Here is a 57,671-nt window from a genome sequence, read left to right as displayed (position 1 = left end):
ATCACCCTCCCAGTTGACTGTACAGCCTAAGTGCTTACATACAGGAGATAAAGCGACAACGTCGCCTCCTTCATCCTTGTAAACCCACGCTGTTCTCGTCTCCTCTGCTTCATACCAGCCATCCTGGACTTTCAGCTTGTAATCGACGCGAGTCGGTGTTTCCGTAATCTCACTGATTTTTAAGCCTGTATTAATAAAGTCACCTGAGGCATTAGCCTTTAAGGCAGGATCGACCGCAAACCGCAGCATCGGCATAACCATTGCCGCACCCATGAATCCCCCAACACCCATGAGTGTGTAATTCAAGAATTGGCGTCTTGAAACTTTTTGGCTGCTCATTTAATTTCTCCCCCCTTATATGGAAAGTCTGACAAAATTACAGAATTGCACAAACTTTATAAAACTAGGACATTACAATAATATCCTAATATTTTTGATAGGTCAACAAACTCCCAATTAAGGAAATAGATGGTTTATTATGTAAGTATTTTCAATCAGTGTTCCAAGCTTCCCTCAACAGCTCCGTAATTTGCTCTGTATGATCATCCAAGACTTGCTTGATCGCCTCTTTAGGCATTTTATCGGTCTGAATGGAGGGAAACCAAAGAATCTCTTCCTGATTCGCAGCGCTTAACCATTTATTATCCGTCGTAAGGAATCGAATATAGGTGAATCCCGCTTCCCTATAGAATTCTCTCCATTGACTTAATAGACCGTTCTTGAACTCTTGTCCGCTTTCTTTCATATAGGGAACTGGATGTGCCAGAAAAATTCTTCCCTTCAACTCTCTCTCAAGCTCATAGGTCAGCAGGCTCAGATATTCATAGGATGCCACAGCCTGGTTGACGCCTTTCTCAAATGTAATCGCATTCAATGGAATGATCACTGTATCCACATATTCCCTAGAACGCTGAAACATCTCCATATCACCCGTTTGATACTTCATGTAATCCCTCCTCGTGTCCATTTCATTGTAAACTAAAATAAGTAAAAATTATACAGAAACGCATAAAAAAAGCCAGGCCGCTTAGCTCCTCTAACGCTAAGCGATCTGGCTTATTTGCTGACGGGATTTAAGTCAGGGATTTTTTCTTTGTGCGGAGCCTTTTCAGGCGATTGCTTAATAGGGTGAATTGAGCATGGTCTCTTTCATCAATCGACACGTCAATCAATTTCAGCAGCCGCTCTTCCTCAAAACGATTCAAGCTTTCTTCCAGAATGCTCTCGGCGATATGCTGGTCTTGCTCATTCCCAGGCAGATTCTTCGGCAAATACGGATTTTCCTCCAAGACAGCTGCATATTGGTAGGAAGAATACGCTGTTCGAAAGTTCAATTGAATATAAATGTCTTCCTCACGGTTTAATCTGATGTCATGGAAGGATTTCTCTGCATCAGTTGTCATGATATTGCTCTTATAGAATCGAAAAGGCACGTCATCCACACAATGTGTGGACATAACCATCCCTTTTGGGCAATATTTGGCTCCCTCAACAAAATGGACATTCCTCATCAGCTGATCATGACTCATCAAATAGTTCAATATCCACACACATTCGCGCCGCTTTAATTGATAATTATTCAGAAACCAACGGATGAATTCTTTTTTCTCATCGACAGATACAGGGGTTTTCAATGGTGGAGCCCTCCTCTGCGCATATAATTTAAATTCTTTCTAAAATATCCAGATACTCATCATTACTTGGATCATCCTTCAATAGCTTCTCAAAGATGGATCGAGCTTCCTCAAATTTACTGTCTTCAAGCAAGAAGTAACCATATTCGTGCAAGAATTCCTTATTCTCCATGAAATGCTGATAAGCTTCACGATAGGACGAGAGGGCTTGCTCATATTCCTCTAGCTCTGAATAGGCCGTTGCCATTAACCAATCAAATTGAGGATCCTCTTCTCCCATTTCACGCACAGATGAGACTAAATCAATAACCTCTGAATATTGTTCCTCATGCAGGTATAATTTGCCCAGTGTCAAGATTGCCTCCAAATAACCAGGATCGATCGCTATGGCCTCTGAAAGCCACTTAATCGCTTTTGGAGAATCTCCTTTCTTGGATGCCAATTCTGCTCCATAAAGGAATATTTCTTTATTGAACGGGTCTTCTTTCATTCCCTCTTCAGCCACTTCAATCGCCATCTGAAGATCTTTATTCTCCTCATAGGCCATTGCTAAATACATATACAAGGAATGATAAGCCGGGTCCATTTCCTTCAAATCACTGAACTTGGCAATAGCCGTGACATATTCACCGGCATGAAATGCGGCAAACCCATATTCGAACAGCAAGTTTACATCATTGTCATTGTCCTCTCGTTCTGCCTTATTAAAATATGGCAGTGATTCTTCAAATTCACCAAGAGATACGAGTGATAAAGCCAAACGCTTATTAATGGAAATGCCATTAATGCTTGAATCATTTTGAGAAATATAAGTATATAATTCTACGGCTTCACGGAAATTTCCTTGTTGATAATAAAGTTCTGCCAAGGCAAATTTCACAATCGGCTCATCAGGCAGGATAACATTAGCTTCCAGCAGCTTTCGAACGCTCACTTCTTCCATTCCCATTGCCTGATAAAGGTCGCCAAGCAGCAGCAATGCCCCTGGATACATTGGGTCATCGTTTTCAATTTTCTCCAAATACAATAGCGCTTCCTCTTCATTGCCCAGTTCTGCTGAGACTTCTGCCAGTGAGAAAAGAACCTCTCCTTCCTCCGGATACCGTTTCTCAAGCTCCTCAAACAATTCCTTTGCCTCTTCCATAAAACCTAAAGAAGCTAGTTCTTCTGCCAATGTAAAAATATCCTCATCGTTTTGAGATTCCTTAATTAAATTTATATGTGTTTTTGCTTCTTCCCATTCACCTTGCAAAAGTTTTTTTCTGATTGTTTCAATATTCATTTCCCTATATTCCTTTCCAAATGCTCATTTCGAACGGTTAATTTGGACCAACTGTAAGCAGTGATACGGCGTTTATTCCAGCCGTAAATTCAGCATCGCGCTACAAACATTAACTTGTCCATGTCTGGAAACGCTCCCAAAGGAACCTGCTTATGAATGTATTCTATGTAGACATCGTGTTTTCCTGTGGTAAAAATCAAATGAATAGCTGCAGAGGAAGATTTAGTGGATGATATGCATGAAAATAATCACTTCCTGTATATACAGTATAGCCAATTTTCGATACCTAGAATAGATTTAATTTCATCTAGAGCCCGTCTAGTATACCCTGCGACATTCACCACCCTACCAAATATTTATTCGATAGTAAAGTCCATTAACTTCCCCACATTGATATTCTCTTAAAGACATGCTATGTTCCTTTCCTTCGATTTAGCACCATGACCGTTAAAATGGTTAAGAAAGTTACGAGAATACGTCATAGATGCTCTCTAGTCTATTAAATTCACCTATCTCTGCATACAAAAAGGCATCCAGCTTCACTAGAATCTGAATGCCCTTAAACATGTTAGTTTATTAACCTTTCCAGGTCATCAAAAAAGCTTGGATATGAGACGGAGATTGCGCTCTCGTTCTCAAGCTCCACAGGACCGTCCGATAATAAGGAGGCAATACTCAGCGTCATGCCAATCCTATGGTCAGTGAGACTGTCTACCTTTCCGCCGTGCAGGGATTGTTCCCCCTCAATAATCAATCCATCGTCCGTCGGGGTAATCATGGCTCCTAGCCGGCCGAGCTGTGTAGCAATGGCGTCAATCCGATTTGTTTCCTTTACTTTTAATTCCTCGGCATTCTTGATGATTGTCTGACCTTTTGCCTGTGTGGCCATTAGGGCAATAATGGGGATTTCATCTATTAACCTTGGAATGATATCTCCTCCGATTATTGTCCCTCGCAGTTTGGAATAACGGATGGTGATGGTCCCAACTTCCTCTCCCAAACCTGCCTTCTCATCGACAAAAACATCCATATCTGCCCCCATTTCCCGCAAGACATCAATAATGCCAGTACGTGTTGGGTTTAGACCAACATTCTCAATCGTAATCTCGCTGCCAGGTACAATGGCTCCAGCCGCAAGCCAAAAGGCAGCTGACGAAATATCTCCCGGAACGGTGATATGCCCCCCTTTAAAGGATTGGCCGCCTCTCACCGTAATGCGCAGCCCATCAACAGAAATATGGCCCCCGAACGATTGAATCATCTTCTCAGTATGGTCTCGCGTCCGCTCCTTTTCGATGACTGTCGTCTCGCCGTCTGCCTGAAGACCCGCAAGCAATATCGCTGATTTCACCTGTGCGCTCGCAACAGGCAGTTCATATTCTATTCCTGTGAGAGCTGATCCTTTTACTGTCAGCGGGATAAGATTTCCGTCATCCCGGCCGTTAATTTGTGCTCCCATTTGACGAAGGGGAGCAACTACCCGTTTCATAGGTCTTTTGGCGATAGATTCATCCCCTGTGAAAGTTAGATCAAAAGGCACTCCAGCCAATAAACCGAGCAGAAGTCTAATAGATGTGCCTGAATTACCCACGTCAAGGACCTCACTCGGAGCGCTAAGCCCGGTAAATCCCTTTCCAAATACCTTCACATCGGTTCCATTTTGTTCAATGTTTACCCCAAGCTTACGGAAGCAATCAATGGTGCTTAGACAATCTTCCCCCTCCAAGAAATGGCTGATTGTCGTTTCGCCTTCTGCAACAGACCCAAACATAACGGCCCTATGAGAGATTGATTTATCACCCGGGACCTCCAGCTTGCCTTTTAATGACGGATGTGTAAACTCCAATCTTTTAACCATGTAATTCCTCCTGACGGTTTAATCAAAATACGTATCGTATGTAGTTTTAAGCTGCAGACATTCGACTGCAAGAGCCCTATCTTTGTTACTTTGGAAGGATATCGCAAGCACGCCGTAAATCTCCTCCCGTGTCTCAAGAATACGAATATTCGTTATGCTAATGCTCGATTCAGCAAGATACCCGGTGATTTCTGAAATAACACCCGGATAATCAGGAACATCCACATAAAGATCGTAAGATGAAGGTATAGCCCCTTTCTCGTGTACTGGAAGGGCATCTCTAAAACGCTTGGCGCCGGAGAAGAAATCATAGATTCTCCTGCTATCCTTGTTGATCATCCACTCCTTAACCTCTTCCATCTCCCTAATCCATGAATCCAGCAGGGGAATCAAAATCTGATCATTATGAAGAAGGATGTCTTTCCACATCTCCGGGCTAGAGGAGGCAATTCGTGTCGTATCCCTAAACCCTCCTGCTGCAAGACGAGCGATAATCTCGTGCTTATGCTCAGCACTTTCGGCAAGGTTAACCATGGAAGCTGCCATGATATGAGGCATATGGCTGATAACCCCAGTAAGATAATCATGCTCCTCGGCACTAACCTCAAGAAATTTTGCCTTTGTTCCTTTCAGCCACATCTTTAACTGGCCAATCTCCTTCACTCCAGCAAATCTGGACGGAGTGAGCATATAGAAGGCGTTCTCGAATAAATGCTCCTTTGCCGCAGCCACTCCGCTCTTATGGGAGCCGGCCATCGGATGCCCTCCAACGAAGACATGCCGAGCACCAAAATGGCGTTCGGCCGCATCCAATACCTTTTTCTTTGTGCTACCTGCATCCGTCAGAATAACAGTCTCCTTTAACGGCTGTCTGGAGAGCGTTTCTATGACTTGTACGGTTGCATTCACAGGCGTACATATGACAATCAAATCGCTGGCTTTCGCCGTTTCCGGATAGTCATCAACCGGTTCATCGATGATTTTTAGCGCCTTTGCGAGCATCGCTTGCTGCTTATCTGTATCATAACCAAAAATTCTTGCATCAGGATGCTCTTTCTTAATCCCTAGTGCAATAGAGCCTCCAATCAGTCCTAATCCAATAATCAATACATTGCCGCGCATGGAGGCACCTCTCTTACATTCTTCTATTTTGCTGCTTCACTCTTCTTGGTCTGAAGGAAACCTTCAAGTTCCTTCAAAACGAGTGCATTCTCTGCTGCTGAACCAACTGTCACCCTGATTGACGTAGGAAAACCAAGCGCTTCCCCAGAGCGGACAATCACACCACGTTCAAGTAAATATTGAAAAACTTCATTCCCTTTATAGCCAGTATCCATCAAGATGAAATTCCCTTGTGAAGGATAATAGGATAATTGATTGTTCTCACAAAATTGATAGAATGCTTGCAGCCCTTCTCTGTTTCTTTGTCTGCACTCATCGATAAACGATTGGTCTGAGATTGCCTCCATTGCAGCTCTTTGAGCAACAGAATTGACGTTAAAAGGCTCCCTTGCCGGCTCAAGCATACGGATGATTGATTCATCCGCAATCCCATATCCGACCCTAAGAGACGCAATACCATAGATTTTAGAAAAAGTATGCAGGATTATCACATTTTTATAGCGAGTAATCAAGGGAATCAAAGCAGGATAATCGTCAGCGGTCACATATTCATAGTAAGCAGCGTCAAATACAACAAGAACATCCTCAGGTACTTGCTCAAGGAATGGCAATAACTCAGCCTCGCGAATATATTCACCTGTCGGATTATTCGGAGAGCAAAGCCAGACAACGCTTGTGTTCGAATCAATCTGAGCAAGCATTCCGTCTAGATCATGGCGGCCGTTCACATGAGGAACTTCCCGAATCTCCGCCTGCTCCAAAATGGCATTGTGGCTATACTGACTGAAGGTTCCGGTAGCCATGACCGTATTCACTCCTGGTGAAAGCAGCGCTTTCGTAATCATTTGAATCAAATTATCAGAACCGTTTCCAAAGATTAATTGATTCCCTTCCACTCCCCAAAAGGAAGAAACAGCCTCCCGCAGGTTCACAGCACCTCCATCAGGATAAAGAGCCAGCTGCCAATCTGTTTCCTTGAGAACCTTCTTAACCTTTGGAGAATAGCCATATGGATTTTCATTTGAAGCTAATTTGATAATCTCCGTCAGGCCGAATTCACGTTTCACATCATCAATCGGTTTACCAGGCTGGTATGGCTTAAGAGTATATAAATGTTTCTTCCACTTCATCGCTAAAACTCCCCCTTTATTCTTAGTTATCCAGCAGATCAGGCCTTAGCTTAACGGCCTCCTCCAAATAAACATGCTTAATCTCCCTTTGGCTGCGATCGGTATTTACATGAATCATGATTCTAATCGCAAGCGGCAATGAGCCGGGCACCGGAATTTCGCGCATACACATCACAGGTACATACGTGAACCCATCAATCTTCCGGACTGAGGCAGCAGGAAATCCGGCGTCAAGGTCATCAGTCACAGAAATGAAAACCGAAGCGATTGTCTCGCTATCCAAATCATTTTGTTTAATCATCTCTCGCATCAATCGTTCAGTTTGGCTTTCAATTTCTTCCTTGCGGTTAGCCGATACCGTAATGGCCCCTCTTATGCCTCTTAACATAATCTTCTCTCCTAACTTAAACTGCAAAATAATGTCCAATGAATTCAGCGAAATCTTGACGGATTTCCTCTTCGTCAAACGTTGACAGAATAGGCTCGCCGAAATTCTTTAGCAGGATGGTTGCAATCTTGCCGTCCTGATTCTTCTTATCAAGCTTCATATATGGGATTAGACGGTCTATATCAAGCACATCGTTTGTAACCGTCAAATAGCCCAGGTTAATGAGCCATTGATACAGGCTGTCCAAGTCTATATCCAACCCTGTATATTTCCTGCTTAAATATAAATCAGAGAACAGGCCAAATGCAACAGCCTCCCCGTGGGTTAGCTCACCATATCCAGCTGCCCCCTCCATGGCATGGGCGAGGGTATGTCCTAAATTAAGGAAAGCCCGTTTGCCTGATTCCCGCTCATCCTCTGCGACAATCGAAGCCTTCACCTTAATCCCCTGTTCAATCCATTCGCCAAGCTTAGGATGATTCTTTAGATCCTCCATGCTCTTAACTTCATTACGCAGCTCATGATAAAACGCTTCAGAGGAGAGAAAGGCGTGCTTAATCAGCTCCGCAAAGCCGCTCCTCCACTCCCGCACGGGTAACGTTTGAAGATAGGAAATGTCATAGACAACCGCTTCAGGCTGATAAAAAGCCCCTATCAGATTTTTGCCAAGGGAATGGTTGATACCTACCTTCCCTCCAACCGCACTATCATGAGCCAGAAGGGTTGTCGGAAGCTGGATGAATGGAATTCCCCGCATATATGTTGCCGCAACAAATCCCGCTAAATCTCCTATTACACCGCCGCCTAGAGCGAGAATGATTCCCTCCCGGCCAATATGATGCCTAAATCCGTTTGTCATGCATTCTTCATAGCATGCAAGCGACTTCGCTGCCTCTCCGGACGGAACGACATGAACGAGCGTATCGTATCCGGATTGATTCAATAAACCGGCTAGTGAATCTGCATGCAAGGCAGATACATGAGAATCCGTAATTAAATACAGTTTCTTCCTCCTCGGAAACTTTTCCTGCAAAAATCCAGGTAATTTCTCCGAAGCTTCACTCCCTATAAAAATGGGATAGATTTTTGAAGCTGTCTGAATCTCAAAGCTGCCCATCAAAATTCCCTCGCATATTTCCGTTGTTCATTAATCGTTTCAATTAGTGTATCAAGGCGGTCTGCATAGAATTGATCCATAATAGCGCTCGCAAGCTCCCACGCAACAGCATGCTCACACACCACCGCGGCAGCTGGCACTGCGCATGCATCTGAGCGTTCAATTGATGCAGCGAATGATTCCTTCGTCTCAATATCCACGCTATTGAGCGGTTTATACAGGGTTGGGATTGGCTTCATTACTCCGCGAACGACAATCGGCATTCCGGTGGTCATTCCGCCTTCAAATCCCCCTAGACGGTTCGTCTTCCTGCTATAGCCTGCCTCTTCATCCCAGATAATCTCATCGTGAACCTTGCTGCCTGGCACACGTGCCGCTTCAAAACCAATGCCAAATTCGACACCCTTAAAGGCATTGATGCTAAGCACGGCTCCAGCGATCTTGGCATCAAGCTTGCGGTCATAATGCACATAACTCCCGACTCCGCTTGGCATGCCTGTGGCAATTACTTCTACCACTCCGCCGAGTGAATCCCCGTTTTTCTTCGCTTCATCAATGGCAGCCATCATTTGAATACCTGCTTCCTCATCAAGACAGCGCACAGGAGACTCTTCTGCCTTTTCCCTTATCGCGTGAATATCTGTCATCTCTGTGCTTTTTGCCTTAATACCGCCAATCTCCACCACATGGGATACGAGTTCAATGCCTAGAAGCTGCAAAAGCTTTGTGGCAACTGCACCTGCAGCAACCCTGACTGTCGTCTCCCGGGCAGATGATCGTTCAAGCACATTGCGCAGATCTCTGTGCCCATACTTGATGCCGCCGTTCAAATCTGCATGGCCTGGTCTTGGTCTGGTGATTTTACGCTTGATTTCTTCTTCATCCTTCTCATCAATCGGCTCGATACCCATGACATGTGTCCAATGAGTCCAATCCCGGTTCTTCACGTTTATGGCTACAGGAGACCCCAATGTCTTACCATGTCTTACACCCGATGTAATCTCAGCGGTATCTTTCTCTATTTGCATCCTTCTGCCCCTGCCGTAGCCTTTTTGCCGCCTTGCTAAATGTTTATTGATATCCTCCTCGGCTATTGGCATACCGCTTGGCAGCCCCTCGATAATGGTCGTTAATTGGGGACCATGGGATTCCCCCGCTGTTAAGTATCTCATCTGGCTCCTCCTTCATCACTTTAAAGCAATTATGTACAAATATATCATAATAAAGCTTCTTTTGCTAAATTTACTTGTTTACCTATTGTACATCAGAACAAAATAGAAACTCTACTCATAAAAAAATGTATTTTTCTGACAACTTATGATTGCATAAAAAAACAGCTGCATTTTCTTCATGCAACTGTTTTTCGAATGCTGTTTAATAAATCCACTCATTCACAAGCTTGCTGTATTCAGATAGTTCCTCTTCTTTAAAGAAGATGCCAAGCTCTCTTTCTGCACTTTCAGGAGAATCAGAGCCATGGATGATATTCTTGCCAACTGTTACGCCGAAATCACCGCGAATGGTTCCTGGAGCTGCATCCTTCGGATTAGTGGAACCCATCATTTGACGAGCTGTCGCAATCACACTTTCACCTTGCCATGCCATCGCAAATACAGGTCCTGATGTGATGAAATCTACTAATTCTCCAAAGAATGGGCGTTCTTTATGCTCAGCATAATGCTTTTCTGCAACTTCTGCAGGAATGATCATTAATTTTGCTCCAATTAGCTGGAAGCCTTTTTTCTCGAAACGGCTTACAATTTCCCCGATTAAATTACGTTGAACGCCATCTGGTTTAACCATTAAAAATGTTTTTTCCATCATTACACCTCTGTTTATGCATCTTTTTAGTTTTCGTATGACCAGAAAAATATACCATTTTAAATGATGTTTAGCAAATAATTTGAAAACGCTTAATAATTCCGTTTACCGATAAATTCAGCGATATCATATAGATAACGAGTATTCTTCGTATCCGGCAGCTCCTTCAATATGGCAAACGCTTTGTTTAAATAGCGATTGCTGACTTCCATGGATTTTTCGATAGCACCTGATTTTTTGATTTTCTCCAAAATCGGCCTCAGTTCTTCATGGCTCATATCTGCATGAACCTTCCGGATTTCTTCCGCCAAAATCGGCTCCCTAAGTGCATAAAGAACAGGCAGTGTGATATTCCCCTGCCAAAGATCACTTCCAGCTGGTTTGCCAAGCTCTTTTTCTGTTGCTGTAAAATCAAGCACATCATCAATGATTTGAAAAGACATGCCTACATAGTATCCATATAAGAATAATTTCTTGTGAATCGTTTCACTGACGCCCGCGCTTATGGCTCCTAGCTGGCAGCTGGCAGCGATGAGCAGGGCTGTCTTCCGCTTAATTCGGGTTAAATAGTCACGGAGATTCTGATCATAATTATACTTATCCTTAATCTGCTCGATTTCTCCAATGCTGACCTCGAGAATGGTCTTTGCCAGCACCTTATGAGCCAAGGGATTATCAATCTGCGTCATCAGCTCTTGAGCCCGGGCAAAAATATAGTCCCCAGTATAAGTTGCCACTTTATTATCCCATTTAGAGCGGACAGTTGGGGAACCGCGGCGAAGATCTGCCTGGTCAATGACATCATCATGGACAAGAGAAGCAGAATGAATAAGCTCTAGTGCGACTGCAGGGTATTTTATGCGTTCGATATCATAATCGCCAAATTTAGCGGTCAACAAGACAAAAACAGGACGGATGCGCTTTCCCCCAGCCTTCAACGTGTGGACGGAAGCATTCTGCAAGAGCCTCGATCTCGCTTGTATGGATGATTTAAGTTCCTTTTCTATCAGCTGTATATCCTGTTTGAATATTTTATATAAAACTGGTAATTTCATCGTTCCACATCCCATTTAACAAGGTACGAAATCCCTCATTGAGATTTTTTATAACCAAAATGAGAAGCAGCTGCACCGCCTGAATACGGCTTGTATTTCACCTTGACGAAACCGGCTTTCTCAAATAATTTCTTTAACTCTGGCGCTCCTGGAAAATCTGATGCGGATTCCTGCAGCCAGGAGTACTCCTCATAGCTCTTGGCAAGCACCCTTCCCATGAGCGGCATAATACGCCTAAAATAAAAATAATAAAGCTGCCGGTATCCTGGCATTGTCGGCTGAGACGTATCAAGACATACCGCCATACCTCCAGGCTTAAGCACCCTGTTCATTTCCTTCAGCACCGTTAAATAGTCCGGCACATTACGCAGACCGAAACCAATCGTGACATAATCAAAGCTGTTATCCCCATAAGGAAGCTCCATTGCATTTCCATGGATTAGTTCAACATTCGTCAGGCCTTGTTTTTCGACCTTTTCTGCACCGACCTTCAGCATATTCTTACTGAAGTCAAGACCGCATACTTTCCCTTCCTCACCAACCGCCTCTGCAAGCGCGATTGTCCAATCGGCTGTTCCGCAGCAGACATCCAGGGCTTTATCTCCTTGTTTGACAGCCATCTTTTTCATTGTATCTGCTCGCCATTTCTTATGAAGCTGAAAACTGATCACAGAATTCATCGTATCATATTGGTCTGATATCTTCTCAAATACATGATGAACTCGTTCTTCTTTCGATTGTTGTTTCATCCAAATAACCCTTTCTCCATCATGTTGTTGATATGTCCCCTTGATTCCGCCAAGACCTTTCTGGCCCTATTAGCCATATCTTCACATTCAACTGCCTGAATTCCCTTTTCCATGCGATTTTGAATAGCCTCTACTCCATTCAAGAAAGGAGGCAACAGCATAGCACTATAATATGAAGGCACTTCTTGCTTCCTGTATTCCAGTGACTCAAGCAACGCTAATTCCTGGTTCACCCGTTTCAACAGCAAGAAATCCTTAAAAAATGACATATTGCATTCTCTGTCAAAATAAGCAGCCGTCTTTTCAGCCAGCACTGTCTCAATGGATTCCATATGCGAAAACAAGAATTCAGCTGATGCTTCCTTGCTTCTATAAAGCTCCACCTTTGACTCATTAATGACTTGGATGCCTCGAGAAAATTCCTTGATAAAACTAACATCCTCTGTACGAGCCAAAATATGATAATACAACCCGCTGTAATAATCGCCCGCCAAAATGGTCAATTGCCTTTTTCTAAGCTCATGGGAATCTTCCTTATTCATATCATTGGTCACGTTTTCATGCGTATCGAGGGCAATTTGCATGAGCATGATAGATAGTATGTAATTAGTTAATGATTGCTCTTCTACATCAGAATGAGACAAGATGGCAAGAAACACTGCTAACTTATCTTCATCTATGACGGGCTCTTCTATATGCCTCCAAACAAACGAATCATATATATGGCTCCTGATTTCACGCTCATATTGTACAATCTTTTTCCCCGCTGATTCCACCCTCATCACCTGTACTTCCATTCGTTTCACTACTTATATCATTCATTATCTAGCCTTTATTTTACTATCCTTTTTCAACATTGTCGATTTATGTTGAAAAAGGATAGTCGGTAACCTGAGACGTTATTCTTTCCCGCTCTCCACCTGGCCATAAGGGGTATACATGAGAGCATTGCCCCTGATTTTGATCGCAGAGGTATGTTCTGTAAACTGGACGAATAGAACCTCTCCCTTATCCAGCTTCTCCGAATGATGGAAGCGTGTATCCTCTCCCCTCGTAAGGCCAATGACATTTACGCCATCTTCCTTTGCCTTCACGATAACAAAATCATTCTGTGTGATATTTCCCTCTTTCACCGAATCACTCCTTTTTCATTTGCGGAACGGCTCATTTGTTGATAAAGCTTAATACTTCCTGGCGCGTGCGAGCATCTGTAGCGAGTGTGCCTCGTACTGCAGAAGTAACGGTTTTGGAGCCAGGCTTCTTCACGCCTCTCATAGTCATGCACATATGCTCAGCCTCGACGACAACCATAACACCATGCGGCTCAAGCTTATTCATGATGGCATCAGCGACCGTGGATGTAATTCTTTCCTGCAATTGCGGACGTCTTGAAACGGCTTCTACCGCTCTGGCTAGTTTACTTAAGCCGGTTACACGACCGCCTTTTGGTATGTAGGCAACATGAGCAACACCAAAGAACGGTACAAGATGATGCTCACACATAGAATAAAACGGAATATCCTTCACAAGCACTAATTCTTCATGATCTTCCCCAAATACCGTTTCAAAATATTCTTCCGGATCTTGACCAAGACCTGCAAATACCTCTTCATACATTCTAGCTACACGTTTTGGCGTGTCTGCTATCCCCTCGCGTGCAGGATCTTCTCCTAATGCTTCCAGAATCATTGTTACGGCTTCCTCTATTTTCCCTTTATTAACTTCATGCATGAATGTCTTCCTCCTAAAACATACCTAAAATTCAACTATAACCATAGTAGCACATTTTAAGTTCTAGCCAAATTAATATATTCTGCGCATAAAAAAGAGCCGTTGCCATAGCGGCAACAGCTCTTAAGCGAATAGCGCTTATTCAAGTAACACAGATTATGTATGGATTACTTAACAGCGTCTTTTAGCGCTTTACCTGGTTTGAATGCAGGTACTTTGCTTGCACTGATTTCAATTTCCTCACCAGTTTGTGGGTTGCGTCCTTTACGGGCTGCACGCTCACGAACTTCGAAGTTACCGAAACCGATCAATTGTACTTTATCACCATTTTTAAGCGCTTCTAAAATGGATTCGAAAACTGCATCAACAGCTTTTGTAGCGTCTTTTTTGGAAAGTTCGCTAGCTTCTGCAACTGCATTGATCAATTCTGTCTTGTTCATGCCATTCACCTCCTCCCAAAGGGGTATCTATACTATTTCAATTACTTTTTGTAATTGTAATGAAATATCATCAATTCATCAACTTGTTTTTCAACTTTTATTATTTTTGACCATAAAAAGGCTTTGTAAACATTGATATGTAAGGCTTTTCGCTTAGAAGTTGATTTCTGATAAAAGATTATCACAAACCCTGCCCCCATATCAAGTAAATTAGCGAAATTACGGGCATTTATTCGAATATTGTAGTTTATTTTTCTCATTTTATTGCGTTTTGACTCCATTTGAGTTATTTTGAAATATTGGACTTTATTCCTATAACAGAAAAATGGGATTAAATGGCGCTAAATCACCATTTAATCCCTGTTTTTAAAGAATAATCGCAATCAAACCACCGGATCCTTCATTTATAATTCTTTCCAGTGTTTCCTTTAATTTATAGCGTGCATTTTCCGGCATGAGGCTCAGCTTTGCCTGAATGCCCTCCCTCACTATTGAGGATAAATTCCTTCCAAAGATATCCGAATTCCATATGCTGAGCGGATTGTCCTCAAAATCTTGCATTAAGTAACGGACCAATTCCTCACTTTGCTTCTCCGTGCCAATAATTGGGGCAAATTCAGACTCTACATCCACCTTAATCATATGGATGGAAGGTGCGACGGCCTTCAGCCTGACTCCAAACCTTGAACCTTGACGAATGATTTCCGGCTCATCTAGACTCATATCCGCAAGCGATGGTGCTGCCACGCCATACCCTGTCTGCTTCACCATCTTAAGTGCATCAGCCACCTGGTCATATTCCGCCTTCGCATAGGCAAAATCCTGCATTAATTCAAGGAGATGATCCTTACCGCGTATCTCAACTCCAACAATTTCCTTCAGCACCTGATCATAGAGCTCATCTGGCGCACTCAAGTCAAGCTCGGCTACTCCCTGGCCCATTTCAATGCCGGCAAGACTTGCATGCCCGACAAAATCATATTCCTCAAACAGCCCGACTAATCTGTCTACATCCCTGAGTCGTTTAATATCCTGGACAGTCTCCCGTATGGCATCCTGATAGCTTCCGCGCAGCCAATGATCCTCATTTAAGACCATAACCCAACGCGGGAGGTTCACATTCACTTCAAGAACTGGGAATTCAAACAACGCCTCCCTCAAGACATTAAGCACATCCCCCTCTCTCATGCTTTCAATGCTCATTGCAAGCACAGGGATATCATATTTTTCTTGAAGCTTAGAGCGCAGAACCTCAGTATCAGGATGATAAGGGCTTACCGTATTAACAATCATGATGAACGGCTTGCCGACTTCCTTTAATTCCTCGACGACCCTCTCTTCAGCTTCAATATAGTCAGCGCGAGGAATCTCTCCAATCGTTCCGTCTGTCGTTACGACTACTCCTAATGTTGAATGATCTTGAATGACTTTTCTCGTCCCTATTTCCGCCGCTTCATGGAATGGAATCGGTTCGTCATACCATGGCGTATGGATCATTCTTGGCCCATTTTCATCCTCATATCCTTTTGCGCCCGGAACAGTGTACCCAACGCAATCCACCATGCGAATATTGACGTCAAGACCTTCTCCCACCTGGATTTGCGCTGCCTGGTTTGGAACGAATTTTGGCTCAGTTGTCATAATGGTTCGCCCAGCGGCACTTTGAGGCAGTTCATCAATGGCTCTTGATTTTTCTGCTTCACTATGAATGCCCGGCAAGACGACAAGTTCCATGAACTTCTTAATAAATGTTGATTTACCTGTCCGGACGGCTCCTACAACCCCTAGATAAATATCGCCGCCGGTTCTCTCGGCTATATCCTTGAATATATCGATCTTTTCCAAGAGATCCCCTCCCGATCCAAAATATATGAACCCACCTATCGATGCTTTTTCATAACTGGTAAACTTGGACATTATATGTTTATGACTCTTCTAGATGTTGTTATGACAAGTTTTTTCTCTCCTCTCCATTTATGTAAACTGACTTTCAGCCAGTAAGTTGCCTATCTCATTATTAATCGCAGGCCTTATATAACGAATAAAAAAACCTTTCTTTTACAATATATTTCGTAAAAGAAAGGTTATTCCTGATTTGACAGAAAGACAGGTCTATTCTCCTTTTCATCCCATGCATAAGGCAGGGAATAAGCAGGCACGAACATCGAATTCTCCATTAGAAAAGGCCTGATATCCATATCTTCTGATGGTGCTTGTTCTCTTTCCGCCAACAAATCATACAGGTCTGGAGTGTAATCTATGTAAATTTCTCCTTTACCGCTCATGACCAGATGAAGGCTCTTGCCTGAGTAAGGGCTTCTGACTGTTGGTTCCTCTTTAAAGCCCATCTTCTCATAATCTAGCTTATAGACATCTGGACCTATTTCCTCGGCAAGCGCGGGATATCCTTGTGCATCAATTTGCAGCCGGACAGACCGTATCACTTCAGCCAATCGCAAATCAATGAGTTTGACGGTCGGATCATCTTCCTCATTAATGATTGTATATTGATAGACCCCGCCCTCTTCAAAGGCATTACCGGGTATTTCCGCTAAGTATCTTGGGACGATTTTTTTGAAATCAATTATATATTTTATGTAATAATCCGTACCCTCTTCTTTCGTTACAATCGGCAGCAGGCTTCCATTATCTTTCCTGAATGAATCTACAGCCCCTTGTACAGCCTTGACGCTCTCCTCATAAGGTATCTGGTTCTGCTGCAATTGATTTCCCGGATACAGGCACCCGCTTAAAAGCAAGGCGATACAGCCGGTCAAGAGGACACTTATACGCTTTCTGATTTTGCCCTTCATCATCCGCCAGTCGGCCCGCTTATGATAGTGATGAACATAATAATACCCGCAAGAAATAAGCAGAAATAGGCAATGGTCCCGACCAAGTACTTGAAAAATCCTTTTAGTTTATACCGACTAACATATATGGCTAAGGCAGCAATCGCCATTAAGACCATTCCCGAAATGGAAAACCACATCATTTGCATCGATACACTCAAGATTTCATACCCCCTTTTCCGAGAGTATTATACCATAATTTTTCAAACACAAATATTATTTACTATTTTTCCACAAAAATCTTGTTATCCATTAAATAAAAAAAACAAAAACGGAAGGGAAATGGGTCGCCATCTCTCTTCCGCTTCGGACTAAATATATAGACTTCAATCGGCTATGTGCCTTGGTTAGTCTTTCGTACCATAATATGACATCTAGCTGCTTCAAGTATCAAGCAAATGCCCATACTGCATGAAAAAATTTGATTATCTTTCCTCGTTCACGAGGTCAATCAATTCTTCCATTTCATGCTTTTTGCTTCGTCCCATCAAATCTTCTACTTCCTGTTTAATATCCTTGCCATTAAACAAGACATCATAAAGAGCGTTTGTAATTGGCATCTTCACCTGATACTTTTCAGATAATTGATGGGCCGCTTTGGTTGTTCGAACTCCCTCAACGACCATCCCCATGCTATCTAACACCTCATCCAGGCTCTTGCCCTTACCTAGAAGGTTTCCAGCACGCCAGTTGCGTGAGTGAACGCTTGTACATGTCACAATCAAATCGCCAATACCCGTTAATCCCAGGAAGGTCAGCGGGTCTGCGCCCATTTTAACTCCAAGGCGTGTGATTTCTGCTAACCCCCTCGTCATAAGGGCCGCTTTTGCGTTATCGCCATAACCAAGACCATCGGTGATACCTGCAGCGAGCGCGATGATATTCTTTAGGGCACCGCCAATTTCAACGCCGACAAGGTCCTGATTCGTATAAACACGGAAATTCTGGTTCATGAATAAATCTTGAATTCCTTGGGCCGCTTCCATATTCTTGGATGCAACCGTTACAGTCGTTGGAATTCTTCTGCTCACTTCTTCTGCATGGCTTGGACCGGAAAGAACAATAATATCCTTCGTAATATCAGCAATTTCCTCTTCAAGCATTTCAGATATTCTCAACAAGCTGTCAGGCTCGATCCCCTTGCTGACATGCACAATCGTAATTTTATTCTTTACGATGGACTTAACCCGGCGGGCAACCTCCCGGAATGCTTTTGTCGGTACGGCGAAGACGACGGTTTCCACATCCTCCAACGCTTCCTCAAGGTCATAATAAGCCGTAATCCCCTCCGGCAGCTCCACTCCCGGCAAATAGCGGTTATTTGCTTGGTCTTGATTGATTTCTTTTACATGGTTCTCTTCATTTCCCCAAAGACGTACCGTGTGCCCATTGTCTGCTAGTACCATTGCGAGAGCTGTTCCCCAAGAACCTGCCCCTAGAATTGTAATTGTTTCGCTCATATACTCCACTCCTCAAAAACAATTATTTTCTCAAACGAGAGAATATCTTTATAGGTGTACCTTCAAATCCAAATGCTTCTCTGATTTTATTCTCCAAGAATCGCTCATAGGAGAAGTGCATCAATTCAGGATCATTCACGAATACAATGAAGGTTGGCGGTTTGACCGCAGCCTGAGTCACATAGAAAATCTTCAGCCTTTTGCCATTATGGGTCGGTGTCGGGTTCATCGCTACGGCATCCATAATCACATCATTCAATACATTTGTCGGCACACGTCTAGCATGGTTTTCACTCGCCATATTAATCATCGGTAAGAGCGTATGAATCCGGCGTTTCGTTTTTGCTGACAAGAAGACGATTGGAGCATAATCAAGGAATTGGAATTCAGCCCTGATTTTCTCTTCAAAACGCTTCATCGTTTTATCATCTTTCTCAACCGCATCCCATTTATTGACGACGATGACAACTGCTCGTCCCGCCTGATGGGCATAGCCCGCAATTTTCTTATCTTGTTCGATAATGCCCTCTTCACCGTCAAGGACAACAAGAACAACATCGGAACGTTCAATCGCTCTCAATGCACGAAGCACACTGTATTTTTCCGTGCTCTCATACACCTTTCCTTTTTTCCTCATACCTGCTGTATCGATGATGACATAATCATCTCCATTATACTTGTATGGAGAGTCAACTGCATCTCGCGTTGTACCCGCGATATTACTCACAATGACCCTTTCTTCACCAAGAATGGCATTAACTAATGAGGATTTCCCTACATTAGGGCGCCCAATCAAACTGAATTTGATGACATCCTCATCATAATCTGATTCCTCGCGGGTCGGGAATTTTTTGGCAACTTCATCGAGCAAGTCCCCAATCCCTATCCCATGGGAGCCTGAGATTGGAATTGGCTCTCCAAACCCAAGCGCATAGAAATCATAAATCTGGTCGCGCATCTCAAAGTTGTCAACCTTATTCACGGCTACAACAACTGGTTTTTTGGAACGATAGAGAATCTTTGCCACCTCTTCATCCGCAGATGTCAGGCCTTCTCTGCCGCTCGTCATTAAAATAATTACGTCGGCTTCGTCAATCGCAATTTCCGCTTGCTGGCGAATCTGCTCTAAAAACGGTTCATCACCGATATCAATTCCGCCTGTATCAATAATATTGAAATCATGATTCAGCCATTCACCGGAACTATAAATACGGTCCCTTGTTACTCCGGCTATATCTTCCACGATGGAAATCCGCTCACCGACGATTCGGTTGAAGATCGTTGATTTCCCTACGTTCGGCCTGCCGACTATGGCTACTGTTGGTTTTGGCATGGTCGTTCATCCTTTCGACTATCTAGCTACACTTCTATTTATTTCATAAGCTGCATCTCATCTTAATCCAAGAGGAGAGTCTTACGCTCTTCTTGCATTCTAACGGTTATAAGAGAGCCAATAAATAAAGCAATATTAGCGAGTATCTTGTTTTATGAAAAAAGAACCCTTCTTAACCATTAAAGAAGGGTCTAACTATAATATGATAGCAAACGTTTCAAAAAGGCACAACTCCTGTCATATGACAATCGGTATATTTCTGCAAATTTAGATTCTTCATTCACCAATCATCCTACCTAATATCTCGATTCCTCGCCGCTACTGTCATGGATGACTTACGCAAGGACCACTTAGCCAGCCATCGTTCTCCCAGATGCAAAACCCCGTTCATAAACACGAGCAGACTCAATAAATCCATCGACTCAAGCGAAAAGAGGTAATTGATTGGCATACCATTAATATTCAATAATACAGCAAATATCATTTGCCCAAATAAAGAGCCGATAATTAACGTGCTCAGTCTCATATTCGGCCCCTTTAGAAACAAGGCAGACACGGCAATAACGAGGAGCGAGCATAGTATTTTCCAATCAATGAAAAGCCACACAGGATAAAGCATCGTCAGAATTCTAAAGCAGGCAAATGCGAGCATAACTCCAAATACCGATACTGACACCCGGAATAAATCCCTGTTTCGAATGATCCTCCACTGGAAAAATGACCAAAATAAAACCGGCACCCATATTAAACTTACTTGTATATTGCCGATATTCATATAAACACCCGCACAAACAAGAAGAGCGAGTATGATAGTTAAATGCACTCTCCGCTGTCGGGGAGACTTGTTATCCATAAATACGATGTACCAAACGGTCAACCAGCTTATTAGAAAAAATATAGTACCTTCTTGCATAATTACCTCCATTAGCATTATGCCAACCTCTTTGCTGTTTTAATCAAGAATTGACATAATTTACACATAAAGACGTGTTTTTCCTGGATGGAGGGCCATAAAATAAGGCAGCCCTTTATGGAAAAGGACCGCCTGCTAATATCGATGTTATTTCTTAAGGTTTTTTAATTGTTCTCCAATCATTTCGCCTAATTGGAAGCCTTTTGTTTCCTCCGGCATTTCATAGCTATCATCTTCTGCAGGTGCTTCTTCCTCAAGCTCTTTGATACTTAAGGATAAACGATGTTCATCTTCATTCACATCCAGCACCTTCACTTTGATGATGTCTCCCTCAGCAAGCACTTCATGCGGAGTGCCTATATGCTTGTGAGAGATTTGAGAGATGTGGACAAGTCCTTCAACACCTGGGAATACCTCTACAAATGCTCCATAAGACACTAAGCGTTTAACCGTTCCATCCAGCACACTGCCTTTATGCGCTTTAGATGTAATATCAGACCACGGTCCAGGCAATGTTTCCTTAATGGATAAGGAAACACGCTCACTGTCACGGTCGATGGAAAGAATCTTCACTTTCACGGTATCGCCCTCTGAAACGACATCTGAAGGTTTGTCAACATGTTCATGCGATAGCTGGGACACGTGTACAAGCCCGTCAATTCCGCCGATATCAACAAAAGCGCCGAAATCAGTAATACGTTGCACCTTGCCTTCTAGAACTTCTCCAGCTTGAAGAGTTTCAAGGATATCCATCTTTTTCTTTTCTTTCTCATCACGTACTACATCACGGTGAGAAAGGATCAATCTGTTTTTTTCTTTATCCAATTCCACGATTTTGAAGGATAGCGTCTTCCCTTTGTAGTCAGAGAAGTCCTCTACGAAGTAGTCTTCAACTAGGGATGCAGGAACGAATCCGCGAACACCTAAGTCAACCACAAGGCCACCTTTAACGACATCCTTCACCTCTGTTTCGATGATCTTGCCGTCTTCGAAATCGCGCGCCAGCTCTTCCCATGCATTTTCTGCATCTACTTTACGCTTAGATAGGATTAATGCTTCATCCTCGATTTTTATAATTTCAAACTCAAGCTTGTCGCCTTCGGAAACGACATCTGATGCTTTTTCTACATGCAGACTGGATAGCTCACTGATTGGAACAATTCCGTCATGCTTGCTGTTCTCAACTTCGACAACTACCTGTTTCTCTTCCACTTTTGTAACAGTACCAGTAACGTGTTGACCAACACTGAATTCTGCTACTTCTACATTATTCATATCCTCTGTCATATGTACTCCTCCTAACAATCACAGCTTCATTTCAATTACAGTTTTCCAATTTATATTTAATACCACTTTTTTTAAGGAACTAAACTATTCTAAATTATTCCTTTTTTCTAACTTCTTATAATTACAGGGTTTTGTCAAGCAGTAACCCTATCTATTTTTAACAATTAATTCCTTTATTTCAGCCATTATGACTTTTGTCACTTCTTCTGCTGAGGCTTTTCTACTACGAAGCTCTTCCATCTCAATCGGCTTCCCATAGACGACCTTTGTAGTCCTGAATGGCTTGTAGTTTCCAATCACGGCACAAGGAACAACCTTGGCTTCTGTCCGTAAAGCAAAGAACCCCGCTCCTGCCAGACCTTCTCCTAGTTCACCGGTTTTGCTTCGCGTTCCTTCTGGAAATAAACCGAGTACATTTCCGTCCTTCAAGACACCCAGTCCCTTTCTTAACGCATTCCTGTCACTCATCCCCCGCTTGATGGGTATGGCATTCACATGCGGGAGAATCATTTTTAATACGGGCATATTAAATAGCTCTTCCTTAGCGATAAAATGAACCGGTCTAGGCGCTGATATTCCAACAACAGGAGGGTCCAGCTCACTTATATGATTGCTGCATAATAATACTCCCCCTGTTTCTGGGAAATTTTCTTTCCCATAAACCTTGACCCGATAGAGCGGGGTGAGTACGGTTTTTACAACGCCCCTGGCAAAACCATAAAACGTCATCCATGTACTCCTTTCTCTTGTGCAATGCGCACAATGGCATCTACGACCTCTTCAATTGCAAGACTTGTCGTATCCAGTTCAAGCGCATCATCCGCTTTTTTTAGAGGGGACACCTCACGTTCAGAATCAAACTTGTCCCTTGCTGCAATCTCCTGTTTCAATTCTTCAAGATTGGATTCAAACCCTTTTAACAGGTTCTCATCATGTCGGCGTTTCGCACGCTCATCCACACTGGCAAGCATGAAGATCTTCACTTCAGCATTAGGCATAACATGAGTGCCAATATCACGTCCATCCATTACCACTCCGCCTTGCTCAGAAAGAAGCTGCTGGCGCCTTACCATTTCTTCGCGGACCAATTTATGCTGTGCTACTGCTGATACATTTTTTGTCACTTCTGGTGTTCTGACCGCATTTGAAACCACTTCACCGTCGACTAATACATCTTGGCCTGCTTCATTGTTCTTTAAAGCAATATCCGTATCCATCAGCAAGCTGAATAATGCCTGTTCATCATTTGGATCGACGTTTTGCTGGAGCGCTTTATAGGTTAACGCTCTATACATAGCACCTGTATCAATATATATGTAGGATAATTTTTTTGCGATAATTTTTGCTACGGTACTTTTCCCTGCAGCCGCAGGTCCATCGATAGCAATTGAGAGTTTCTTTTCCATTTGTTCCTCCTTGTTGTCATACAAATCTACTACAAGCTTATTTTAACACAGCTTTTTAAATTATAAAGAACCAACTCCATACAAAAAGAAGACAAAGCGTAAACACTTTGCCCTCCGCTCCCTATGGCCGGCCTCCCGAGAGTGTCTCCACAATCGATGAATAATTTTCCTTCAATACTCCTTCATATTGAACCAGCGTTTTCCATTTATGAAACGTATCATCTCTGTGGAAGAATAGTTGAAAAAACAATAAAAATACCACTTGAATGAAAATCATTTTCTTGATAATACGTTCTACCGCTTCCATATATCCGCACCCCTTTAGGATAAGTGTAACCATGAGATTGGAGTTTAATCAGCGAATACCTTTATTCTTTTCACAAGCCGTCATGCAAACGAGCGAGCTAGTATAGCCATATCTATATATTCAACAAAAAAGTCACCTAAACACTGATCTGAACAGAAAGAAATCAATTCCCTTTAGACTATACCTGAACGAAATCTGATGCAGTCCACTTGAGTGAACATAAATATAGCCGGGATATTTTTATCCCGGCTCATTTCATTTACTTAGGACACCTTATTATATACCTTGGCTGCCTCGTGCATTTTCTCCACTTTCTCTTCCTTGCCGTTTTCTGCGTTGATGTAAATGCGATATGTGTCATTTCCAATCGTGCCCATAAACTCATAGCATAGCACATCTTCATAAAGGTCATTAGTGAGCATGGAGAGCTTTTGGTCCATGATTTTCACTTTAGGATTGATTGATTTTCTTGCTTCTTCTTCACTAATTTTAGGCTTGCCAATCGTCCGGTCCTTATGATTTTGCAAATAATCCTCTGCAACCAGACCAACTATGGTGCCATCATCCAGGCCAACCTTAATTTTGATTGCTTCTTCATAGACTGGTACAGTATTTAATTCTGTCACAAAGGTATAAACGCCTACATTTTGATATTGGGTGCTCTCATATAGGCCAATGTTTTTATAGCCCATTTTCTTCAAATAGCTTTCAGCCTTCTTGAACCCGTCATTTAAGCTGATCTTAGCTTTTCCAACTGCGCGATCATTGATGATGTAGATTGGGTATCCGCCCTTTTTCGTTAAATCAACATCGACATTCTCTCCATCACGAACATTCATGCTCACATGATAGAAATCATAGTTAGAACCATCTTTATTTTCCGTTACCTTAACCGATTTTGCATTCGTAACATTGGCATACTCCTTCGCATGCTTAATGGCCTCTTTACGCGAGATAACTTTATCATTTATATGATCATAGGTAATTTTTTTTGGAGACGATGTAAAGGCTGTCCCATAGTCATCTTTCTGGCCATAGGATTTCGCATTTTTCTCAATCGTCTTTAAGCCATCAATAACAAGATTATCCTGCGGTTCATCACCTTCTGCTTGTGCAAGAACCATCTCAACGTCAGTCCATTTCAGATTATTGGACATTATCTCGCTTTGAACCTTTCGAAGCTCTCCTTGAATTTCGGATGAATTCTTATACAAGCCTTCGAGTGTCTTATATTCCTGATCTGTTAGAGGAGATTTATCAAGATCGCGAACTGATGTTTGATAAGCAAAATCACCAATTTTCGTTAGAAATGCTTCCGTCTCATGAAATGGCATCAATGTAAGCGGCAGCTGTCCTACGCTTCCATGAGCCGAATTAGTAATCCGCCATACATCTACCAGTGCGGGTGATAAAGACTCGCGGGAATTCATGGCTAATGTCGTCCCAATCTTATCGTTCAAAACATCCATATCATAAGCAAGATCATTGAATGCACGCTGATACGTATTCTCTGCATTAATTAATAGAGCGTCTTTTTCCTGCTTTTGGGTGTACCCCCAATATGCAGTCCCTGCCAGACCAATTGCCAATACTCCGATCAGTATATTTCTAATCAATTTACTCACCCCTTAACGGCAGAAAATATGCTTGCCGATTTGTTTTATTTGCGGTCTTGACCATATCCAAGCACTTGTAGCAGTTTCTGGATTAAAGTAATATTCTGCTTCACCGGTAGGGTCCCATCCGTTCATTGCATCCATGACCGCTTGCTTAGCCCGTTCATTTGGCGTCAGCCAAATCTGCCCATCTGCCACGGCTGTAAAAGCACCCGGCTGGAAAATGACTCCGGATACCGTGTTCGGGAAAGATGCACTTTGAACGCGATTCAATATGACAGCCGCTACGGCAACTTGCCCTTCATACGGCTCCCCGCGCGCTTCTCCATATACCGCATTGGCCATCAGATTTATATCACTTTCTGAGAATCCTGAAGGGATATTGGCCGCAGTAGCGCTTGTAGATGTTGTTGGTTTGGAAGTTGCATTATTTTTATTTGTTGACGCTGTGCCTCCTGAGGTTGACTTTTTCACCTGATTCTCGATTGGCACTCCTTGATAATACGTGAAGGTATTGCCTGCGTTAATTTGCTGATGAACCCAAGATTTATTAAAATTTGATGCATTGGATAATTTCCTCTTTGTTGTCTCTCCTGCAAGCCCATCTACTGGCAGACCATAGTTTTCCTGGAAATTACGGAGCGCCCAATAGGTCCCCCAGCCGAATACGCCGTCTATTTGACCATGATAATAGCCTATATTCTGCAGTCGTGCCTGCAGCTCTATGACATCATCACCAGTTGCCCCTTTTTGAATGACCTGGTTTGAGAACGCAGATACATCCTTGTTATAGCTAGGCAGCGATGATAGAACGAAGCCAATCAATAGGCAGGAAAATGCTTTTCTTGCTAACCCTTTCATACATAAGCCCTCCTGAAATAGTAATGACAGTAAGGGTAGTTTTTGCATTCTCTTATAAAATATTCAACTGGACGGATTAACAAAAAAACTCTTCATCCCTAATGAATGAAGAGCAAAATTTTTATAGACTTTCATAAGACTGCTTAAAAGCTTTTTCAGTTAAGATTCGGGCTTTCTTTACTTTCCAAAGTCCAAGTCCCCAAAGGAAGAACATGAATGGAATTAAATATACGTACCAGTTGACCTCCATCATGAGAATATAATTAAATAGTCCATGCAAGAGGAAAGGAATTATGAGGGCGACCGCCATGTATTTAAGGCGCTTTTCTTTCGAAAATTTAGCCTTTCCAAAATAAAAGCCCATGATTACCCCAAAAAGTCCATGGCTGGAAACCGGGAATATCGCTCTTCCCCACGCATATTCAACCCCATTAGTGAATAAATAGAGAATATTCTCAAAGGTTGCAAATCCGAGTGAAATCGCAACACCGTATACAATTCCGTCATACGGTTCATCAAATTCAACATGACCGTATATGAGCAAGAGGAAAATTCCCCATTTCAGCAATTCCTCGATAAGCCCCTTTGCCAGAAAAGCGTCTGCCCAATTAGCGATAAGGATGCCTTCTGCATCAAAGACATATTGAAGGAACATGACAGGCATAACAATCAGCGCCCCATATATAAAAGCCTTTAGCACAACCGAGATCGGTTCCGTATTATATTGGTCTTTCAAATAGAAATAGATAAGCAGGGCTAAACCAGGAGCAACCCCTGCGGTTACGATATTTAACATGGCATACTCCTTCCTCTCCCATACTTACCATCTATCCTACCATGTACTTGATTAAAATACATCCGTTTGAAATTCTTTTTGAGACAAAAGTCATAGCTTAAATGCTTGTTCAATATCTCTTTTACCGTTCGCCAATAAGACCGCCAGCTTAATTCTTGCCTTCTTGCTGTCATAATCCTCTCCAAGAATGACGCCTCTGCTCCGCAAATCATGAGCACTGCCGACATAACCGTATGCCGGATAGACCTTGCCCTCCTCGGCACTTGTGGTCATCACAACCGTTACCCCTTTATCAAGAGCGTTTTGAATTGAATCCAGCATATAAGGAGTTACCTGCCCTCTGCCAACCCCTTCTAGGACAATACCTTGCACACCATTCTGAACGGCTGCATCAATGAATAGACCATCAGAGCCCGTATAGCATTTCACAATTTCCACCCTTGGAATCTTATTCCCATCTATCTCATATGATTCATGATAAATGGGCTTTTGGTACACACTGACCAGATCATTATCGATGATGCCTAAATATCCATAACCAAAGGATTCAAAGCCTTGGAGGTTAGAGGCGTGCACTTTCTTTACATATCGGGCGGAATAAATTCGCTCATTAAATACGACAAGGACGCCTACATCGTGCAGCAATTCATTTGCGGCAACGAAAATAGAGTTGCGCAAATTTGAATAAACATCTGTTCCAACCTCTTGCGGGGAGCGCTGTGAACCGGTAACCACAATAGGTCGGGAATCATTTGTTGTTAAATCAAGAAAATAGGCCGTTTCTTCAAGCGAGTCTGTCCCATGAGTAACAACAACTCCAGTCACACTCTTGTCCTCTAGCTCTTTTTCGATTGCCTCTTTAACGGCTGTCATCATATCAAAATTGATATGCATGGAAGGCTTCTGGAACAGGTCGATTACTTTAATATCAAATCCGTCAGGCAATTGGCATAAGGAAGCCAGTTCATCCCCGCTTAATGCCCCCGAATCCAGAAGTCCCTTTGACATTTCCTTACTAGCAATCGTGCCGCCAGTAGTGATTAATGATATTTTTTTCATACTTGCACCTCTATCTCCGTCTTACTTTTCATTCTTTTCTTTTTCTGCAATTGAATGCGCAATTTTACCCCCGTGGAATCGGCCGTTCTCAATAAAAATTTCATTGGCATTTCTCCCTGCCGCAATCACGCCGGCAATATATAACTGCTCCACATTCGTTTCCATTGTTTCATCATTAATGATAGGCTTACCGCTCTGTTCATCATACTTGATTCCGCATTTGCTCAGGAAATCAAAATCAGGATGGTAGCCGATCATGGCAAATACATAATCATTTTTGATTTCATTACGAATCCCATCTTTTTCATAAATGACGGATTCAGGTTTGATTTCTCGGACATGCGCATTAAATTCCATCTTAACCTTGCCATGACGTACCAGGGACTCAAATTCCGGGAGAATCCATGGTTTAATACTTGGGGAGTACGAAGCTCCGCGATAGATTACGGTCACTCTCGCACCTGCCATCGCCAGCTCCATGGCTGCATCTACACTTGAATTCTTGCCGCCGATAACCACCACATCCTGATTATGATAAGGATGCCCTTCCTTAAAGTAATGGAAGACCTTATCGAGATCCTCTCCAGGAACATCCAGTCTATTCGGCTGGTCATAATAACCTGTGGCAAGGACAACATAAGGCGTCTCATACTGCCCTTTGGTCGTGGTGACAACAAAGAGCCCGTCATCCCTTTTTACAGCAGATAATACTCGTTCATATGTATTGACCCTAAGCTCCTTCCGATTCGCCACTTCACGGTAATACGTTAAGGCTTGGAGACGGACGGGCTTGCGGTTTTGTGTAATGAAGGCCACATCTCCTATTTCTAACTTGTCGCTTGTTGAAAAGAACGTCTGATGGGTAGGGTAGTGATAAATAGCATTCACGATGTTCCCTTTCTCGATGATCAATGGGTTCTTTCCAATTTCTTTAAGGCTGATTGCCGCTTGCATCCCGCAAGGACCTCCACCGATTATAATTGCATCCTCAAATGCCATCTGTTTCTCCTCCTATATGCAGGCTGTCTATATATGCATACCAAAGCTGGTTGCAGTAATTGCCATATTAGAATAACACCTATATTATATTAACCCATAATAAGCATACAAAAAAGCTTTCCATCATAAGACAGAAAACTTTTCTTGTTAGCATTCTATTAAATCCAGCCTCTGAAACGGGAAGCCTCAGCCATCTTACGTACCCCAATCATATAGGCAGCCAATCTCATGTCCACCTTGCGCGTATTGGCAGTATCGTAAATGCTGTTAAAGGAGCGGACCATGACTTTCTCCAACTTCTCTTCCACTTCTTCCTCAGTCCAATAATAGCCTTGGTTATTCTGAACCCACTCGAAATAGGAAACCGTGACTCCTCCTGCTGACGCCAAGACATCTGGAACAAGCAAAATGCCGCGCTCAGTGAGGATTTTCGTTCCTTCAAGAGTGGTCGGTCCATTTGCTGCTTCCACCACAATCTTTGCTTTAATATTATGTGCATTCTCATCAGTGATTTGGTTTTCAATCGCTGCTGGAACGAGCACATCACATTCAAGTTCCAATAGTTCTTTATTCGTTATCGTATTTTGGAACAGATTCGTCACCGTCCCAAAGCTGTCACGCCTGTCTAAAAGGTAATCAATATCCAGGCCTTCAGGGTCATATAAAGCTCCTTGCGCATCAGAAATTCCAATGACCTTTGCTCCGCTGTCATGCATAAATTTAGCCAGGAAACTTCCTGCATTCCCAAACCCTTGAACGACAACCCTAGCCCCTTTTATATCGATTCCGCGCTTTTTTGCGGCTTCTCGTATACATATAGTTACACCCTTAGCAGTAGCGGTTTCACGTCCGTGAGATCCTCCCAGCACGAGCGGTTTTCCTGTAATAAATCCAGGTGAATTAAATTCATCCATCCGGCTATACTCATCCATCATCCACGCCATAATCTGCGAATTCGTGAAAACATCCGGCGCCGGGATATCTTTAGTTGGTCCTACAACCTGACTGATTGCACGGACATACCCGCGGCTCAGTCTCTCCAGTTCACGGAATGACATATTTCTAGGATCACAGATAATACCGCCTTTTGCCCCTCCATATGGCAAGTCCACAATCCCGCACTTTAAACTCATCCAAATAGATAAAGCCTTAATCTCTTTTTCCGTTACATTCGGATGGAATCTGATTCCGCCCTTTGTAGGTCCAATCGCATCATTATGCTGAGCACGATAGCCAGTAAATACCTTGACTGTACCATCATCCATTTTGACCGGTATCTTCACGGTAAGCATCCTTAACGGCTCTTTCAATAATTCATATACTTCTTCCTGATATCCGAGTTTATCCAATGCCTTATGGATGACCGTTTGCGTAGATTTCAATACATCCAGTCTATCTTCATTGGTTTGGTGGTCGGCTGACATTCTTAGTACCTCCTAGAGATAAATAGTAATCTATTTATTTATCCAGATAAATCTATATATATCTATATCTATCCGGAAATAACACACGCTTCGCTTGCAGTATTCACCATATTAACAATGAATTAAAAACTATATTAAAATAAAAAAAGAACTGTTTTTCAAAAAACCAAACATTTAGACTTGTCTATATTTACACTCAATAACAGTATACTCAAATGTTTATAAGAAGTGCAAGAAGACTGTCTCTCTCATTCTAACATCCACTTCCAATATAAACCATATTATATCTGCTCATTTCTCTATATTTCACAAAGCTAATGCACATACAAAATCCTCTCCGTCATTTAAGGTCAAAAAAGAACCACTAAACTAACTAGTGGCTTTAATCATTAAAATATTCAATCATGACAGGAATTATGTTATCATGGTATACCCTCAATCCTTTTTCGAGCAAGAAATCCTCTGTCAATGAGGATAGCTCCCCATACTCTAGCATAATGGCTGCCACGGAGGCAGCTTCTTCCTCCATTACTCCCTCGATCTTCATATAATATGCTGAGCTCAGATGATATAAATACCCGGCTGCACTCCATTTCCCATATAGAATTTTACAGGCATCCACCACATCTTCAAAATCAGTAAATTCAAAAATGAAATGATCTTGTTCAACAAACTGAATGGACAATGTATTATCCATCTCTTCATTCTGACTGGCATATCGGTCTTCATCCGTTTTAATCATCATATAAATCCCATAGCCTGGATAGGAGTAAATATCCATTAGGATATTGCTATCTATGGTGTATTCCATTTCTTCTAACGCCTCTATCACAATTCGATAAAAAAAGAGATGGCTATCAGGAACCTGAATCTTCATCTTAATCGGATTCATCTCTTTTTCTTCTAGTTCCTCTTGAGAGATAAAGACTTTAACCTTCTTGGAGTTAATTCTCTTCAGCTTCATACACAAGTCCTCCTGTGAATACTTCCTCCCTGTATGATATGAGAGGAGATTAAACAGGTGCCTTGTTTACCCGTTATTCTATTTATTTACGAATCAGATGGATAATATGCACTTCAGGCTTAGCCCCTAAACGGAGTGGCACTCCGCTTGTTCCATAGCCATTGCTCGTAAATATAACCGAGTCCCCTGAATAATGAATTCCTCCGAGACAGTACGGCCCATATCCGAACAGCCGGATTTGACCGCCATGCGTATGACCGCTCAGCACCAATCTAATTTCATCCTCTGCGCGGATTTCCTCTTCAATTGAAGGGGTGTGGCTCGCCAATATCCTAAAGGCCCCCTCACTAGACACATTCATAACTCTCTTGAGGCCTTCGAGCCGATCCTCCGGTTCATAATAATCAATCCCGAGCAAATTAATGATTCCGCCATCATTTGTCTCAAATAACACACCCTCATCTGCCAGCACCTTGACCCCCAGCTCCACAAAAAGGGCATCAAGCTCGCGCACATCGGCTTCATAATCATTATTTCCCCATATAAAATAGACTGGGCCCAATTTCTTCAGCTTTTGCAAATTCTCCCTCACACGCTCAAGCGGGACTCCCTTTTCTGTTATATCTCCGCCTATCAGGACAAAATCAACTTTACCCTCGGCGGAAGCCACTAGGGAGTCACTAATATTTCTGCGATGAACATCTGAGATAAAAAACAAACTAACCCTGTCGCTACTTGGGAAGTCTTCAAAGTCCAAAGTCATCTCATGCAGGAAATCCTGCTTTGCCAGCTTATACATATGTGCCAACAACACCCCAATAACAAGCACCAGTATTCCAGCAATCAAAAACATCCACATTCTGCTTCCTCCGGAGGTATATTCTCACATTGAAAAAAAGAGCCCCTCTGCCTATAGCATATGGGAAGCTCTTATCTGACATTACAATTCTTGAATATCAAGGATACCGAAGCCAGATTCCTCCAGCTTTTTAATAAATTTGTCTACATTAGGTGATTTAGCCACTTTAATGACAATTCTTCTGACTAATTTATCGGTCTCATCAAAGGTAATCAATGCGATGATCTGCTGTTGATACTGACGTGTCAACTCTGTCAGCCTGGCAATCCGCCCTTTTGTTTCCACCGTTTTCAACGCAATCCGGACTCCCGGTACATGAACACCGAAGGCATGCTGGAATTCCGCCATAACATCATATCTTGTCACAATGCCGAGGAAATCGCCATCCTCTTCCACCACAGCCATGAGCGGCATTTCTTTGAGGTCGACAAGGACATTTTCAAATATTTCTTGGCCTGTCAGTGTCTTATTTTGCTCAGCAATATCCGAAGCCTTTAAATCCTTTAAAAAGATACTTCTAGGCAGTTCAGATAAAAATGCCTGCTTATAGATTCGATAACGGGTGATGGTTCCCGCATATTTCTCTCCATTTAAAACCGGTACAGCTTCAATTTGTTTTTCATCAAGCTTTTGCAATACCACTTCTAGTGAATCATCAATCGAAACAGTGTGACAATGATATTTTGATATCATTATACTCTTCACAAACATCTGGCAGCACCTCCCATAATTTAACCAATACACGTATATACATCTTTTTCGACACGCATGACTTTCTTTCCTGCCAAAAGGACGAAGCAATTATTTATTTTCGTGAAAAAGATTTATATCATAAAGATCCTTCATTTTCTGGAAGACCAGATGCCGATTTTTCCATGCGCTCTCGCTCTTCCACAAATCCTTGCTCCGATCAACAATCTCGCATCTTAATGCATGATATTCCTTTTCAGCTTTGTCCATTTTCTTCTTGAAATAAAGCATGGATCCATAAACGGCCGCCAAGACGACCGTACCCAGCAAATTAACGGGATTCTCAAAGAATTGTTCATATACTTTATAAAAGGAATACGAATACGGCGAGATCACCGTTCGATATATATAATAAAGAAACACCGCCGCTAAACCTAGCATGAAATATATGCTAAAAAAATGCCGACTCTTATAATGGTCATACTTCTTCTTCCGTTTCACCACATTATTCAGGATTACCTTCGTCGCTTCATCTGTCACACGATCTGCATCTGTCTGAATGGCTTCCATCCACTCACCCCCATTTAAAACTTATGAGGGATATTCGACTTTTATGAAGACCTGTCCTTCCCCTTTTTATTCAAGAAGAGGCCCAGGAGCAAATCAATAATGAAGTGCATCAGGATAGTCGCCCAAAGACTGCCTGTTATTTCAAAAATATAGCCTATAAACAAGCTCAATAAACAAATATTCAAAAATAAGTACCAATGGGATAAATATCGAATATGTATGACGGCAAAGATTCCGCTCGCAACCCATATTCCCCAATTCGCTTGAATGACTCCCCGAAATAAGACTTCTTCTCCAATAGCAATCAGCGCAGTCAAAAAGAAAATCCTTGGAATCGATAAAGATTGAAATATCCTTTCATTGATTCCTCCATCATCATAATAAGCGGGCGGGAAATACTTCATCCCCGCCAAATCGAGCCCAACCACAACCAAACCAGCCATAAATCCAAGCAATAAAGACATCGTATTTATCTGTAGTTGAGAGGAGAACTGTTCAATTCCATCAAAGGTCAAAAAGCCTATGACAGCAGCAGTTATCAACAAAAGACCCTGTGTCAACAACAATTGCTTATACAATTCTTCATCTGTCATGCTCTTTATTAATTCTGCTTGTTTATTCCTCATGCTTTTTTCGTTCATCCTCCTCTCCGAAAAGACGGGCGAGCTCTGCCTTCCACCCAAGATACTGTCTCTCTTGTACCATTTCTAGAGGAAGGTTCAAAACGAGCGCTTCAAACGTCAGCCCGCAATTATCGCAGCAATACTCCCAGCCTCCGCTTGGTTCCTGGTCGAAATAGGCTGCAATCGATTCTCTTCGGCAGCTGGCACTGCGAATCCATTCCCTGAATTGCCAGAGCTTCCGCAGCTTGTCCGATAAGCGCGTATCAAAATATGCGCTAAGTCTTTCTTTCCTTTCACTAAGGCTTTCTCCCTCTATACTATCGAGCATCCGCTCTACCTCTCTCAATCGCTCGATTTTATCATCCACAATAATCCCTGAATTTGCATCTAGGAGTGTATCACGATTGGCTAGAAACCAGTCAATTTCGGCACGCTCCGGATAATCCTTCTCAATCATCTTTGCAGATACTCGTTCATCTCCATCCGAATATAGCAGCAAAGCCATGGATAGGAGTCCGTCTCTTCCTGCCCTGCCTATTTCCTGCACATAGGATTCCATGCTTGCTGGCATGTTGTAATGAATCACATAGCGTAAATTCTCGAGGTTGATTCCCATACCAAAAGCGTTTGTCGCAACAATCAAATCGAGCTGGCCCCCTGCAAACTGCTGTTGTATAAGGATGCGATCGTTCGTGTCCATACCGCCGTGATAAAAAGCCGCTTTTTGATACCCTGCATATATTAGATCGCTGCACAAACTTTCGGCAAGCTTACGGCTTGAGACATAGATTATGCCCGCTCCCTTCAAGGCACTTAAATAAGCATACAATTTCTCCCGTTTACCTTCGCTGCCATCGACCTCTTCAACGATTATGCCGATATTCTCTCTATTTACCTCATAAACCATCACATTGGCAGCAGGTATGGCTAAATTGCGCAAGATATCCTCCTGAACCTCCTTTGTCGCCGTAGCCGTCAAGGCAAGGGTAACCGGATTGCCCAAAGCCTCCCGAATCATCCCTAACCGCAAGTAGCTCGGACGGAAATCATAACCCCATTGCGAGATGCAATGGGCTTCATCGACGACAAAGAGCGCAATCTTCTGCCGGCTGATCTTTTGTAAGATGAACTGGGATTGGAGCATCTCAGGAGACACATAGATAAATTTCAGCAAATGAAGGGATCGGATAACCATCTCCCTCTCTTCCTTATCAACAAATGAATTCAAAGCGGCAACCCTCTTTTCTCCCTTTGCCTTCATTTGCTCCACCTGATCCTGCATCAAGGAAAGGAGCGGGGAAACGATGACAACCAAGCCATCGAGCAAATAGCCGGGAAGCTGGAAACATAATGTTTTCCCTGTGCCGGTAGGAAGCATCGCCAAGGTATCCTTACCAGCGAGGACGGATTCGACAACCTCCTTTTGCCCTCTCCTGAATGATGGAAATCCAAACAATCTTACTAACTGCTCCTCAAGCATTCCCACGCTTATCCCCTCCCCTCTGTTTCGTCATCACAAGCCGGATTTTAAAATAAGGGAAGCCCTCTGGAAGCCGCTCCTTAATGGAACGCAATTGCCCCGTATTAACAGAGGCAGCCGCATTCATGATCTGCCTTTGCTCCTCTATTGTCACATATTCCTCTATATCAAAACCTTCAATAAAGGAGGCAATCTCGACAATATGGTCTTCAACGGTATTGACCTTCAATCTCCGTACCTTCGCAATTTGCTCAATCGTCAATCCTTGCTGCACCAATCTCCACGTCGCTTTTGTCGAATTAGTCAAAACCGTTTCATCATGTCCCTCATTTTGCATGGCCAAGCTATTAAGAAACCGGAATGGTTCTTTTTGCGCAGATGCCATAATATAATGCAACGTATCTAAGAAAACAATTTGCGCATAATAACGATCAATCCCAAGCTTCTGGGCCGCCTGTCCTAATGTCATTCCTGCCCGCTCATGGCCGGTCAGGAGCATCACGAGCAACTCAGGCCCAATTCCTTGCAGCCTATCCAGACTTTTGAGAAGCTCTGCATACAGCTCGTGAGAAATCAGCTGATAATCACGGCCATCTTGCTTCAGCCATCCTTTCACAAAACGCTGATGATCCATATGACGCTGCACAGGTATAAACGACCGTGTTTGATGCACCATACAGGAGAGTACCTGGACAAGCAATTGCAGCCTGGCCCAAAACAGTGGTGCGGATTCTTTAAATTGAAAACCATTCAAATGCGGCATAGCCTGGTACTCTGACTGCCAGTCTTCTAGCATAGCAAGTCCTGAAGCCGAACATAAATAAGTTAGCTCGCCTGTCGGCTCTATCAGCCCAAGCTTCTTCAAGTCCTGTAAATGCCATTCCCACTCTTCCCTGGTAAGCTTAGGAAAAACGGCAAAATAAGCATCCAAACCATATAATCTTGCATCCTGAATAGGCTGTGATGAACGTTTTCCATTAAGTATATGTAAAGGTGAATACGCCGTCCTCTGACCCTTTAAAACTTTTATTAGATACAGCATTAAACCGTCAATATATGATATAATAATTCCACCCCATTTCTACACAATTAGACATCTTTATTTTACCAAATACCTGTCTTAAATGATGCATCTTTCCATTAGGAATGTGACAAAAGCCATACAAATCACGAAATTTTAGCTATTGAAAAGTAATACCATGAGTTTTACAATAAGATGAGGGGTTTGATATCCAGACCGGATATTAAATTATTTATTTGCGGGAGGTAAATTAGCATGGCAAAATTCACAATCGTAGACAAAGAAACATGCATTGCTTGCGGAGCATGCGGTGCCGCAGCTCCAGATATTTATGATTATGATGATGAAGGCATTGCATTTGTTACTTTAGATGATAACCAAGGAATCGTTGAGATCCCTGATGTTCTAGAAGATGACATGATGGATGCATTCGAAGGCTGCCCAACTGACTCAATTAAAGTGGCAGACGAATCATTCGATGGAGATCCATTGAAATTCGAATAGGATTGAATAGAAGGAAACCTTTGCTTTTGGGCAGGGGTTTCTTTTTTATTGTTTGGCTTCTCCCAGCTTTGGTCCACCCTTTCCCCACCCTTCATACCCTTTGCATGGGCATAGGGTGGGCTTTGCCTGGCTTTTCCCAGCTTTCGTCCACACTTCCCCCACCTTTTGCACCCTTTGCATGGGCATAGGGTGGGCTTTCTCTGACGACTCCCATCTTTTGCCCACACTTCCCCCACCCTTCATACCCTTTGCGTGGGCATAGGGTGGGCTTTTTCTGACGACTCCCATCTTTCGCCCACACTTCCCCCACCCTTCATACCCTTTGCATGGGCATAGGGTGGGCTTTGCCTGGCTTCTCCCGCCTTCCACTGTCAACCAAAAAAAGAGAAGCAGAACAATCAAGCTGTTCTGCTTCCCTTTGTCCGCATCTTACGCGGGATATAATCTATTTCATGTGCTTCGTTAAGCACTTTTAATGACGGATTCCTTCGCCAGCCATCCTTTCAGTTTGTCGAATAACAATAAGAAGACGACTGCGATAATACTTCCTTTAATTAAATTGAATGGAATAATGGCTGCTGTAATGTAGGTGCGGATTTCCGGTCCTGACATGTTCCAATGCAGCAATTTGCTGTATAGAGGGAGCAGCACATAGTAATTCATAACGCTCATGAAGCCGGCGAGAATAATGGTTCCACCGATGAGGCCAAGGATCATGCCTTTTTTTGTACCGGTTTTTTTATACAGATAGTAGACCGGTAAAATAAATGAGACGCCTCCGATGAAGTTAGCGAAATGTCCGACTGGTATGCCCGTGTCGCTGCCTGTCATCATGAAGTCTAGAATGTTTTTCAATAGTTCGACCATAATGCCAGCCATTGGCCCCATGACAAGCGCCGCAATTAGGGCTGGTACATCACTGAAATCGATTTGCAGAAATGCAGGAAATCCTGGAAACGGGAAGTTTAAAATCATGAGAACATACCCGATGGCACCAAGGATCCCAATCTTGACCATCTTTTGAATCTTGCTGTTTTTACTGTTCATTTTCCTCTCTCCTTAGGTTTTGGCGCTACCTCAATAGAAGAAAGGTTCTGTTAATCCAGTTCAATAAGTCCCTTCCATGAAAAAACCCTTTATCATAACTGATAAAGGGAGAATTAGGCAATGTGAAATAACCGTTCATGAAAGTTCATTTTTCGAACGTTAACAGAGACCTCCATCTTCTCCCATCCAGACTATACTGTCGGCTTTGGAATCTCACCAAATCCTGCCTTATTAAGGCTCGCGGGCTTAGAATGCATACATTCATCACCGCCGGTAGGGAATTTCACCCTGCCCCGAAGATAGACCATATTTTGTTTTTGATTCATCATTCCACTGTAAAATAACAAATAGAATGAATGACTCTTCATTGCAAGAATACCATTCCATTTCCATAAACACAAGAGATAAGTATCCTATTATAGGACGAAACTGCTTAATCTCCTTGAAAATAAGACTAATAAAATTATTTTTTGAAATATCAAATTAGTAAGCGTTTACATGATTGACACATAGAATGACAGTCTTGTAGAGTGAAAACATAGCAAATTTCCCGACAGGAAGGTGACAATATTGTTTAAGGTTCTAGTTGCAGATGCCATAAAGCCGGATGGTTTAACACCATTCATTGGCAGAGAAGATATTTTAGTGGTTCAAAAGACTGTTGAAGAAGTACGAAACGAACTGCATGAATTTGATGCATTGCTTGTTAGAAGCGCTACAAAGGTAACAGATGCACTGCTTGATAGAATGACAAGCTTGAAGATCATCGCGCGGGCTGGGGTTGGTGTAGATAATATAGATGTCCCTTCTTGCACGAAGCGAGGGATCATTGTCGTCAATGCTCCTGATGGGAATACCATTTCCACAGCGGAGCACACATTTGCGATGATTGCCTCTTTGGCACGCAATATCCCGCAGGCACACCAAACCGTCAAGGGCGGCGGCTGGGAGCGCAATCGGTTTGCCGGCACTGAATTAAAGGGCAAGACGCTAGGCATCGTCGGCATGGGCCGTATTGGATCAGAGTTAACCAAACGGGCGAGGGCCTTTCAAATGGATGTGTTTGCATTCGATCCTTTCTTGACCGCTGAACGGGCGAAGGAATTACAGGTCTCCACAGGCTCACTCGAAGATTTAATGGCTGTATCTGATTTTATTACTGTACATACTCCCTTAACCAAAGACACAAAGGGGCTCTTTAACCGCGAAACAATCCAGAAATGCAAGGATGGCGTTTACCTCATCAACTGTGCAAGAGGCGGGATAATCGATGAGGAAGCTCTTTATGAGGCGATTGAATCCGGCAAGGTCGCAGGGGCAGCCCTCGATGTATTTGTTGAGGAGCCTCCTGTTGACAACCGCCTTCTCAATCTCAATCAAATCATTGTCACTCCACATTTAGGCGCATCGACGAAGGAAGCTCAACTAAACGTTGCAAAGCAAGTGGCCAAAGAGGTTGTATCCTTCGTTGACGGCATTCCGGTATCCAATTCGATTAATCTTCCAGCCATACCAGCCGAGCTTTTCAATCGGATTCAGCCTTATTATCAGCTAGTGAAGACAGTCGGAAGCTTTCTTTCTCAATTTATCCAAGAGGGTATCAAGGAAATCTCGGTTAAATATGGCGGTGATACCTTTGACTATGATACCAGCATTCTTACCAAGGCCCTCGTTTCAGGCTTTTTCAAAGGCCGTGTTGATGTCAATGTGAATGAGGTAAATGCCCTTCTCTACGCTAAGGAGCGGTCCATCACGATTGGAGAGAAGATCTCTAATGAAGCTCATGGCTACTCTTCAAGCGTGACCGTTAAGATTGTGGGAGAAACGAAAACGATGGAAGTGAAGGCGACCTACATCAAGGAATATGGACCACGAATTTTTGCCATCAATGATTTCAAAATTGACTTCTATCCGGAAGGACATATTCTTTATATCCAGCATCATGACCGTCCTGGTGTCATCGGTGTTGTCGGCAAGAAGCTTGGAGATATGAACCTTAATATCGCTACCATGCAGGTTGGCCGTAAGGAGGCTGGCGGTGAGGCCATCATGGTACTGACGTTTGATGAGGAAATTCCAGAGGATGCGCTATCCGATCTTGCATCAAGCCCCGATCTTTCCATTGTACAGGGCATTGAATTGCCAGCTTATTAAGCGTATCAAATGAATAAAAGCCAGTTCAACATAGTTGAACTGGCTTTTCCTGTTTCATTCGCTAAAGCAGGCACAGGCATATGAGATAAGGTTTCTTGTGATTGCCTGCCGGCAAAAAACAAGAGTCCAATACAAATAGCTAACACAAACACAATCAGAAAACGCTTCGCATAGCTTACCATCCAAGTACCCTCCACTTATACGGTCATCCTTCCATATGTATTCACCCGGTTTACATATAGAACAATAAGTGAAGGTCCCGATTGGTCATATCATATCCTATCAATGAGATGGTTTGTAAGTTTCCCATGTAACAAGATTATTCTCCGCCATCCCCCATAAAACACGAATTCCTACTTTTTCTCTGGGAGGAAGAAGGTGAATGTCGTTCCTTGTCCCAATTTGCTTGTTACCTCAATTTTGCCGTCGTGGCCATGAATGATATTTTTGACAATTGCCAAGCCAAGGCCCGTCCCGGCTCGCCCTCTTGTTCTTGCCTTATCAACCTTATAGAAGCGCTCGAAGACGAATGGGAGTTCTTCAGCAGAAATCCCAACCCCTGTATCCTTAATTTCAAACACAGTGCCATTTGTACTGCTCCGCTGGATGATTCGAACCTCTCCGCCTTGTGGCGTATGACGAAGGGCATTATCAACTAGATTCGTAAATACCTGCTCCATGCGATCCGGGTCAATTAGAAGAACAGCATCAGGCTGATCCATATCAGCTGAAATCCTGATTTCTTTCACACCCGCTAAGCCCTTGAATTTCTTCACGATTCGTTCGATGAAGCTGCCAATCTCTACCTCGGATTTGTTTAAGGAGAGATGCCCCGCTTCCATGCGCGCAAGGTCTAGAAGTTCATTCACCAATCGGCCCATCCGCAAGGACTCATCATAGATAACTTGCGCCATATCCTTCTTCTCCTCTGGTGTTTCCGCAATATCATCAATGATGGCTTCACTGTACCCTTGCATCATGGCGATTGGCGTCCGCAATTCATGAGATACGTTAGCGATGAAGTCCTTCCGCATCTTATCAAGCCGGCGCTCCTCTGTCATATCCCGCAGAACGGCGACCGCTCCTCGTACCGCTTTTGCATCATAAAGCGGATTCATTAAGATGACCCAGTCATGGCCATGAACAGTGATTTCGGCAATTTTCGTCGTTTCTGAATCCTTTACCTCCTGGAACAGGCTTAACAGTCTCTCCGGCACATGGCCGAATGTTTGCGGCCCCTCCAAATTCGTCTCATCCATTTGGATATAGCTTAAGAAATCTTCAGCAGGCGGATTAGTGACGAGAATTTCTCCATCCCGATTGAAGGTGATGACACCGTCAGCCATACTGCTCAAAATATTGGATAAATTCTCTTTCTCTTCCTGCAGGGCGCTCACATTATGCTTCAGCTGTTTTGCCATTCGGTTGAACGTACGCGATAAGTCTCCTATTTCATCATTGGATATGATTGGGACCTTCATATCGAATTTGCCCTTTGAGAGCTCTACAGCCCCCTCTTTCAGCCTTCTTAGAGGAGCCGTTACCCTCGAGAGCAAAAAGAAGGCAAAGACCGTAGTCAAAATGATTCCCGCCAAAACGGCAATTAAAATAAATTTTGTCGTGGAAGCACTTGTACTTTCGCTCGAATCAACCGATTGAAAGGCATAGATAGCCCCTTGTTCCCCATTTGTATTCAGCGGTATGCCGACGATTGTCGCCTGTGTGACATTATCTCCTTCCAAAACAGAAGGCAAGTAGGTCGTTTCCTTTACTTCTTCATCACCTGACAAAGCACCTTTCAGCTCCGCATCCCCTTGAAAAAGCTGTTCAATTTCGGCCTTGTCAGCATCCTGCAAGCTCGTATAAACCGTACCATCATCTAAGAGTACGACGACGCCGATATCCTCATCAATCATCTCCCAAATGACATTCAGCAAACCGTCATAATTCTCATGCTCTCTTAAGACGGTTTCAACCTGATTGGCTGTCTTAAAGAGGGAATTCTCCGCTTCCTGCATGCTTTGATTATGAAAAAACTCCAGCAGCAGAACCGTCAGTATAAACAGGACAAAGGAAAATAGCATGATAATGGTTAACCACAGCTTGCCAACCACACTTTTCCAAAGCATCAGTCTGTTTGCACCTCAAACTTGTAGCCGACTCCCCATACGGTTACAATCATTTTTGCCGCATCCTCTGAAACTTTATTTAATTTTTCTCTTAATCTTTTAATATGGGTATCCACCGTCCGCAAATCTCCAAAGAATTCATAATGCCAGACCTCCTTCAAGAGATGCTCGCGCTCAAAAACTTTATCTGGTGTTTTCGCTAAAAAGTAGAGCAGTTCGTACTCTTTAGGGGTCAAAGCAACCTCTTTTCCATCAGCGAGTACACGGTGGGCATCATTATCAATCGTCAAGTGGTCAAATACAATAACATCCTTTGTTGTACCTTCCGCTTGTAAATAAGATGTTTTAGAAGCTCTTCTCAAAAGGGCTTTTACCCGTAGCACGACCTCACGCGGGCTGAAAGGCTTCACAATGTAATCATCTGTTCCCGCTTCAAACCCTTGGACCCGATTCACTTCCTCCCCCTTAGCTGTCAGCATAATAACAGGCGTGGCTTTTTTCTCACGAAGCTCTCTGCACACCTCTATTCCGTCCTTTTCGGGCATCATTAAATCGAGCAATATCGCATCGTAATCATTTGCCAAGGCCAGCTCTAAAGCTTCATTTCCATTCGCCGCCTCGTCAATTACGTAATCTTCTCGCTCTAAATACATCTTCAACAATCTTCTAATGCGGTCTTCATCATCAACTACAAGTAATCGGATGTTTCTTTCCTCCATCATCCGAACCCCCTTCATGGAAACTATTCCAGTACTTAACAACTTAGTTACCTCAAAATTCATTATACCTTGATAATATTGGTTTAGGAATATAAAACTAAAAATTCTAAGAAATACGTACCATTCCGCTAATTCACTAGAATCTCTTATGGTTTCATCATATCAATTTTTGTGAACTTTTTAAAAATAACGGCTTCTGAACCTGAATTTTTCATAGAATGTACACAAAAAAGGCCAAATCCAAATGAGATTTGACCCTTTCATCTATTCGTTTAATTAAGCATAGGAATGGAGCCCTGCAATAACAAGGTTAACGACGATGAGATTAAACATAATGATGGCAAAGCCAACAACAGCCAGCCAGGCTGATTTTTCCCCGTGCCATCCCCTTGAAATGCGCAAATGCAGGAAGGCTGCATAAAATAGCCATGTAATAAGCGCCCAAACCTCTTTTGGATCCCAGCCCCAAAATCTCGACCAAGCAATCTGAGCCCAAATCATGGCAAAAATCAAGGCACCAAGTGTGAATACCGGGAACCCGATTACAATCGAGCGATAGCCAATTTCATCAAGAAGATTCAGATTGACTGATTTTACAAGAGGCTGCAAGGCTGCCCCTATCCGCTTTCTCAAGATGAGACGAAGAATTCCGTAAAGCACCAGCCCAGCTAATATAGACCAGATCACCGTATTAAATTTCTTCGCATTGATAATAGCAGGCATCTCAATGAATGGTTCCATTCCACTTCCAGCTGTCAGCTTAGCTTCATTTGGCCCAAACAAAGCCGGCATCGTATAGGATAATGTTTCTTCGGCGCCGTCTTTATTGACCCATGTATAGTCTGCTTTATAATCTGCCAGTGAAAAACCGGTCGTCACTGCCACAAATCCGACCGTGGATATCATGAAAAACAGGATTGCCTCAAGCCAGAAGGTCCTCTTTGAAGCCTTCGTCTGGTCGATAAACTTCAATAGATAAATAAGACCTGCCGCAAAGCTGATGGCTAGAATCGCTTCGCCGGCTGCTGCTGTCGTCACGTGGATTTGAAGCCAGTGACTCTTCAAAGAAGGAACGAGCGGTGAAATCTCCCGCGGGAACATGCTCGCATAGGCAATAATCAACAGAGCGATTGGCATCGTAAAGACGCCAAGGATTGATGCTTTGTAGATGAAATAGATAATGATAAATGCCGCAACTAGCATCATTCCGAAAAATGTCGTAAATTCAAACAGATTGCTGACAGGCGCATGTCCCGAAGCGATCCAGCGTGTGATGAAATAACCTACCTGAGCAGCAAAACCAATAATGGTCACGGTGATACCAACTTTTGCCCACCCATTGTAATTTCTTGTATCTGCCTTTCCCTTTATGGAACCGGCAAAAATGAACGTTGAAACTAAATAAAGTATAAAGGCCACAAACAATAAATTACTGCTTAGTTCAGCCACTCACTTCTCCCCCTTTAGTTTGACTAGATTCCTCTTCCGTTTGATCAACCGGAAGCGGAATTGGCGTACCTTCTAATATCTCATTTATTTCTTTCTTGATTCCATACCAGTTTTTATTCGTATGGGCCGCTATCAATATTTCCCCATCCTTTTGCTGAAGCCAAATCCTGCGATGCTGCCAGTAAGCTCCTTGAACGACGCCAATCATGAAAATCAGCCCGCCTAGAGCTAAGATCCATAAAGTCAGATCCTTCCTCACTGTTAAATAAGTGGAGTATTGATAATCAATGCCGGCAAACTTAATCGCATATTCATTCTCACCCATTGGTTCAAGGTTTTGACGGATGCCAATGAAGGCGACTTCTGGCTCAGGATTATCTGGTGTGTACATATTAAAGATGAAGGCCGGATTATTTGGATACCTTGATATTGTCGTCGGCTGATTGTTCTCGCCGAATTCAAAATCCGGGAAGTAGCTTGTGAGTTCAAGCTTATATCCATCCCCAAGGTCATAGGAATCTTTTGGATTCCTTAAATCAACCGTAAATTCCCCTAATTCCTTCTCAGATGATTTATTGATGAAAGTAAAGCTCATAGATGAAAAAGATTCTTCATAAGAGGTCTGATAGAGGGCAAATGATTCAAACTTTAGCGGCTCATTAACGATGATTGGAAAATCCTTCACCTTCTCAAGCGTCGGTTCCTCCCCCGGAATCGTTTCGCCAACATGCTTGTAAAGAGTCGCATCAGTCTGGTAATTACTTACGACTGTGCCTGTTCTCTCAAGCGCTGATTCAAATTGAGCATCCTCTTCTTTATCATAGGTTTCAATGATAAATTGATTGTTTTTCACATAATATTCTCCGCCCGTACCCGGTACGGCGATTGTTTCCCCTTCAGGTATCCGCATATACTCATTCACATACATACCCGGCACAAAGCGGAGCATTCCCCCGATGAGGAAGATAATCAGTCCAATGTGATTGACATAAGGACCCCAGCGTGAGAACCGATTCTTCTCAGCAAGGATGTTCCCGTTCTCTTCCCGGATTTTGTACCGCTTGGCTTTAAGTCTTTCTTTAATTAATTCATAGCTGCTTTCAACGGATTCTCTCGAATGGCCGAAAATGCGCTGTCTCTTCATGAACTGCGGGTGCCTTGTGACACGCTGCTTTTTAAGCGCCCGGTATAAAGGAATGAATCTGTCTAAGCTCGCGATCACGAGCGACACACCAAGCAGGGAAACCAGCAGCAAAAACCACCAAGAGCTGTATAAGTTATGTAGTCCTAATTCATAATAAATTTTCCCGATGGTTCCGTACTCATTCTCATAAAAAGTGTTGGCCGGCTCGCCTCCTGGAATGAGCGCCTCCTGCGGAAAAATGGTCCCGATTGAAGCGGCAATGAGCGGCAGGATGATTAATGTGACACCAACCTTCACGGATGAGAAGAATGTCCACACCTTATCAACCACGGTCTTATTATACGTTTGGGAACGCCTTGCGCTTCCTTCGTATTTCATATCGAGCAATTTCCGCTCCTCTTCCACCGTCTCCTTCTCAAGCACCTTGCCGCAAGCCTCACACAGGACGGTCCCATATGGATTGATGTGACCGCATTCACATTTGATTTCTTTCATGAAACATTACCCCTTGTTATGGCTTAATTTGCTCCATCATCTGCTGGATTCTTTCTTCTGTTAAACTCCCAGTCGTATAATCTACCACTCTTCCATCCTTATCAATTAAATAAGTGGCTGGCAAATTATTAATCAAATAACTTTGCTGAACAAGATTATTTTTATCAATCACAATCGGAAATGTCAATTTATGTCTATCCCTGAATTTCTCCACGACAAAATCTGCCTCATTCACATTGACAGCCAGAACTTGGACACCTTTGTCCGTGAATTGTTCATATTGACTTTGGATATAGGGCATTTCATACTCACACGGCTTGCACCATGTTCCCCAGAAATTCAGGAATACTCCCTGCCCCTTATAATCGTCCAGCACATGCTTCATTCCTTGAAGATCGGTTAACGCAAAATTCGGCGCCTCGTCACCATTATCAAGCGATTTTTCCTTGTCCATCGTTAAGCTTGAATAGACGACATACACGACAGCACTGGCCAAAACAGTCAAAATAATCGTTCTCATCCAAAAACGCTTTTGTTTGTTCATACGTGCCTTTCCCCCATTTGTCCCTGTATGTTTCCCATGAAGCACCACCTTTTTTGCCCGATTGCAAAAAAGCAGTGCCTCCATATGCCGTATTACTCGATTTATCTATTCTTATTTAATGCCATATTGCGAAGCTGCTTTACTTCATGCGGTGTTAATTCACGGAAATCTCCCGTATTCACACCATGCAGTGTCAAGAAACCGTACGCCTCGCGTTTTAGCTTAATAACTGGCATGCCAATGGCCTCAAACATCCTTCTCACCTGTCTGTTACGACCTTCATGAATCGTCAGCTCAATAATGGATGTTTGCTTTCTGCGGTCCATCGAAATCATTTTCGCCTTTGCAGGAGCTGTCTTGCCGTCTTCTAGCATGACTCCGCGCTCTAATTGGCGCATTAATTCACGGCTTGGAATGCCCTTCACTTTTGCCACATATGTTTTTTCAATTTCATATTTCGGATGCATAAGAGCATTAGCGAAATCACCATCATTGGTTAATAGAAGCAATCCGGATGTATCATAATCCAGTCTTCCCACCGGGTAAATACGCTTTTCAACGAACGGGAATAGGTCGACAACCGTCTTGCGTCCTTTATCATCTGATACGGCAGAAATGACACCGCGCGGCTTGTATAAAAGATAATATACGGGTTCTTCCTTTTCTACAGGCACGCCGCTGACCTCAATCTGGTCATTCGGACCTACCTTCATCCCAAGCTCCTTGACAACCTTTCCATTCACGGTTACTTTCCCTTCCTGGATCAATTGTTCGGCCTTGCGCCTTGACGCAATCCCAGCTTGTGCTATTACTTTTTGTATTCTTTCCATAGCTAATCACCTGTCTAATTTTACTTTTTCTAGATAGTTTACACAAATCATAGGGTTTCTACCTAATTGTTCATTATACTTTGTTTTTCGCGAAAGTGATATGTACTTTCATCGATATTATTTCATTATCGCCAAAGAAACACAAAAAAATCGGCTTAAACGGCCGATTTCTTTCCTGCAACCCTGATTTTTACATATAAGGATATTTATTGTCTTATTTGTGAACATTTATTGAAACATGATTGTCGCGAGCAGGATGGCTGCTCCAATCCCGACTAAATCCGCCCATAAGCCAACCTTCAAAGCATCCCCCATTTTCCTAATCCCAACCGCCCCGAAGTATACGGTTAAAACATAGAGGGTTGTATCTGTACTTCCTTGGATGGTGGATGCAACTCGTCCTATGAAGGAATCGGGTCCATAACTTGAGATGAGGTCACTTGCCATCCCTAAGGCTGCATTGCCTGAGATTGGCCTGATCAGCGCGAGCGGAACGACCTCAGAGGGAACTCCAAGGACGTTGAGAACAGGCTTTATTAAAGAGATGACCGCATCCATGGCACCTGATGCACGGAAGATGGAGATAGCCACCATCATCCCGATTAAAAATGGAATGATGGAGAAAGTGATTTTGATTCCTTCCTTCCCGCCCTCCACGAAAGTCTCGTATGTTGGCACTCTCTTATAGGTTCCATAGATTAGAATGAATAAAATTAGAACAGGAATCATCCAAAGCGACAGGGCTGAAATCCATTGCATATTACTCTATCCCCTTTCGCACCCTCTTATAATAGTAGAAACGGTCGATTAAGATTGCTGCAATGGTTGCAATAACGGTAGCCAAGAGGGTGGGACCGACTATTTCTGTCGGGTCTGCCGAATTATAATGGATACGAATGCCGATCACGGTTGTAGGTATGAGAGTTAATCCAGACGTGTTCAAAGCCAGGAAGGTCACCATTGATCGGCTCGCTGTATCCTTGTTGCCGTTTAGGATCTTCAATTGTTCCATCGCTTTGATGCCAAGCGGTGTCGCTGCATTCCCTAGACCTAATGTATTAGCCATAATATTGGAGACGATATATCCCATCGCCGGATGATTTGCCGGCACATCAGGGAAAAGTCGGGATACAAGAGGCTTGAATAAGAGAGACAATCTCTCAAGCAAACCTGAATGCTCGGCAATCTTCATCATTCCAAGCCAAAAGACGAGGATGCTCATCAAGCCGAAGCATAGGGTGACTGATTCCTTCGCACTCTTGAAAATCGCCTCATTAACCTCTGCCATCGTTCCCGTGAACATGGCATAAACGATACCAATAACGCTGAGACCAACCCAAATATAGTTAACCATCCCGATCAGCACCTGCAAATATCATAAACATATGCCTCCATGTTTCCATGACCGTCTTCTTCTCTTCCTTCAAGTAGATGGTTTTTTTGTACAAAACCTTACTATCCAGTATCAATTCGGCTACCCCCACCTTTTCAGGCCATTTCTTCTCATTTCTCCATTTTTTCTTCGGCTTTTGCAGTTTATAAGTGACCTTTACCTTGTCTTTTTCCTCCTCTGTCAGCGGATAGACCAATGGAGACCTTAAATGGGCCTTCTTTTTGTAAAAACCTTTCTTAATGGCTGCAATCGGACCTTCCGGCAGAACCTCCACCATTGAATATTGGTTAAATCCCGCTTCATAAAGCGCGATATGATCCGCCCAATCCGTAGAATCATCAATCGTGACTGTGATGAGGTCGATACCATCCTTTGATGCTGTTGTAACAAGTGTCCGTCTGGCCTTTTTCGTATAACCGGTCTTTCCCCCAGTACAATATTTATATTTTTCGGTAAGGAGACGATTTTTATTTTTCCAAACACGATCCCAAGCTTCGTTCGGATTCGGGGCTCTATGTATTTTTGTGCCAGCTATTTTGCGATAGTCCTTATTCTTCATCGCATATTGGGTTAGTATCGCCATATCATACGCAGTGGAATAGTGATTATTAGAGTCGTCCAATCCATGGGGATTTGTAAAATGGCTGTTCTCCATCCCAATCCATTCCGCTTTTTGATTCATCATGGTAGCAAAGCCCTCCACACTGCCCCCGACAGATTCAGCAATTGCGATAGCCGCATCATTTCCGGAACGGAGCATGAGTCCATACACAAGGTCGCTCAATTTGATTTTCTCACCGACCTTTAAATAGATCGCTGAACCTTCCGCCTTAAGAATCGAATCAGTTACTGTCACGGTTTTATCCATTTTTCCGGATTCAATTGCCAAAATGGCCGTCATAATTTTAGTAATACTCGCTATTCTTCTTTTACTATGAGCATCCTTCTCAAATAAAATCCTGCCCGTGCTCTGTTCTATGGTAATCGCGCTTTTCGCTCCGACTTTCATGCTTTCCATTTCATTCGCCTGTATTCGTTCCCCATCACCGAGAACGATCGAAACACTCAACAGACATATTAGAAAGCTTATTAGAATCTTCCTTCCCTTAGAGGATCGTTGACAGAAATCCGTTCGGTTCTTTCTCTTCGTTCGTGTTAGATATCTTTTCACCACACTCGTCCTCTCCAGCATTTTAGTACAAGTCTATGCAGCCTTTGAGGGAAACAGAATCTTTTTTCGTAGTTGATTGAATGAGGGATATCTGCTTGATGCTTTGATAAGCCCCAAGTAGAAATGCATACACTCAAGGACATCCAAATAAGCCTTCAAAGGGAAATAACGGGGTAGCTAAACAATCGTTGTGATGGCTTTCTGGAATCCCACATCATCACCAGTTTGAATTTCATCTATAATAAAGAGAGGGGATATTTCCGCCATCAATATGGTTCATACTATGGCTATATATTAAGGGGGAGAATGATGGAACAGTTATCGGAGAAAATAGTAAATTGGGTTCATTTGACTGATAAAAGGATTATTATTGGCATTTCAGGCCATGGTGCTGCTGGTAAAACAACATTTGCCAATAAGCTTGTAAATCTGTTAAATAAAAATGAAGTGAATTATATGAACACAGATTCGTATATTGTTAGTTCGAATGTCCGAAAGCATACATTAATCGACTATACATATAAAAACAAAAATCACCGATATAAAATGACGGCTTGCCATCCTTCTGCGCATCATTTATCTTCCTTAGAAAGAGATGTTCAGATGGTTAGGGGTGGTTTGAGTTTATATACGATTGATACGCATTACACGACAAGCAAGTTCATTTCTTCAAAAAATAAAGTAACAATTGTAGAAGGAATGAGCACAGCATTTATTAATCCAAATTTATTTGATCTGAAAATATTCTTCTATACTGATGATGAAACGGAATTGATGAGAAGATCAAGCCGTGATATCGCTGAACGCGGAGCCGATATAGATTTCTTAAGGAATTCCCATCAAGAACGCCGTATACAGTATGAAGTGTTTATGCATCCGTACAGTCAGTTTTTTGATATTATAATCAATACCTCTAATGAAGCAATCTGTATAGAAAAGAATACATTTCAATGGCATACATAAAACATCAGATGCAAACACCTCCCGCCATACAATTTGGCAGAAGCGAGCGGATATAAAAGGACTCTTCCTCCCTCCCGCACCATATTTAAAGAATTGGCACACATCAGCTCATTAAAGCAAATATCAAACAGGCTGACTCGCGTTTCCTGCAGGAATCCGTCAGTCAGCCTCTCTTAAGTTATTTCCGATAAATCTTCCATCCAAGCTCTCTTGCCTTCATGAATCGTTCATTCACATTACGCCAATCAACCAACCCCCACCAATTATCCACATATTTCCCTCGATCAGCCTTATACTGTAAATAATAAGCATGCTCCCACACATCAATGACAAGGAGCGGAATCGTATCCCATTGCGTCAAAAGCATATGGCGCTCAGATTGCAAAATCTCAAGACGATGGGCTCTCGCAGACCAAACGAGCAAATCCCAGCCGACACCCTCAACTTTTTTTGCCGCTTCAGAGAATTGCTTCTTAAACATCGGGAAGCTGCCAAAGTCCCGCTTAATCAAATCAAGTAATTCCCCTTTTGGTTCCCCTCCGCCGTTTGGGTTCATGTTATACCAAAAGATGGTGTGCAAATAATGACCAGAGCCATGAAAGGCAGCCTCTCTTTCCCAATGCTTTAATAACTCATAGCTATTTTGCTCCCTGGCCTCCTTCATCTTGTTTTCCGCTTTATTCAGCCCATCTACATAGGCTTGGTGATGAACCGTATGATGAAGCATCATGATTTCTCGGCTAATGACAGGCTCAAGTGCATCATATGGATAAGGCAGCGGAGGGAGAGCATGCTTCCCAGTTGGCACATAGTCCTCCGTATTCTTGATATGTTCGACGGCTCCATTTAAATGCTTTGCCATCGTTTGGAGTTTAATGAGATCCTCATTTGTCGGCTGCCGCTCGTTGAGATGATGGATATACGCATTCATATCTGCCATTCTTTCTGACAAGGACTGGCTGGCTGTCTCTCCTATTGCCGCCGCCCATTTTTCCAAGCTCGATACCCAGTGAGCCAAATCATCCACATATGCCTGAAATTCAGACAATCTATCACCCCCATAGAATCTTTCATTCAGTTTATTCAAAAGAGGGGGTGCTTTATGATACTTTCCTGCCCATATAAAAAGGCTCAGGATTAAATATCCTGAGCCTCTGCAAATTAGAAATAAAGCTTCTTTCTATTCAAAATCGTAATGTTAGTTAATTGGATTGAACCATTTTGGTTTTATAGTCTGTTTCATAATACTCTAGATCCTCACGCATTCTCTGCATATCTGATTCAAGGTCTTTAACGGTGTCTTTCAAGCTGTTCGGAGCCTCATCCCTGAATTTAATGCAGTTACGGCCTGTATAAGCTGAACGGCTGTCCTCAAACCATAAGTCGCTTTTCGGGGCAAAATACTCCTCAATGCATTGGTGATATACTCTGTAAAGCACTCTTTCTGCAGCAGCTTTATTAAACGGCTCATTCTTAAGCACGATCTTGCATGCATCCAGGCTTTCTTCACAATAAACGCACAGTTTCCGAATCGAGGCTAATAACCCTCTGTAATAATCTTCATTTCCGCTCTTTTCACTCATTAAACGATTCATCGTAGTATCATTCAAGTAGGCTTCGAGGATTTGTACAGTCTTTCCTAAATATGATGCTACGTCTTCCAACTGGCTTTTCACTAATGTATTGCCCAACCGGAACCCTCCCCTTAATTTTGAAACGTTGCTTCCTGAATATTCTATTACAGATTAGCACAAAAGTCATGCTTTATTTGCCGAATACCGGGAGAATTATCAATGTTTCCCTCACAAACCATCATACTCCAATTCCGTCGAGAATTCGTTCCACCTCTTGAATATCCAGGTCTTCAAAAATATTAAAAAAATCACTCTCCGTGTTTATATACACTTTTTTCATCGGCAAGAAACCTGTATTTTTCATTAAATACAACAAGGCTAAGCAATCCTTCACCTTATGACGCGCGAAGAAATCCGCTAATTCCACAGATAGACGTTCCGCCAGCAACTCCTCAAAGTAACGTACATACAAGATTTGCAGCTCTTTAGTGCGGCTGCCCTCCTTGTATTTAACGACCGAACGATTAAAAAGATCCTCCGGTGAATTTGGCTTTTCCTTGGTCAACTCGTAACCGGCACTAGAAATGATTTTCAATATTTCCCCTCCTGATTTACTTAATCCAGCTCTTGGAATTTGTGAAAAAATAAATCGGCTTCCTCATCATTAAATCCTTCTTCAAAATCATTCTCAATCGGCGGCAGATCCTCAATTGATTTTAGCCCAAAATAATCTAGAAACTCTGATGTTGTGCCATATATATAGGCTCGTCCAGCTCCTTCAGCTCTGCCTACTTCCTTGATAAGCGCTTTAGATGCAAGCGTCTGGATGGGACGTTCGGATTTTACTCCTCGAATCGCTTCTATTTCAATACGGGTGATCGGCTGTTTATAGGCAATAATCGCCAATGTTTCGAGCGAAGCCTGGGATAATGTGTGTATCGAAGGGGATTCAACTAGCTTTTTTAAATACGGGGCATGCTCTTTTTTTGTGGCAAGCTGATAAACCCCGGCCATTTCAACCAAGTAAATCCCTCTATCTTCATTTACATAAGCGTGTGTCAGGTCAGCCACAATATCTCGTGCCTCCTCGACATTTACTTCTAACACGCTTGCAATTTGCTGCAAGGATAATCCTTCATCCCCTGCCGCAAAAAGTAATGCTTCTAAAATCGATTTCCAATTAATGATTTCCAACGTTTAAATCCCCCTGCTTCCATGCTATGAAAATATCCTCAAAATTATTAGTTTGTTCAACGATGACCTCATTCTGCTTCATCATCTCCAGAATGGCCAAAAAAGTAACGACGAGCTGCTCTTTACTGTCGTCAGCAAAAAGGGCACTGAATGCTACCTTCTTCCGCCCTGCCCGAAGTGTCTCACGCAGCTCCCCGATGCGTTTTTCAATAGACATTTCCTGTCTAGTGATACGTGTCTGCAACGGCCTCTGCAGTTTTTTCCTGCGCAGCAGCTTTTGGAAAGCACCCAGCATATCGTATATATTCACGTCCAAATCGGCCTTTTCCACCTTTTCATCAGATGAATAAGGGGAGAGGTCAATCGGCGGTTTCGTATAGATAAGCGCTCTTTCTGCCTCAAGATTTTTGAATTCGCCGGCGGCTTCTTTATATTTCTTATATTCAAGGAGCTGCATGACAAGCTCATCACGCGGGTCTTCCTCATAGGTGAACTCCTCTTCCTCGGCATCCCACTCATCTTCATGCTTAGGCAGCAGCATCTTGCTTTTGATTGCTAAAAGCGTCGCTGCCATTACGAGGTATTCACTTGCGACATCGAGTTCAAGCTCTTTCATTGTATGTATGTAAGAAACATACTGCTCAGTTATCTCAGAGACTGGAATATCATAAATATCGATCTCCAGCCGATTGATTAAATGCAATAACAAGTCTAATGGTCCTTCAAAAGCATCTATCTTAATCTTATAGCTCATAATCTTCAGGCTCTCCTACGTAGTAAACTACCTTTAGTATAGATGAAGTCTGGCCTCTTTCCAATAGCATGTATGAGGAGAAATTTAAAAGAAGTGGGCAGTGGCCCAAACAACTCTGTGCGTTCGTCATACAATGCAATGTACAGAAAAGCTTAAGAGGAGGATTTAACTATGGGAGATGGCGGTGCATTTGTAGGAGCTGGAAGCGGGTTCGCGTTGATTGTCGTACTATTTATTTTGCTTGTAATCGTAGGTGCGGCTTTCTGGTGCTGACACCCTGAATATGAACAATTCAGGCAAGACCACTTGAAAAGCTGCCGGTATGAAGCCGGCAGTTTTTATTTCTTTTCTTAGACGGTTATTACCGGTATAGTATAGGTACTATCTGCCAAAGGATTGGAGAGGAAAAGAACGATGAACTATCCAGACGAGTACATACAATACTTAGTTGAATTCCATGGCCGAAGAGATTATTTTGAATGCCACGAAATTCTGGAGGAATACTGGAAAGAACATCCCCCGCTTCGGCGTGATTCCGTCTGGGTCGGTCTCATTCAAATAGCGGTCGGTCTCTACCATTACCGCCGGGGCAATCACGCGGGAGCTGCGCGGACACTTGTAAAAGCCCGGCAAATCCTGACCAAGCGAGCGGAAGAAACAGCTGAGCTCGGACTCGATGTTTTCGCATTGGCTGATAGTCTGGACGATTACATCCAACGAATCCATGCTAATATTCCTTATGAAAGCCTCATGCTCCCCATTACAGATTCTGAGCTTTCCTCCATATGCGAGAATGAATGTAAGCGGCAGAGCTTAATTTGGGGAGACAAAAGCAATCTCACAGACAGTCAGTTAATTCACAGACATACAATGAGAGACCGATCGGACATTATTGAAGAGAGAAATAAGCAGCTGCAAATGCGGCGTCAAAAATAAAGAAAAGCCCGCGACAAACGGGCTTTTCTCTATTTATGTCAGTCTATTAGATTAACAATCCATGCATTTCGCTAAAAATTGGGCAGTTTCTTTTCGTGCATCAAACTCATAGCCTGGATAAAATCCCCTTACGCTAGTCACCATCATCCGGCCCACTCCTTGACCGCGATGAGATGGATTAACGGAAACATCGACAAGGACAGCAGTATTCCCATGGACTTCTATCCCAATCAAGCCGATGAAGTCATCATCCTCTTTCCATAAGAATAAATGCTTGCTCTCTTCTGTTTCGTAGCTTTTCATGCTTTGCTGCAATTTCTTGATATCCTTTTCATCTGGCATGAATGATAATAATCCCATTGCAATTTTTTCAAAGCTTTTTTTGTACCTAATTAGCATAATTGATCCCTCATCAAATGAGAATTATAAAATTGTTTTTTTCACAATCTTCCTAATCATACGCGTTTTAACCCAGAAATTCAACTCATTCCATTTTCTGTGTTAAAACATCCGTTCTTTCTTCTATTTTCTATCTGATACCCTACTATACATAATGAACGGTCATCTGTAAACTGTCTTGTTTTCGTTTTTGTCAAAATTACCTTTCAAAATGGATAGCTTTTGAGTATAGTAATTTTAGGATTAGACGAAATTCTGCCTCATGACTTTGCGAAAAAATTTCCAATAACGAATAATGAAACCTTTTTAAATTTCATCCGTCTAATTCAAACAGGAGGTAATAAAATATGAAAAAATGGATTGCACAAATGATGTCTGCCTTCTTGATAGCAGGTTTTTTGATTCCCGGCATCACACACGCGGACTTACAGCGCGGCGACATGGTTGTCACACTTGGCGAGAATTTAACCGCAGAGCAGAAAAAATTATTGCTGGCTGAAATGGATGCACCAGATAACGTAGATATCGTTACCGTATCAAACAAAGAAGAGCATAATTATCTTGACGGTAAGGTCGCCAGCCGCTTAATCGGCACAAAAGCGATTTCCTCTTCTTCCATCACCATCGCCAAAAGCGGTTCAGGAATTAATGTCAAAACCAAAAACATTACCTGGGTTACGGAAGATATGTACAAAAATGCCTTAGCGACTGCAGGAATCAAGGATGCGGATATTTATGTCACCGCACCATTTGAAGTATCTGGTACAGCCGCGTTAACAGGCTTAATCAAAGCCTATGAAGTTTCCACCGATACAAAAATCTCTGAGGAGCAAAAGCAAGCGGCCAACGAAGAGATGGTTGAAACAGCAAAGCTTGGTGACCAAATCGGCACAGAGGAAGCAACAAAGCTAGTAGAAACGATTAAAGAAGAAATCGCTGTAAATCCGCCTGCGAATGACGAAGAGCTGCGCACCATCATCATCCAAGCGGCTGAACAGATTAATATCAACTTAACCGATGCCCAAATTCAAAGCTTAATCGATTTATTCAATAAGCTGCAAGACTTAGGGATCGACTGGGGCGCCGTGAACGAACAGCTGAACGCCGCTAAAGAGAAAGTGACCAACTTCCTGAAATCTGAAGAGGGACAATCCTTCCTTGATAAGGTGAAGAGCTTCTTCGTATCTCTCATCGATGCGATTAAGGCACTATTCTCATAATTTCTTTCGAGGAGCAGTCCTATGACGGGACTGCTTCTTTCAAATTGTAGACAAAATCCATTAAGGAGTTCGGTCTATAGTTTTTTATACTCTAACACCCTATTTGGACTGGACGTGAAAACTATTTTCGGCAGAATGGACTCGCTTTCCGTGGGGGAAGCGCTGAGCCAGCTCGCCTTCGGCAAGAGCTGTCATCAGCCTGCCC

The 57,671-nt window shown here is 42.8% G+C and carries 65 protein-coding genes and 1 riboswitch (1 of these 66 only partly in view); of the genes, 7 read left to right on the top strand and 58 right to left on the bottom strand.

The window, feature by feature from the left end; translation table 11 throughout:
* The 40 genes from CYL18_RS03290 to CYL18_RS03090 all read right to left on the bottom strand — a co-directional run.
* Positions 1-339, bottom strand: partial view of a QcrA and Rieske domain-containing protein gene (locus CYL18_RS03290; RefSeq protein ID WP_104848014.1) — the 5' portion only. The gene continues 165 nt to the left of window position 1, outside the view; only the first 339 of its 504 coding nucleotides appear in the window; its start codon is at positions 337-339; its stop codon lies beyond the left edge, outside the window.
* A 151-nt stretch (positions 340-490) separates the two neighbouring features.
* Positions 491-946 carry a DUF2487 family protein gene (locus tag CYL18_RS03285; RefSeq protein WP_161497069.1) on the bottom strand — a complete coding sequence of 152 codons (456 nt, stop codon included), beginning with the start codon at positions 944-946 and terminating at the stop codon, positions 491-493.
* Positions 947-1,073: 127 nt separating this feature from the next.
* On the bottom strand, positions 1,074-1,634 hold the full coding sequence (locus CYL18_RS03280) for a ReoY family proteolytic degradation factor (RefSeq protein WP_104848012.1): 561 nt from the start codon (positions 1,632-1,634) through the stop codon (positions 1,074-1,076).
* A gap of 28 nt (positions 1,635-1,662) precedes the next feature.
* A complete protein-coding gene (locus CYL18_RS03275) occupies positions 1,663-2,916 on the bottom strand; it encodes a tetratricopeptide repeat protein (protein WP_104848011.1) in 1,254 nt (417 codons plus the stop codon).
* 568 nt (positions 2,917-3,484) lie between these two features.
* Entirely contained in the window at positions 3,485-4,774 is a 1,290-nt protein-coding gene (gene aroA, locus CYL18_RS03270) for a 3-phosphoshikimate 1-carboxyvinyltransferase (protein WP_104848010.1), read from the bottom strand.
* Positions 4,775-4,792: 18 nt separating this feature from the next.
* Positions 4,793-5,896: a prephenate dehydrogenase gene (locus CYL18_RS03265; RefSeq protein ID WP_104848009.1), complete on the bottom strand. Its 1,104-nt coding sequence runs from the start codon at positions 5,894-5,896 to the stop codon at positions 4,793-4,795.
* 23 nt (positions 5,897-5,919) lie between these two features.
* A complete protein-coding gene (gene hisC / locus CYL18_RS03260) occupies positions 5,920-7,026 on the bottom strand; it encodes a histidinol-phosphate transaminase (protein ID WP_104848008.1) in 1,107 nt (368 codons plus the stop codon).
* Between the two features lie 22 nt (positions 7,027-7,048).
* Complete coding sequence (aroH, locus tag CYL18_RS03255) at positions 7,049-7,414, bottom strand: chorismate mutase (RefSeq protein ID WP_104848007.1); 366 nt, start codon at positions 7,412-7,414, stop codon at positions 7,049-7,051.
* A 16-nt stretch (positions 7,415-7,430) separates the two neighbouring features.
* Positions 7,431-8,531 carry a 3-dehydroquinate synthase gene (gene aroB / locus CYL18_RS03250; RefSeq protein ID WP_104848006.1) on the bottom strand — a complete coding sequence of 367 codons (1,101 nt, stop codon included), beginning with the start codon at positions 8,529-8,531 and terminating at the stop codon, positions 7,431-7,433.
* Entirely contained in the window at positions 8,531-9,703 is a 1,173-nt protein-coding gene (gene aroC, locus CYL18_RS03245) for a chorismate synthase (RefSeq protein ID WP_104848005.1), read from the bottom strand. The genes aroB and aroC overlap by 1 nt, the downstream gene beginning before the upstream one ends.
* 202 nt (positions 9,704-9,905) lie before the next feature.
* Entirely contained in the window at positions 9,906-10,352 is a 447-nt protein-coding gene (ndk, locus tag CYL18_RS03240; RefSeq protein WP_104848004.1) for a nucleoside-diphosphate kinase, read from the bottom strand.
* Between the two features lie 92 nt (positions 10,353-10,444).
* Positions 10,445-11,407, bottom strand: coding sequence for a heptaprenyl diphosphate synthase component II (gene hepT / locus CYL18_RS03235; protein ID WP_104848003.1), 963 nt, complete (start codon positions 11,405-11,407; stop codon positions 10,445-10,447).
* 35 nt (positions 11,408-11,442) lie between these two features.
* The gene (locus CYL18_RS03230) at positions 11,443-12,156 is read right to left on the bottom strand and encodes a demethylmenaquinone methyltransferase (RefSeq protein WP_104848002.1); all 714 of its coding nucleotides are present in this window, start codon (positions 12,154-12,156) and stop codon (positions 11,443-11,445) included.
* Positions 12,153-12,953 (bottom strand): heptaprenyl diphosphate synthase component 1, encoded by an 801-nt coding sequence (locus CYL18_RS03225; protein WP_104848001.1) that lies wholly within the window; start codon positions 12,951-12,953, stop codon positions 12,153-12,155. The genes CYL18_RS03230 and CYL18_RS03225 overlap by 4 nt, the downstream gene beginning before the upstream one ends.
* Before the next feature lie 102 nt (positions 12,954-13,055).
* Complete coding sequence (gene mtrB, locus CYL18_RS03220) at positions 13,056-13,289, bottom strand: trp RNA-binding attenuation protein MtrB (RefSeq protein WP_104848000.1); 234 nt, start codon at positions 13,287-13,289, stop codon at positions 13,056-13,058.
* A 31-nt stretch (positions 13,290-13,320) separates the two neighbouring features.
* Positions 13,321-13,887 carry a GTP cyclohydrolase I FolE gene (gene folE, locus CYL18_RS03215; RefSeq protein WP_104847999.1) on the bottom strand — a complete coding sequence of 189 codons (567 nt, stop codon included), beginning with the start codon at positions 13,885-13,887 and terminating at the stop codon, positions 13,321-13,323.
* Between the two features lie 167 nt (positions 13,888-14,054).
* Positions 14,055-14,327, bottom strand: coding sequence for an HU family DNA-binding protein (locus CYL18_RS03210; RefSeq protein ID WP_049670554.1), 273 nt, complete (start codon positions 14,325-14,327; stop codon positions 14,055-14,057).
* Positions 14,328-14,693: 366 nt separating this feature from the next.
* Complete coding sequence (spoIVA, locus tag CYL18_RS03200; RefSeq protein ID WP_104847996.1) at positions 14,694-16,172, bottom strand: stage IV sporulation protein A; 1,479 nt, start codon at positions 16,170-16,172, stop codon at positions 14,694-14,696.
* Between the two features lie 239 nt (positions 16,173-16,411).
* Positions 16,412-17,140, bottom strand: coding sequence for a hypothetical protein (locus tag CYL18_RS03195; protein WP_104848351.1), 729 nt, complete (start codon positions 17,138-17,140; stop codon positions 16,412-16,414).
* Positions 17,140-17,340, bottom strand: coding sequence for a DUF2768 domain-containing protein (locus tag CYL18_RS03190; protein WP_236636208.1), 201 nt, complete (start codon positions 17,338-17,340; stop codon positions 17,140-17,142). The genes CYL18_RS03195 and CYL18_RS03190 overlap by 1 nt, the downstream gene beginning before the upstream one ends.
* Before the next feature lie 264 nt (positions 17,341-17,604).
* The gene (locus CYL18_RS03185; protein WP_104847995.1) at positions 17,605-18,639 is read right to left on the bottom strand and encodes an NAD(P)H-dependent glycerol-3-phosphate dehydrogenase; all 1,035 of its coding nucleotides are present in this window, start codon (positions 18,637-18,639) and stop codon (positions 17,605-17,607) included.
* 22 nt (positions 18,640-18,661) lie between these two features.
* The gene (gene der / locus CYL18_RS03180; protein ID WP_104847994.1) at positions 18,662-19,972 is read right to left on the bottom strand and encodes a ribosome biogenesis GTPase Der; all 1,311 of its coding nucleotides are present in this window, start codon (positions 19,970-19,972) and stop codon (positions 18,662-18,664) included.
* A 292-nt stretch (positions 19,973-20,264) separates the two neighbouring features.
* Positions 20,265-20,885 carry a YphA family membrane protein gene (locus CYL18_RS19755; protein WP_456238403.1) on the bottom strand — a complete coding sequence of 207 codons (621 nt, stop codon included), beginning with the start codon at positions 20,883-20,885 and terminating at the stop codon, positions 20,265-20,267.
* Between the two features lie 147 nt (positions 20,886-21,032).
* On the bottom strand, positions 21,033-22,172 hold the full coding sequence (gene rpsA, locus CYL18_RS03170; RefSeq protein WP_104847992.1) for a 30S ribosomal protein S1: 1,140 nt from the start codon (positions 22,170-22,172) through the stop codon (positions 21,033-21,035).
* Positions 22,173-22,319: 147 nt separating this feature from the next.
* A complete protein-coding gene (locus CYL18_RS03165; RefSeq protein WP_104847991.1) occupies positions 22,320-22,901 on the bottom strand; it encodes a lysophospholipid acyltransferase family protein in 582 nt (193 codons plus the stop codon).
* Positions 22,898-23,578, bottom strand: coding sequence for a (d)CMP kinase (gene cmk / locus CYL18_RS03160; RefSeq protein WP_104847990.1), 681 nt, complete (start codon positions 23,576-23,578; stop codon positions 22,898-22,900). Before cmk ends, CYL18_RS03165 begins: the two co-directional genes overlap by 4 nt.
* A gap of 121 nt (positions 23,579-23,699) precedes the next feature.
* The gene (locus tag CYL18_RS03155) at positions 23,700-23,885 is read right to left on the bottom strand and encodes a DUF5359 family protein (protein WP_104847989.1); all 186 of its coding nucleotides are present in this window, start codon (positions 23,883-23,885) and stop codon (positions 23,700-23,702) included.
* Between the two features lie 263 nt (positions 23,886-24,148).
* Positions 24,149-25,510, bottom strand: a complete 1,362-nt coding sequence (gene ypeB / locus CYL18_RS03150; RefSeq protein WP_456238401.1) for a germination protein YpeB — start codon at positions 25,508-25,510, stop codon at positions 24,149-24,151.
* A 3-nt stretch (positions 25,511-25,513) separates the two neighbouring features.
* On the bottom strand, positions 25,514-26,362 hold the full coding sequence (gene sleB / locus CYL18_RS03145; protein WP_236636206.1) for a spore cortex-lytic enzyme: 849 nt from the start codon (positions 26,360-26,362) through the stop codon (positions 25,514-25,516).
* Positions 26,363-26,483: 121 nt separating this feature from the next.
* Positions 26,484-27,158, bottom strand: a complete 675-nt coding sequence (gene prsW, locus CYL18_RS03140; protein WP_104847986.1) for a glutamic-type intramembrane protease PrsW — start codon at positions 27,156-27,158, stop codon at positions 26,484-26,486.
* 90 nt (positions 27,159-27,248) lie between these two features.
* A complete protein-coding gene (locus tag CYL18_RS03135; protein ID WP_104847985.1) occupies positions 27,249-28,217 on the bottom strand; it encodes an asparaginase in 969 nt (322 codons plus the stop codon).
* A 21-nt stretch (positions 28,218-28,238) separates the two neighbouring features.
* Positions 28,239-29,216: a YpdA family putative bacillithiol disulfide reductase gene (locus tag CYL18_RS03130; RefSeq protein ID WP_104847984.1), complete on the bottom strand. Its 978-nt coding sequence runs from the start codon at positions 29,214-29,216 to the stop codon at positions 28,239-28,241.
* A 158-nt stretch (positions 29,217-29,374) separates the two neighbouring features.
* Positions 29,375-30,640, bottom strand: coding sequence for a Glu/Leu/Phe/Val family dehydrogenase (locus CYL18_RS03125; RefSeq protein ID WP_104847983.1), 1,266 nt, complete (start codon positions 30,638-30,640; stop codon positions 29,375-29,377).
* A 382-nt stretch (positions 30,641-31,022) separates the two neighbouring features.
* The gene (locus CYL18_RS03120; protein ID WP_104847982.1) at positions 31,023-31,604 is read right to left on the bottom strand and encodes an adaptor protein MecA; all 582 of its coding nucleotides are present in this window, start codon (positions 31,602-31,604) and stop codon (positions 31,023-31,025) included.
* A gap of 82 nt (positions 31,605-31,686) precedes the next feature.
* Positions 31,687-32,463 (bottom strand): metallophosphoesterase, encoded by a 777-nt coding sequence (locus CYL18_RS03115; RefSeq protein WP_104847981.1) that lies wholly within the window; start codon positions 32,461-32,463, stop codon positions 31,687-31,689.
* 81 nt (positions 32,464-32,544) lie between these two features.
* Positions 32,545-33,174, bottom strand: a complete 630-nt coding sequence (locus tag CYL18_RS03110) for a CBS domain-containing protein (protein WP_104847980.1) — start codon at positions 33,172-33,174, stop codon at positions 32,545-32,547.
* A gap of 90 nt (positions 33,175-33,264) precedes the next feature.
* Positions 33,265-33,723 (bottom strand): YpbF family protein, encoded by a 459-nt coding sequence (locus CYL18_RS03105; RefSeq protein ID WP_104847979.1) that lies wholly within the window; start codon positions 33,721-33,723, stop codon positions 33,265-33,267.
* A 41-nt stretch (positions 33,724-33,764) separates the two neighbouring features.
* A complete protein-coding gene (locus tag CYL18_RS03100) occupies positions 33,765-34,364 on the bottom strand; it encodes a CPBP family intramembrane glutamic endopeptidase (protein WP_236636204.1) in 600 nt (199 codons plus the stop codon).
* Positions 34,339-35,826 carry a RecQ family ATP-dependent DNA helicase gene (locus CYL18_RS03095; protein WP_104848349.1) on the bottom strand — a complete coding sequence of 496 codons (1,488 nt, stop codon included), beginning with the start codon at positions 35,824-35,826 and terminating at the stop codon, positions 34,339-34,341. The genes CYL18_RS03100 and CYL18_RS03095 overlap by 26 nt, the downstream gene beginning before the upstream one ends.
* Positions 35,819-36,757, bottom strand: a complete 939-nt coding sequence (locus tag CYL18_RS03090; protein ID WP_161497068.1) for a helix-turn-helix domain-containing protein — start codon at positions 36,755-36,757, stop codon at positions 35,819-35,821. Before CYL18_RS03090 ends, CYL18_RS03095 begins: the two co-directional genes overlap by 8 nt.
* Positions 36,758-37,102: 345 nt before the next feature.
* On the opposite strand from CYL18_RS03090, the gene CYL18_RS03085 reads away from it, so the two are divergent.
* Positions 37,103-37,351, top strand: a complete 249-nt coding sequence (locus CYL18_RS03085) for a ferredoxin (RefSeq protein ID WP_049670532.1) — start codon at positions 37,103-37,105, stop codon at positions 37,349-37,351.
* A gap of 45 nt (positions 37,352-37,396) precedes the next feature.
* Here CYL18_RS03085 and CYL18_RS19075 read toward each other — a convergent pair whose 3' ends face one another.
* A complete protein-coding gene (locus CYL18_RS19075) occupies positions 37,397-37,576 on the bottom strand; it encodes a hypothetical protein (RefSeq protein WP_146102805.1) in 180 nt (59 codons plus the stop codon).
* A gap of 237 nt (positions 37,577-37,813) precedes the next feature.
* A complete protein-coding gene (locus CYL18_RS03075; RefSeq protein ID WP_104847975.1) occupies positions 37,814-38,398 on the bottom strand; it encodes an ECF transporter S component in 585 nt (194 codons plus the stop codon).
* A 170-nt stretch (positions 38,399-38,568) separates the two neighbouring features.
* Positions 38,569-38,703, bottom strand: a riboswitch (FMN riboswitch).
* Positions 38,704-38,968: 265 nt separating this feature from the next.
* On the opposite strand from CYL18_RS03075, the gene serA reads away from it, so the two are divergent.
* Complete coding sequence (serA, locus tag CYL18_RS03070; RefSeq protein WP_104847974.1) at positions 38,969-40,552, top strand: phosphoglycerate dehydrogenase; 1,584 nt, start codon at positions 38,969-38,971, stop codon at positions 40,550-40,552.
* Positions 40,553-40,557: 5 nt separating this feature from the next.
* On the opposite strand, the gene CYL18_RS19200 is transcribed toward serA, so the two are convergent.
* From CYL18_RS19200 to CYL18_RS03025, 10 genes are all read right to left on the bottom strand, one after another.
* Positions 40,558-40,734, bottom strand: a complete 177-nt coding sequence (locus CYL18_RS19200; RefSeq protein WP_161497067.1) for a hypothetical protein — start codon at positions 40,732-40,734, stop codon at positions 40,558-40,560.
* A gap of 171 nt (positions 40,735-40,905) precedes the next feature.
* Positions 40,906-42,684 carry an ATP-binding protein gene (locus tag CYL18_RS03065; RefSeq protein WP_104847973.1) on the bottom strand — a complete coding sequence of 593 codons (1,779 nt, stop codon included), beginning with the start codon at positions 42,682-42,684 and terminating at the stop codon, positions 40,906-40,908.
* A complete protein-coding gene (locus CYL18_RS03060) occupies positions 42,681-43,403 on the bottom strand; it encodes a response regulator transcription factor (RefSeq protein WP_407984509.1) in 723 nt (240 codons plus the stop codon). Before CYL18_RS03060 ends, CYL18_RS03065 begins: the two co-directional genes overlap by 4 nt.
* A gap of 273 nt (positions 43,404-43,676) precedes the next feature.
* Positions 43,677-44,849 (bottom strand): c-type cytochrome biogenesis protein CcsB, encoded by a 1,173-nt coding sequence (ccsB, locus tag CYL18_RS03055; protein WP_104847971.1) that lies wholly within the window; start codon positions 44,847-44,849, stop codon positions 43,677-43,679.
* Positions 44,842-46,488: a cytochrome c biogenesis protein ResB gene (gene resB / locus CYL18_RS03050; protein ID WP_104847970.1), complete on the bottom strand. Its 1,647-nt coding sequence runs from the start codon at positions 46,486-46,488 to the stop codon at positions 44,842-44,844. The genes ccsB and resB overlap by 8 nt, the downstream gene beginning before the upstream one ends.
* A 16-nt stretch (positions 46,489-46,504) precedes the next feature.
* A complete protein-coding gene (gene resA, locus CYL18_RS03045; RefSeq protein ID WP_104848348.1) occupies positions 46,505-47,032 on the bottom strand; it encodes a thiol-disulfide oxidoreductase ResA in 528 nt (175 codons plus the stop codon).
* Positions 47,033-47,133: 101 nt separating this feature from the next.
* Positions 47,134-47,862: a 23S rRNA pseudouridine(2605) synthase RluB gene (rluB, locus tag CYL18_RS03040; protein WP_104847969.1), complete on the bottom strand. Its 729-nt coding sequence runs from the start codon at positions 47,860-47,862 to the stop codon at positions 47,134-47,136.
* A gap of 228 nt (positions 47,863-48,090) precedes the next feature.
* Positions 48,091-48,621, bottom strand: a complete 531-nt coding sequence (locus tag CYL18_RS03035; RefSeq protein ID WP_104847968.1) for a spore maturation protein — start codon at positions 48,619-48,621, stop codon at positions 48,091-48,093.
* Between the two features lies 1 nt (position 48,622).
* Complete coding sequence (locus tag CYL18_RS03030; RefSeq protein ID WP_104847967.1) at positions 48,623-49,216, bottom strand: nucleoside recognition domain-containing protein; 594 nt, start codon at positions 49,214-49,216, stop codon at positions 48,623-48,625.
* A complete protein-coding gene (locus tag CYL18_RS03025) occupies positions 49,209-50,273 on the bottom strand; it encodes a D-alanyl-D-alanine carboxypeptidase family protein (protein ID WP_104848347.1) in 1,065 nt (354 codons plus the stop codon). The genes CYL18_RS03030 and CYL18_RS03025 overlap by 8 nt, the downstream gene beginning before the upstream one ends.
* 462 nt (positions 50,274-50,735) lie before the next feature.
* On the opposite strand from CYL18_RS03025, the gene CYL18_RS03020 reads away from it, so the two are divergent.
* The gene (locus tag CYL18_RS03020) at positions 50,736-51,389 is read left to right on the top strand and encodes a uridine kinase family protein (protein WP_104847966.1); all 654 of its coding nucleotides are present in this window, start codon (positions 50,736-50,738) and stop codon (positions 51,387-51,389) included.
* A 178-nt stretch (positions 51,390-51,567) separates the two neighbouring features.
* Here the strand turns inward: CYL18_RS03020 and CYL18_RS03015 are convergent, their stop codons facing one another.
* From CYL18_RS03015 to CYL18_RS02995, 5 genes are all read right to left on the bottom strand, one after another.
* Entirely contained in the window at positions 51,568-52,437 is an 870-nt protein-coding gene (locus tag CYL18_RS03015; protein WP_236636203.1) for a superoxide dismutase, read from the bottom strand.
* Positions 52,438-52,591: 154 nt separating this feature from the next.
* Positions 52,592-53,080, bottom strand: a complete 489-nt coding sequence (locus CYL18_RS03010; protein WP_104847965.1) for a YpuI family protein — start codon at positions 53,078-53,080, stop codon at positions 52,592-52,594.
* 121 nt (positions 53,081-53,201) lie between these two features.
* Positions 53,202-53,558, bottom strand: a complete 357-nt coding sequence (locus CYL18_RS03005; RefSeq protein WP_104847964.1) for a hypothetical protein — start codon at positions 53,556-53,558, stop codon at positions 53,202-53,204.
* A gap of 20 nt (positions 53,559-53,578) precedes the next feature.
* Entirely contained in the window at positions 53,579-54,157 is a 579-nt protein-coding gene (scpB, locus tag CYL18_RS03000; RefSeq protein WP_104847963.1) for an SMC-Scp complex subunit ScpB, read from the bottom strand.
* The gene (locus tag CYL18_RS02995; protein ID WP_104847962.1) at positions 54,144-54,911 is read right to left on the bottom strand and encodes a segregation/condensation protein A; all 768 of its coding nucleotides are present in this window, start codon (positions 54,909-54,911) and stop codon (positions 54,144-54,146) included. Before CYL18_RS02995 ends, scpB begins: the two co-directional genes overlap by 14 nt.
* Positions 54,912-55,082: 171 nt before the next feature.
* On the opposite strand from CYL18_RS02995, the gene CYL18_RS02990 reads away from it, so the two are divergent.
* A complete protein-coding gene (locus CYL18_RS02990; RefSeq protein ID WP_104847961.1) occupies positions 55,083-55,184 on the top strand; it encodes a YjcZ family sporulation protein in 102 nt (33 codons plus the stop codon).
* Between the two features lie 141 nt (positions 55,185-55,325).
* Positions 55,326-55,847 carry a DUF309 domain-containing protein gene (locus tag CYL18_RS02985; RefSeq protein ID WP_104847960.1) on the top strand — a complete coding sequence of 174 codons (522 nt, stop codon included), beginning with the start codon at positions 55,326-55,328 and terminating at the stop codon, positions 55,845-55,847.
* 51 nt (positions 55,848-55,898) lie between these two features.
* On the opposite strand, the gene CYL18_RS02980 is transcribed toward CYL18_RS02985, so the two are convergent.
* Positions 55,899-56,246, bottom strand: coding sequence for a GNAT family N-acetyltransferase (locus CYL18_RS02980; protein ID WP_104847959.1), 348 nt, complete (start codon positions 56,244-56,246; stop codon positions 55,899-55,901).
* A gap of 347 nt (positions 56,247-56,593) precedes the next feature.
* Here CYL18_RS02980 and CYL18_RS02975 point away from each other — a divergent pair, with 347 nt between their 5' ends.
* Both CYL18_RS02975 and CYL18_RS19455 read left to right on the top strand, forming a co-directional pair.
* A complete protein-coding gene (locus tag CYL18_RS02975; RefSeq protein ID WP_104847958.1) occupies positions 56,594-57,466 on the top strand; it encodes a DUF1002 domain-containing protein in 873 nt (290 codons plus the stop codon).
* A gap of 21 nt (positions 57,467-57,487) precedes the next feature.
* Positions 57,488-57,671: hypothetical protein (locus CYL18_RS19455; RefSeq protein ID WP_236636202.1), on the top strand; the 184-nt coding region annotated here is incomplete at its 3' end.

The sequence above is a fragment of the Pradoshia eiseniae genome (assembly GCF_002946355.1).
Lineage (GTDB): Bacteria > Bacillota > Bacilli > Bacillales > Pradoshiaceae > Pradoshia > Pradoshia eiseniae.
This window is presented reverse-complemented; position numbering and strand designations above follow the sequence as displayed.

What these genes read in the sequence shown, in the direction of transcription:
- CYL18_RS03105 (WP_104847979.1), bottom strand. Translation starts at nt 33,723, where the DNA reads ATGGAAGCCATTCAGACAGATGCAGATCGTGTGACAGATGAAGCGACG.
- CYL18_RS03095 (WP_104848349.1), bottom strand. Translation starts at nt 35,826, where the DNA reads ATGCTTGAGGAGCAGTTAGTAAGATTGTTTGGATTTCCATCATTCAGG.
- CYL18_RS19755 (WP_456238403.1), bottom strand. Translation starts at nt 20,885, where the DNA reads ATGCAAGAAGGTACTATATTTTTTCTAATAAGCTGGTTGACCGTTTGG.
- prsW (WP_104847986.1), bottom strand. Translation starts at nt 27,158, where the DNA reads ATGTTAAATATCGTAACCGCAGGGGTTGCTCCTGGTTTAGCCCTGCTT.
- folE (WP_104847999.1), bottom strand. Translation starts at nt 13,887, where the DNA reads ATGCATGAAGTTAATAAAGGGAAAATAGAGGAAGCCGTAACAATGATT.
- CYL18_RS03060 (WP_407984509.1), bottom strand. Translation starts at nt 43,403, where the DNA reads ATGATGGAGGAAAGAAACATCCGATTACTTGTAGTTGATGATGAAGAC.
- aroC (WP_104848005.1), bottom strand. Translation starts at nt 9,703, where the DNA reads ATGAGATACTTAACAGCGGGGGAATCCCATGGTCCCCAATTAACGACC.
- CYL18_RS03030 (WP_104847967.1), bottom strand. Translation starts at nt 49,216, where the DNA reads ATGGTTAACTATATTTGGGTTGGTCTCAGCGTTATTGGTATCGTTTAT.
- CYL18_RS03035 (WP_104847968.1), bottom strand. Translation starts at nt 48,621, where the DNA reads ATGCAATGGATTTCAGCCCTGTCGCTTTGGATGATTCCTGTTCTAATT.
- CYL18_RS03265 (WP_104848009.1), bottom strand. Translation starts at nt 5,896, where the DNA reads ATGCGCGGCAATGTATTGATTATTGGATTAGGACTGATTGGAGGCTCT.
- rluB (WP_104847969.1), bottom strand. Translation starts at nt 47,862, where the DNA reads ATGGAAAGAATACAAAAAGTAATAGCACAAGCTGGGATTGCGTCAAGG.
- CYL18_RS03075 (WP_104847975.1), bottom strand. Translation starts at nt 38,398, where the DNA reads ATGAACAGTAAAAACAGCAAGATTCAAAAGATGGTCAAGATTGGGATC.
- CYL18_RS03025 (WP_104848347.1), bottom strand. Translation starts at nt 50,273, where the DNA reads ATGGAAAGCATGAAAGTCGGAGCGAAAAGCGCGATTACCATAGAACAG.
- cmk (WP_104847990.1), bottom strand. Translation starts at nt 23,578, where the DNA reads ATGGAAAAGAAACTCTCAATTGCTATCGATGGACCTGCGGCTGCAGGG.
- aroA (WP_104848010.1), bottom strand. Translation starts at nt 4,774, where the DNA reads ATGGTTAAAAGATTGGAGTTTACACATCCGTCATTAAAAGGCAAGCTG.
- resB (WP_104847970.1), bottom strand. Translation starts at nt 46,488, where the DNA reads ATGAAAGAAATCAAATGTGAATGCGGTCACATCAATCCATATGGGACC.
- CYL18_RS03185 (WP_104847995.1), bottom strand. Translation starts at nt 18,639, where the DNA reads ATGAGCGAAACAATTACAATTCTAGGGGCAGGTTCTTGGGGAACAGCT.
- CYL18_RS02975 (WP_104847958.1), top strand. Translation starts at nt 56,594, where the DNA reads ATGAAAAAATGGATTGCACAAATGATGTCTGCCTTCTTGATAGCAGGT.
- CYL18_RS03275 (WP_104848011.1), bottom strand. Translation starts at nt 2,916, where the DNA reads ATGAATATTGAAACAATCAGAAAAAAACTTTTGCAAGGTGAATGGGAA.
- aroB (WP_104848006.1), bottom strand. Translation starts at nt 8,531, where the DNA reads ATGGGCAGCTTTGAGATTCAGACAGCTTCAAAAATCTATCCCATTTTT.
- CYL18_RS03285 (WP_161497069.1), bottom strand. Translation starts at nt 946, where the DNA reads ATGAAGTATCAAACGGGTGATATGGAGATGTTTCAGCGTTCTAGGGAA.
- CYL18_RS03085 (WP_049670532.1), top strand. Translation starts at nt 37,103, where the DNA reads ATGGCAAAATTCACAATCGTAGACAAAGAAACATGCATTGCTTGCGGA.
- resA (WP_104848348.1), bottom strand. Translation starts at nt 47,032, where the DNA reads ATGAACAAACAAAAGCGTTTTTGGATGAGAACGATTATTTTGACTGTT.
- rpsA (WP_104847992.1), bottom strand. Translation starts at nt 22,172, where the DNA reads ATGACAGAGGATATGAATAATGTAGAAGTAGCAGAATTCAGTGTTGGT.
- CYL18_RS02985 (WP_104847960.1), top strand. Translation starts at nt 55,326, where the DNA reads ATGAACTATCCAGACGAGTACATACAATACTTAGTTGAATTCCATGGC.
- CYL18_RS03155 (WP_104847989.1), bottom strand. Translation starts at nt 23,885, where the DNA reads ATGGAAGCGGTAGAACGTATTATCAAGAAAATGATTTTCATTCAAGTG.
- CYL18_RS02980 (WP_104847959.1), bottom strand. Translation starts at nt 56,246, where the DNA reads ATGCTAATTAGGTACAAAAAAAGCTTTGAAAAAATTGCAATGGGATTA.
- CYL18_RS03210 (WP_049670554.1), bottom strand. Translation starts at nt 14,327, where the DNA reads ATGAACAAGACAGAATTGATCAATGCAGTTGCAGAAGCTAGCGAACTT.
- CYL18_RS03135 (WP_104847985.1), bottom strand. Translation starts at nt 28,217, where the DNA reads ATGAAAAAAATATCATTAATCACTACTGGCGGCACGATTGCTAGTAAG.
- ndk (WP_104848004.1), bottom strand. Translation starts at nt 10,352, where the DNA reads ATGGAAAAAACATTTTTAATGGTTAAACCAGATGGCGTTCAACGTAAT.
- der (WP_104847994.1), bottom strand. Translation starts at nt 19,972, where the DNA reads ATGCCAAAACCAACAGTAGCCATAGTCGGCAGGCCGAACGTAGGGAAA.
- CYL18_RS02995 (WP_104847962.1), bottom strand. Translation starts at nt 54,911, where the DNA reads ATGAGCTATAAGATTAAGATAGATGCTTTTGAAGGACCATTAGACTTG.
- CYL18_RS03110 (WP_104847980.1), bottom strand. Translation starts at nt 33,174, where the DNA reads ATGTTTGTGAAGAGTATAATGATATCAAAATATCATTGTCACACTGTT.
- CYL18_RS03130 (WP_104847984.1), bottom strand. Translation starts at nt 29,216, where the DNA reads ATGGCATTTGAGGATGCAATTATAATCGGTGGAGGTCCTTGCGGGATG.
- CYL18_RS03020 (WP_104847966.1), top strand. Translation starts at nt 50,736, where the DNA reads ATGGAACAGTTATCGGAGAAAATAGTAAATTGGGTTCATTTGACTGAT.
- CYL18_RS03100 (WP_236636204.1), bottom strand. Translation starts at nt 34,364, where the DNA reads ATGAACGAAAAAAGCATGAGGAATAAACAAGCAGAATTAATAAAGAGC.
- aroH (WP_104848007.1), bottom strand. Translation starts at nt 7,414, where the DNA reads ATGTTAAGAGGCATAAGAGGGGCCATTACGGTATCGGCTAACCGCAAG.
- hisC (WP_104848008.1), bottom strand. Translation starts at nt 7,026, where the DNA reads ATGAAGTGGAAGAAACATTTATATACTCTTAAGCCATACCAGCCTGGT.
- CYL18_RS03195 (WP_104848351.1), bottom strand. Translation starts at nt 17,140, where the DNA reads ATGAAGGGCAAAATCAGAAAGCGTATAAGTGTCCTCTTGACCGGCTGT.
- CYL18_RS03120 (WP_104847982.1), bottom strand. Translation starts at nt 31,604, where the DNA reads ATGAAGCTGAAGAGAATTAACTCCAAGAAGGTTAAAGTCTTTATCTCT.
- CYL18_RS03225 (WP_104848001.1), bottom strand. Translation starts at nt 12,953, where the DNA reads ATGGAAGTACAGGTGATGAGGGTGGAATCAGCGGGGAAAAAGATTGTA.
- CYL18_RS03115 (WP_104847981.1), bottom strand. Translation starts at nt 32,463, where the DNA reads ATGTGGATGTTTTTGATTGCTGGAATACTGGTGCTTGTTATTGGGGTG.
- sleB (WP_236636206.1), bottom strand. Translation starts at nt 26,362, where the DNA reads ATGAAAGGGTTAGCAAGAAAAGCATTTTCCTGCCTATTGATTGGCTTC.
- CYL18_RS03230 (WP_104848002.1), bottom strand. Translation starts at nt 12,156, where the DNA reads ATGAAACAACAATCGAAAGAAGAACGAGTTCATCATGTATTTGAGAAG.
- CYL18_RS19200 (WP_161497067.1), bottom strand. Translation starts at nt 40,734, where the DNA reads ATGGTAAGCTATGCGAAGCGTTTTCTGATTGTGTTTGTGTTAGCTATT.
- CYL18_RS03125 (WP_104847983.1), bottom strand. Translation starts at nt 30,640, where the DNA reads ATGTCAGCCGACCACCAAACCAATGAAGATAGACTGGATGTATTGAAA.
- CYL18_RS03165 (WP_104847991.1), bottom strand. Translation starts at nt 22,901, where the DNA reads ATGACGTTTTATGGTTTTGCCAGGGGCGTTGTAAAAACCGTACTCACC.
- CYL18_RS02990 (WP_104847961.1), top strand. Translation starts at nt 55,083, where the DNA reads ATGGGAGATGGCGGTGCATTTGTAGGAGCTGGAAGCGGGTTCGCGTTG.
- hepT (WP_104848003.1), bottom strand. Translation starts at nt 11,407, where the DNA reads ATGAAATTACCAGTTTTATATAAAATATTCAAACAGGATATACAGCTG.